Origin of the sequence: Lysinibacillus telephonicus (genome assembly GCF_003966145.1) — a bacterium.
GTDB classification, from domain to species: domain Bacteria; phylum Bacillota; class Bacilli; order Bacillales_A; family Planococcaceae; genus Ureibacillus; species Ureibacillus telephonicus.
In genome coordinates this window covers 1-55,147 of record NZ_RXNR01000026.1, presented here as the reverse complement: position 1 = coordinate 55,147, position 55,147 = coordinate 1, and the positions used below count along the sequence as shown (strand labels likewise).

General features: G+C 36.2%; 50 protein-coding genes and 1 pseudogene. 49 read left to right on the top strand and 2 right to left on the bottom strand.

The window, feature by feature from the left end:
• Window positions 1-147: 147 nt before the first annotated feature.
• Complete coding sequence (locus tag EKG35_RS10800) at window positions 148-1,032, bottom strand: DUF1385 domain-containing protein (protein WP_410798822.1); 885 nt, start codon at window positions 1,030-1,032, stop codon at window positions 148-150.
• 182 nt (window positions 1,033-1,214) lie between these two features.
• Between EKG35_RS10800 and EKG35_RS10795 the strand changes: the two genes are divergently transcribed.
• The 15 genes from EKG35_RS10795 (at window position 1,215) to EKG35_RS10725 (ending at window position 12,342) form a co-directional block, all read left to right on the top strand.
• Window positions 1,215-1,667: a hypothetical protein gene (locus EKG35_RS10795; protein WP_126294456.1), complete on the top strand. Its 453-nt coding sequence runs from the start codon at window positions 1,215-1,217 to the stop codon at window positions 1,665-1,667.
• A 35-nt stretch (window positions 1,668-1,702) separates the two neighbouring features.
• Window positions 1,703-2,134 carry a type II 3-dehydroquinate dehydratase gene (gene aroQ, locus EKG35_RS10790; protein WP_126294455.1) on the top strand — a complete coding sequence of 144 codons (432 nt, stop codon included), beginning with the start codon at window positions 1,703-1,705 and terminating at the stop codon, window positions 2,132-2,134.
• Window positions 2,135-2,147: 13 nt separating this feature from the next.
• Window positions 2,148-3,209, top strand: coding sequence for a M24 family metallopeptidase (locus EKG35_RS10785; protein WP_126294454.1), 1,062 nt, complete (start codon window positions 2,148-2,150; stop codon window positions 3,207-3,209).
• A 13-nt stretch (window positions 3,210-3,222) separates the two neighbouring features.
• Window positions 3,223-3,780 carry an elongation factor P gene (efp, locus tag EKG35_RS10780; RefSeq protein WP_126294453.1) on the top strand — a complete coding sequence of 186 codons (558 nt, stop codon included), beginning with the start codon at window positions 3,223-3,225 and terminating at the stop codon, window positions 3,778-3,780.
• Between the two features lie 246 nt (window positions 3,781-4,026).
• Window positions 4,027-4,233 (top strand): stage III sporulation protein AC, encoded by a 207-nt coding sequence (locus EKG35_RS10775; RefSeq protein WP_122971858.1) that lies wholly within the window; start codon window positions 4,027-4,029, stop codon window positions 4,231-4,233.
• Window positions 4,234-4,240: 7 nt separating this feature from the next.
• Window positions 4,241-4,618, top strand: a complete 378-nt coding sequence (locus tag EKG35_RS10770; protein ID WP_126294452.1) for a hypothetical protein — start codon at window positions 4,241-4,243, stop codon at window positions 4,616-4,618.
• A gap of 12 nt (window positions 4,619-4,630) precedes the next feature.
• Entirely contained in the window at window positions 4,631-5,542 is a 912-nt protein-coding gene (locus EKG35_RS10765) for a stage III sporulation protein AE (RefSeq protein WP_126294451.1), read from the top strand.
• A gap of 376 nt (window positions 5,543-5,918) precedes the next feature.
• Window positions 5,919-6,323 carry a hypothetical protein gene (locus tag EKG35_RS10760; protein WP_126294450.1) on the top strand — a complete coding sequence of 135 codons (405 nt, stop codon included), beginning with the start codon at window positions 5,919-5,921 and terminating at the stop codon, window positions 6,321-6,323.
• Window positions 6,320-6,859 (top strand): SpoIIIAH-like family protein, encoded by a 540-nt coding sequence (locus EKG35_RS10755; protein WP_126294449.1) that lies wholly within the window; start codon window positions 6,320-6,322, stop codon window positions 6,857-6,859. Before EKG35_RS10760 ends, EKG35_RS10755 begins: the two co-directional genes overlap by 4 nt.
• A gap of 188 nt (window positions 6,860-7,047) precedes the next feature.
• Window positions 7,048-7,557 (top strand): acetyl-CoA carboxylase biotin carboxyl carrier protein, encoded by a 510-nt coding sequence (accB, locus tag EKG35_RS10750; RefSeq protein WP_126294448.1) that lies wholly within the window; start codon window positions 7,048-7,050, stop codon window positions 7,555-7,557.
• Window positions 7,558-7,571: 14 nt separating this feature from the next.
• Complete coding sequence (gene accC, locus EKG35_RS10745) at window positions 7,572-8,945, top strand: acetyl-CoA carboxylase biotin carboxylase subunit (RefSeq protein WP_126294447.1); 1,374 nt, start codon at window positions 7,572-7,574, stop codon at window positions 8,943-8,945.
• A gap of 158 nt (window positions 8,946-9,103) precedes the next feature.
• Window positions 9,104-10,081 (top strand): LLM class flavin-dependent oxidoreductase, encoded by a 978-nt coding sequence (locus EKG35_RS10740; protein ID WP_126294446.1) that lies wholly within the window; start codon window positions 9,104-9,106, stop codon window positions 10,079-10,081.
• A 151-nt stretch (window positions 10,082-10,232) separates the two neighbouring features.
• On the top strand, window positions 10,233-10,637 hold the full coding sequence (locus EKG35_RS10735; RefSeq protein WP_126294445.1) for an Asp23/Gls24 family envelope stress response protein: 405 nt from the start codon (window positions 10,233-10,235) through the stop codon (window positions 10,635-10,637).
• A 221-nt stretch (window positions 10,638-10,858) separates the two neighbouring features.
• On the top strand, window positions 10,859-11,089 hold the full coding sequence (gene tlp, locus EKG35_RS10730; protein WP_126294444.1) for a small acid-soluble spore protein Tlp: 231 nt from the start codon (window positions 10,859-10,861) through the stop codon (window positions 11,087-11,089).
• 320 nt (window positions 11,090-11,409) lie between these two features.
• Window positions 11,410-12,342 (top strand): serine/threonine protein kinase, encoded by a 933-nt coding sequence (locus tag EKG35_RS10725; protein WP_185807720.1) that lies wholly within the window; start codon window positions 11,410-11,412, stop codon window positions 12,340-12,342.
• Between the two features lie 31 nt (window positions 12,343-12,373).
• On the opposite strand, the gene EKG35_RS10720 is transcribed toward EKG35_RS10725, so the two are convergent.
• Window positions 12,374-14,389: a vWA domain-containing protein gene (locus tag EKG35_RS10720; protein ID WP_126294442.1), complete on the bottom strand. Its 2,016-nt coding sequence runs from the start codon at window positions 14,387-14,389 to the stop codon at window positions 12,374-12,376.
• A 379-nt stretch (window positions 14,390-14,768) separates the two neighbouring features.
• Here EKG35_RS10720 and EKG35_RS10715 point away from each other — a divergent pair, with 379 nt between their 5' ends.
• From EKG35_RS10715 to EKG35_RS10550, 34 genes and pseudogenes are all read left to right on the top strand, one after another.
• Window positions 14,769-16,940 carry a transcriptional regulator gene (locus EKG35_RS10715; protein WP_126294461.1) on the top strand — a complete coding sequence of 724 codons (2,172 nt, stop codon included), beginning with the start codon at window positions 14,769-14,771 and terminating at the stop codon, window positions 16,938-16,940.
• 142 nt (window positions 16,941-17,082) lie between these two features.
• On the top strand, window positions 17,083-17,508 hold the full coding sequence (locus tag EKG35_RS10710; RefSeq protein WP_126294441.1) for a membrane-associated protease 1: 426 nt from the start codon (window positions 17,083-17,085) through the stop codon (window positions 17,506-17,508).
• An 86-nt stretch (window positions 17,509-17,594) separates the two neighbouring features.
• Complete coding sequence (locus EKG35_RS21435) at window positions 17,595-18,023, top strand: J domain-containing protein (protein WP_126294440.1); 429 nt, start codon at window positions 17,595-17,597, stop codon at window positions 18,021-18,023.
• 15 nt (window positions 18,024-18,038) lie between these two features.
• Window positions 18,039-18,602 carry an FHA domain-containing protein gene (locus EKG35_RS10700; protein ID WP_185807719.1) on the top strand — a complete coding sequence of 188 codons (564 nt, stop codon included), beginning with the start codon at window positions 18,039-18,041 and terminating at the stop codon, window positions 18,600-18,602.
• Between the two features lie 28 nt (window positions 18,603-18,630).
• Window positions 18,631-19,170 (top strand): FHA domain-containing protein, encoded by a 540-nt coding sequence (locus tag EKG35_RS10695; RefSeq protein WP_126294439.1) that lies wholly within the window; start codon window positions 18,631-18,633, stop codon window positions 19,168-19,170.
• A complete protein-coding gene (locus EKG35_RS10690) occupies window positions 19,137-20,015 on the top strand; it encodes a PP2C family protein-serine/threonine phosphatase (RefSeq protein ID WP_246020313.1) in 879 nt (292 codons plus the stop codon). Before EKG35_RS10695 ends, EKG35_RS10690 begins: the two co-directional genes overlap by 34 nt.
• 190 nt (window positions 20,016-20,205) lie before the next feature.
• The gene (locus EKG35_RS10685; protein ID WP_126294437.1) at window positions 20,206-21,972 is read left to right on the top strand and encodes a serine/threonine protein phosphatase; all 1,767 of its coding nucleotides are present in this window, start codon (window positions 20,206-20,208) and stop codon (window positions 21,970-21,972) included.
• 17 nt (window positions 21,973-21,989) lie between these two features.
• Window positions 21,990-23,273: a normocyte-binding protein gene (locus EKG35_RS10680; RefSeq protein WP_126294436.1), complete on the top strand. Its 1,284-nt coding sequence runs from the start codon at window positions 21,990-21,992 to the stop codon at window positions 23,271-23,273.
• Window positions 23,270-23,959, top strand: coding sequence for an iron-dependent peroxidase (locus tag EKG35_RS10675; protein WP_126294435.1), 690 nt, complete (start codon window positions 23,270-23,272; stop codon window positions 23,957-23,959). Before EKG35_RS10680 ends, EKG35_RS10675 begins: the two co-directional genes overlap by 4 nt.
• Before the next feature lie 14 nt (window positions 23,960-23,973).
• Window positions 23,974-26,619 carry an acetate and sugar kinases/Hsc70/actin family protein gene (locus EKG35_RS10670; protein WP_126294434.1) on the top strand — a complete coding sequence of 882 codons (2,646 nt, stop codon included), beginning with the start codon at window positions 23,974-23,976 and terminating at the stop codon, window positions 26,617-26,619.
• A gap of 20 nt (window positions 26,620-26,639) precedes the next feature.
• Window positions 26,640-27,416, top strand: a complete 777-nt coding sequence (locus tag EKG35_RS10665; RefSeq protein ID WP_126294433.1) for a DNA and RNA helicase — start codon at window positions 26,640-26,642, stop codon at window positions 27,414-27,416.
• 301 nt (window positions 27,417-27,717) lie between these two features.
• Window positions 27,718-28,359: a hypothetical protein gene (locus tag EKG35_RS10660; protein WP_126294432.1), complete on the top strand. Its 642-nt coding sequence runs from the start codon at window positions 27,718-27,720 to the stop codon at window positions 28,357-28,359.
• Window positions 28,359-29,990, top strand: coding sequence for a phage baseplate assembly protein V (locus EKG35_RS10655; protein ID WP_148103511.1), 1,632 nt, complete (start codon window positions 28,359-28,361; stop codon window positions 29,988-29,990). The genes EKG35_RS10660 and EKG35_RS10655 overlap by 1 nt, the downstream gene beginning before the upstream one ends.
• A gap of 14 nt (window positions 29,991-30,004) precedes the next feature.
• A complete protein-coding gene (locus EKG35_RS10650) occupies window positions 30,005-31,102 on the top strand; it encodes a pentapeptide repeat-containing protein (protein ID WP_126294430.1) in 1,098 nt (365 codons plus the stop codon).
• Between the two features lie 74 nt (window positions 31,103-31,176).
• Entirely contained in the window at window positions 31,177-31,680 is a 504-nt protein-coding gene (locus EKG35_RS10645) for a hypothetical protein (RefSeq protein WP_126294429.1), read from the top strand.
• 99 nt (window positions 31,681-31,779) lie between these two features.
• The gene (locus tag EKG35_RS10640) at window positions 31,780-32,178 is read left to right on the top strand and encodes a DUF4280 domain-containing protein (RefSeq protein ID WP_126294428.1); all 399 of its coding nucleotides are present in this window, start codon (window positions 31,780-31,782) and stop codon (window positions 32,176-32,178) included.
• Window positions 32,179-32,208: 30 nt separating this feature from the next.
• Window positions 32,209-37,689 carry an RHS repeat-associated core domain-containing protein gene (locus EKG35_RS10635; RefSeq protein WP_126294427.1) on the top strand — a complete coding sequence of 1,827 codons (5,481 nt, stop codon included), beginning with the start codon at window positions 32,209-32,211 and terminating at the stop codon, window positions 37,687-37,689.
• A gap of 20 nt (window positions 37,690-37,709) precedes the next feature.
• A complete protein-coding gene (locus EKG35_RS10630) occupies window positions 37,710-38,321 on the top strand; it encodes a hypothetical protein (RefSeq protein ID WP_126294426.1) in 612 nt (203 codons plus the stop codon).
• Between the two features lie 74 nt (window positions 38,322-38,395).
• The gene (locus EKG35_RS10625) at window positions 38,396-38,722 is read left to right on the top strand and encodes a DUF5713 family protein (protein ID WP_221766327.1); all 327 of its coding nucleotides are present in this window, start codon (window positions 38,396-38,398) and stop codon (window positions 38,720-38,722) included.
• Window positions 38,723-39,034: 312 nt separating this feature from the next.
• Window positions 39,035-40,981: an RHS repeat domain-containing protein gene (locus EKG35_RS21430; protein ID WP_126294425.1), complete on the top strand. Its 1,947-nt coding sequence runs from the start codon at window positions 39,035-39,037 to the stop codon at window positions 40,979-40,981.
• 16 nt (window positions 40,982-40,997) lie between these two features.
• A complete protein-coding gene (locus tag EKG35_RS10615; RefSeq protein ID WP_126294424.1) occupies window positions 40,998-41,807 on the top strand; it encodes a hypothetical protein in 810 nt (269 codons plus the stop codon).
• 172 nt (window positions 41,808-41,979) lie between these two features.
• Window positions 41,980-43,020: an RHS repeat domain-containing protein gene (locus EKG35_RS21425; protein ID WP_484177322.1), complete on the top strand. Its 1,041-nt coding sequence runs from the start codon at window positions 41,980-41,982 to the stop codon at window positions 43,018-43,020.
• A complete protein-coding gene (locus tag EKG35_RS10605; protein ID WP_126294422.1) occupies window positions 43,008-43,649 on the top strand; it encodes a hypothetical protein in 642 nt (213 codons plus the stop codon). The genes EKG35_RS21425 and EKG35_RS10605 overlap by 13 nt, the downstream gene beginning before the upstream one ends.
• Before the next feature lie 715 nt (window positions 43,650-44,364).
• Complete coding sequence (locus EKG35_RS20910; protein ID WP_185807718.1) at window positions 44,365-45,678, top strand: RHS repeat domain-containing protein; 1,314 nt, start codon at window positions 44,365-44,367, stop codon at window positions 45,676-45,678.
• Window positions 45,679-45,690: 12 nt separating this feature from the next.
• Window positions 45,691-45,834, top strand: a pseudogene (locus tag EKG35_RS20905) (RHS repeat-associated core domain-containing protein); the annotation flags it as partial.
• A gap of 87 nt (window positions 45,835-45,921) precedes the next feature.
• Entirely contained in the window at window positions 45,922-46,179 is a 258-nt protein-coding gene (locus EKG35_RS21270; RefSeq protein ID WP_126294458.1) for a GIY-YIG nuclease family protein, read from the top strand.
• 20 nt (window positions 46,180-46,199) lie between these two features.
• On the top strand, window positions 46,200-47,060 hold the full coding sequence (locus EKG35_RS10585) for a hypothetical protein (RefSeq protein ID WP_126294421.1): 861 nt from the start codon (window positions 46,200-46,202) through the stop codon (window positions 47,058-47,060).
• Between the two features lie 350 nt (window positions 47,061-47,410).
• A complete protein-coding gene (locus EKG35_RS21420) occupies window positions 47,411-48,931 on the top strand; it encodes an RHS repeat domain-containing protein (protein WP_126294420.1) in 1,521 nt (506 codons plus the stop codon).
• Window positions 48,932-48,959: 28 nt separating this feature from the next.
• Window positions 48,960-49,814 carry a hypothetical protein gene (locus EKG35_RS10575; RefSeq protein ID WP_126294419.1) on the top strand — a complete coding sequence of 285 codons (855 nt, stop codon included), beginning with the start codon at window positions 48,960-48,962 and terminating at the stop codon, window positions 49,812-49,814.
• 69 nt (window positions 49,815-49,883) lie between these two features.
• Window positions 49,884-50,387 (top strand): DUF6630 family protein, encoded by a 504-nt coding sequence (locus EKG35_RS10570; protein ID WP_126294418.1) that lies wholly within the window; start codon window positions 49,884-49,886, stop codon window positions 50,385-50,387.
• A 131-nt stretch (window positions 50,388-50,518) separates the two neighbouring features.
• Complete coding sequence (locus tag EKG35_RS21255) at window positions 50,519-52,429, top strand: DNA/RNA non-specific endonuclease (protein ID WP_126294417.1); 1,911 nt, start codon at window positions 50,519-50,521, stop codon at window positions 52,427-52,429.
• 47 nt (window positions 52,430-52,476) lie between these two features.
• Window positions 52,477-53,016 (top strand): SMI1/KNR4 family protein, encoded by a 540-nt coding sequence (locus EKG35_RS10560; RefSeq protein ID WP_185807717.1) that lies wholly within the window; start codon window positions 52,477-52,479, stop codon window positions 53,014-53,016.
• A 389-nt stretch (window positions 53,017-53,405) separates the two neighbouring features.
• Window positions 53,406-53,660 carry a DUF5713 family protein gene (locus tag EKG35_RS10555; RefSeq protein ID WP_410799844.1) on the top strand — a complete coding sequence of 85 codons (255 nt, stop codon included), beginning with the start codon at window positions 53,406-53,408 and terminating at the stop codon, window positions 53,658-53,660.
• A 161-nt stretch (window positions 53,661-53,821) separates the two neighbouring features.
• Window positions 53,822-54,382: an SMI1/KNR4 family protein gene (locus EKG35_RS10550; RefSeq protein ID WP_126294415.1), complete on the top strand. Its 561-nt coding sequence runs from the start codon at window positions 53,822-53,824 to the stop codon at window positions 54,380-54,382.
• Window positions 54,383-55,147 lie beyond the last annotated feature (765 nt).

Genomic DNA, 55,147 nt, shown 5'->3' with positions numbered 1-55,147 from the left:
AAAGTTGAATAATTTTTAACATAAATTCTTTTGGATACTTATAAAAGGTCATAAAAAAAGCCCCCTATTAGGTAGATGAATTTTTATTTTTTCATCTGTCTACCTAATAGGGAGCATATCATTTTACATTCTGAACAGCCCGTAAGTTTAGTCATGATGTAATTCCATGGCTACTTCTGGGTTTTTTTCTACCTCGTGAAGTTTGTTGAATGAAGCGATTGCCACTTCGACCATGTCATCTTTTGGTTCTTTCGTTGTTAGTAATTGCAGCCAAAGCCCAGGATAGCCAAGGTATCTTAATACAGGGATATTTCTTAGAGCGTTTGTTCCTTGTAGTACTTCAAAAGAAATTCCAAGAACTACTGGAATTAATAGAATACGAATAACAACACGCAGCCATAAAGGGTCAGTCGGGAAGAAGAAGTAAACAAACATCCCGATAATTACAGTAAATAAAATAAAGCTGGATCCACATCGGTAGTGTAGTCTTGATTGTTTTTGGACATTTTCTACAGTTAAATCCATGCCTGCTTCATAACAGTTAATCACTTTATGCTCTGCTCCGTGATATTGGAAAACACGTTTAATAAGCGGTGTCATCGATATGACATATAAATATCCAAGAAGTAATATTAGCTTAAATCCTGTTTCTAAGAAAATTTGAGGATATTTTCCTGAAATCCAAGGAGAAAAAAGATCTGCTAAAAATACCGGTACTAAGGTGAAAATAAATTTCCCGAATAAGAAGGAGAGCACCCCAACAACTGCAACACCTAGAATCATTTGCAGCTTGGATGTTTCTGCTTCATTTTCCTCTTCTTCACCAGGATTAACATCATAGCGCTCACTTGCAAATTGTAAATGTTTTGCGCCAAGTCCAGAAGACTCAATTAATGCAATTACTCCACGAACAAAAGGAATTTTCTTTAACTTTTGGAAAATTGGTTTTTTCTGTTTTTTAGCATAGTAATATTCTATTGAATTATCGTTTCGACGGATAGCTGTTACGGTATGATCTTTGCCGCCGAACATAACACCTTCTAATAGTGCTTGACCTCCGTATACAGGTGCTTCATTACTCAATTATGTACACCACTCTCTCAAAATATAAAACTAGTAACTAGTCCATTGTACTAAATTTTACTCAAAACCTCTACGTTTACGCATACGAAATGTAAAATTTGGCGAAAATTAAATAAAAAGAGGTGTTGGGTTTGATATATTTAGCTATCATTACAAGTTTATGTGCTTCTATTTTTTTAACATTTTCGTTAAAAGTATTATCTTATCTTCATTTTATTAAATGGAATCCAGTAGGCTACACTAAAAGATTAGATATTCTTGAATCAAGTCATCCACTTATTCAATGGCTATTTTTAGTTATTGTTATTTTTTTGATTACACTTATTCTTTATTTTATCATGCAGTTTGTTGAACTAGTCCCTGCATTCATAACGTCACTAGTAATAGGAGGCATATTAGCTTTAATTTGTGAATGGGTTATTTTCGACCTGCCAGCAGAACTGAAGTCATTTAAAAAATTATCTATTCCTTTTATCGTAACAGTAATTATTACAGCTAGGTTCGTTTTTGAAACAGCAACCTTCCATTACAGGGCACATAGCGAACGAAATAAGTTGCCGTATAAAGACTCTGTGATAAAATAAAAGTGGTAAATTTCGTAAAAAGGGGAGAATGACGAATGAAGCTGTTAGTGTTGAATGGACCAAATTTAAATCGTTTAGGGAAGCGCGAGCCTGAAGTATATGGAACTGAAACGTTGGACGATGTAAAAGAAAAATGTTTGTCGCTTGCATCCCAGTTTAATGCAACACTTGATTTTAAACAATCGAATCATGAAGGGGTATTAATTGATTGGATTCACGAGGCGGAAGACACAGGTGTTGATGGGATTGTAATTAATCCTGGTGCTTTTACACACACAAGCATTGCGCTTCGTGATGCCATTGCTGCTGTAAATGTCCCTGTTATTGAAGTCCATATTTCAAATATACATAAACGTGAACCGTTTCGTCACGAATCGAAACTTGCAGCAGAATGTGTTGGACAAATTTGTGGACTGGGAACTTTTGGATATGAACTGGCTTTAAGAAAGTTTTTACAACAATCATGAGAGGAGCTTTCACATGTTAAAATTGGAAAAGTTGCGCAAAGCTCTTGAAGAAAATAATCTTGATGGTTTATTGATTACTAATGAATATAATCGTCGTTATATAACTGGATTTACCGGGTCTGCAGGAGTCGCAATTGTTACAAAGGAAGATGCTGTTTTTATTACTGATTTCCGCTACACAGAGCAAGCGAAAAAACAGGTGCAAAACTTTCGTATTGTACAGCAGGAAGGAACGCTATATAACGAGGTTGCAAAGCAAGTCGAATTAATGGGTATTAAAAGCTTAGGCTTTGAGAAAGATACGGTAACTTACGGTATGTTTGAAACCTATAAATCGCTCATTAAAGCTGAATTAGTACCGCAATCTGGGTTAATTGAAAAAATTCGCTTGATAAAGACTGAACAAGAGATTAATATTATTAAGGTTGCATGTGAAATTGCAGATAATGCATTCACACATATTTTAAAATTCATTAAGCCAGGTGTAACTGAGCTTGAAGTATCGAATGAATTAGAGTTTTTCATGCGAAAACAGGGTGCAACAGCATCATCCTTTGACACAATTGTTGCAAGCGGAACTCGTAGTGCACTGCCACACGGTGTCGCAACTGACAAAGTGATTGAAAAAGGAGATTTCGTAACACTTGATTTCGGCGCAATTTATAATGGATACGTTTCAGATATTACTCGCACCATTGCGGTAGGGCAACCTTCAGAAAAATTAGTTGAAGTGTATAATACTGTTTTACAGTCGCAGCTTCTTGCTTTAGAAAAAGTTGGACCAGGTATGACTGGAATTCAAGCAGATGCTGTAGCACGAGATTATTTAGCATCAAAGGGTTATAAAGAGGAATTTGGTCATACTACAGGCCATGGCATAGGTCTAGAAGTGCATGAAGGACCAGCTCTTTCATTCCGTTCAGAGACAGTATTAGAACCAAATATGGTTGTTACAATCGAACCGGGTATTTATTTACCAGGCATTGGTGGAGTACGTATCGAAGACGATATTTTAATTACAGAAACAGGAAATGAAAAATTAACACATTCGAGCAAAGAATTAATTATTTTATGATGGAGGAATACTCATGATTTCAGTTAATGATTTCCGTACGGGTCTAACAATTATGATTGATGGCCAATTATACCGTGTAATGGACTTCCAACACGTTAAACCAGGGAAAGGCGCAGCGTTCGTACGTTCAAAATTGCGTAACCTTCGTAATGGTAACGTGACAGAAAAAACTTTCCGTGCGGGTGAAAAAGTAGAAAAAGCGCAAATCGACAACCGCAAAATGCAATACCTATATGCTCAAGGTGATTCACATGTATTCATGGATATGGAATCATATGAACAAACTGAGCTATCAAGTGTTCAAATTGAAGAAGAATTAAAATACCTTCTTGAAAATATGGAAGTATACATTCAATCATATCAAGGCGAAATGCTAGGTGTTGAATTACCAAATACAGTTGTTCTTGAAGTTAAAGAAACTGAACCAGGTATTAAAGGTGATACTGCTTCAGGCGGTTCAAAACCAGCTGTTCTTGAAACAGGTTTAGTTGTTCAAGTACCATTCTTCGTAAATGAAGGAGATAAACTAGTTATCAATACTTCTGACGGATCATACGTTTCTAGAGCATAATTTTCAAAGCCATTCATATAGATGGTCAGAGTGCAGTCAAAGTCAATTTTGATTTTGTCTGCACTCTTTTTTATTTTATAAACATTTATTAGCAACCAGCCAGGCTGTCCATTTTTGAGTGGTTTTTAATCGCCAATAATCTGTAATATAATTCATGCGAATTATAGATTCTAATATCTTTTTCTAGATTGTAGGTCTATTTTTTGGAACAAGCTCATATATTGCCTTACACAAGGAGGCGTCGTAATGGAGTTGCAGGACGTTTTACGAGTAGCAGGAGTCGGGCTCATCATAGCTTTGCTTCATGTTTTCTTCGAGCAAATCGGCAAAAAGGAATTTTCATTCTTTATATTTTTCATCGCATATTTATACATTACAGCAGAACTAATACGATTTTTACGGCTTTTCTTTGACGACATTCTTACATTTTTCCAATGGCTAAATTTAAACTAGGTAAACTATGACATTTTTAATTTATACCGTTATATTAATTCTACTTTTAATACTTATTAAAGAAACCATTCATAAACTACATGCACTAATAGTCATCATTTTCTTCTTCATACTACTTTATTTCCTACTGTCGATGCTTGCCATTCCTTTTGTAGAACAGCTCCTTTCATATGTACAAACAGTGCCCTATGTACCTCAACTTGTGTACTCCGCACTTTTTTATCAGATAGGATTGTTCTTCCAGTCATTGTTTGATGAAGAGGAATACGAAACATTTGGCGGACTCGTTATGTTTTCAATACGCATCGTTTTGTTGATTTATTGGAGCAGTGAATTTGCAAAAGTACTCTCGAATTTCTCGTCAATTTTAGAAAAGCTTCAATAAGGGGCTTTGACCATGGATAATCTACTAAATATTTTTTTGGATCCATTGAAAATAGCAGGGCAATCCATCATCTTAATTTTTACGTATACGATTATTTTTTTAATACTTGAGGCCTTTGTACCTCAATTTAAAAAATGGATTGATACTTTATTTGTGGTTGTCCTCGTTTTAACACTTGGACAGACAGTGATGGAAGCATTTTCAACAATGGGTCAACTCGTAAATATTGCATCTGATTTCTTTTTAGCCGTTACGCCAATTTTAACGTCAATTTTAGTTGTATTAAATTCTGTGTTTTCATTTATTGCTTGGAGTCCAATCATTCTCTTCATTTTTGAGATGCTCATGCTACTTTGCAAAAAAATCTTAATTCCAGCAGTAACAGTTGCGCTTATTCTTGATTTTTGTACAAGGTTTATTCAGGATATCTCTTTTTCTAAAGCATCTGATTTAATTCGTGGAACGGTAATGACATTAATTACTGCTTCACTTTTAGCGATGGTTACTGTGCTTTCTTTTACTGGCGTTGCATTCTTTACAATTGACCAAGCTATTGCAAGTCCTGTTAAGAAAGTAATTGAACAAACTATACCGATTGTCGGATCTCTTATTGTTGAGGGTTTTTCTATCTTTCATAAATATCAATCAACAGCGACAACGATTGCGGGATTTAGTGCAATGACAGCATTTTGGATTGCTGCATTTTATCCTGCAGGAAAATTACTTATTCAGGCACTGACATTTAAATTTCTAGCAGCAGTTGTTGAACCGTTTACGGGCGGTACTGTAAGCGGTCTATTAGATGATGTAGGAAAATCTTTGCTTCTACTATGTGCTGTCGCGATTTTATTAGGAATAGCCTTTGTGTTCATATGGTTAATCTTGATGGTCATTATGCAACTAGGGGTGGGGAAAAGTTTTTGATAAAATTAATCGCTATTATTTTAATAGGAAAATGTTTACTACTTTTAGCAGATGAAAAAGACGTTTTAGTTTATGTAAAACTAGCAACCTTACTTATTTTTTTAACAACTATGTTAGATTTTCTTAAACTCTAAAGCATAGACTTGGGACTAGCTTCATACAATGTGGTGATACGTTAAACTTTGTTCAATAAAGTCTGCTACATCAAGAAGTACATGGCAAAATTGTATCTAATTACTGTGCAAAAATGACTGAACAAAGTTAAAGAAATGTCACAGATTTTGTAGAGGAAGTTAATCGTACAAGTATGATTCAAAATCTGGACGCAAACACGCCAAGGCGTATTTGATAGAAAGGGGGCGCAAAAGAACGTGAGGTGGAAAAGAAATGGTCAAAACAAAAACTAATATTTATTCCGATTGCAATTCTAGCGTTCATTGCGTACATTTCTGCAACGTTTAATGATCCAAAAGATGAGCAATACGATACGACTTCTGAAGAAGGTAGACTTGAACGAACTCTTAGTGAAATTAAAGGTGTTGGACAAGTAAAGGTCTATTTTCATTATGAAACACCGGCCTCAAAGAGCTCAAACGCAGATAGTTTACTATTTAGTTCGAGTGACACTAAACCAACCGTATCAGGATTGCTTGTCGTATCGGAAGGGGCGTCTGACCCAGCAATTCAAAAGAAACTGTTAGAAACAATTAGTCGAGTAATGCAAATGCCTACTCACAGAATTATGATTGTACCGATGGAGAGTAAAGGAGATGAACAATGAAAGTAAAAAGAAGAACAGTATGGCTATTAACGCTATTAAGTTTAGCGGCTGTAATTTCAGTTTACTATGTATTTGAACCAGACCGTAATGTGGATCTGACAACGATTTTTACAGATGACACATTACAGGAAACAACATTAACGGGTGTAGATGACGAAGAAATAACAGCAACAACATCAGAAAGTTATTTATTTGATGAAATGAGAATGGAAATTAGCAACGAAAGAAGCCAACTAAGAGATCAACTAACTCAAAAAATTGCATCAGATCAATATACTGCAGAAGAAAAGAATGAAGCGTTCAATCAAATGAATGCACTAATTGAGCAAGAATCTTCTGAAGCAATGCTTGAAATGCTAATCGAATCGCTTGGCTATTCAGATGCGCTAGTTCGAGTAAATGATGAAAAAGCAACTGTAACTGTATTATCGGATGAAATTTCTAAACAACAAGCAAACGAAATTATCTATGTTGTAAGATCAGAGTTGGAAGAAATTAGTGATGTAACAGTGAATGTACAATCAAATTACTATTAAAATAATATATTAGAATAATAAATTGCTAAAATAATATAGCAACAGAAATTACGCAGTGCGTTCGTTTTTCACAACGAAAGCACTGTTTTTTATGATACTTAAATAAAATTTAAAATTATGTGTTTCAAAATGTGCGAAAAAAATATAAAATGGTAATTGTAGTTAATAAAACATGAGGGGTGTCAATAGTGTTTAAAGTACAAGAATTAAGAGAAATTATAAAATTAGTTGATAACTCATCAATCGATGAATTTGTCTATGAAAATGACGGCGCTAAAATTAAATTGAAAAAAAATAATGGAGTAATTACTGAAGTCGTTGCTCCTAAAAAAGAAGATGCAGTTGCAGCTCCGGTTGTTGAACAAGCTCCTGTACAAGAAACACAATCTGTACAAGTTCAAAAAGCTGCAGAACCTGTTGTTGAAGAAAAGGCTGCACCTGTTGTCGCAGATGCATCGCTTCATAAAGTTACATCTCCAATGGTGGGTACTTTCTATCAAGCTCCATCACCTGATGCACCTCCATACGTAAAAGTTGGAGATAAAGTTGGCGAAGAAACGATTGTATGTATCGTTGAAGCAATGAAACTGTTCAATGAAATTGAAGCTGAAATTAAAGGTGAAATTGTTGAAGTACTAGTGAAAGACGGTCAATTAGTAGAATACGGTCAACCACTATTCTTAGTGAAACCTGAGTAAGGGGTGCTTCTAAAATGAAAAAAGTATTAATTGCTAACCGTGGGGAAATTGCAGTACGTATTATACGTGCTTGTAAAGAACTCGGCATTGAAACTGTAGCTGTATTTTCTGAAGCAGACCGTGATGCGCTTCATGTCAAATTAGCAGATGAAGCCTACTGTATCGGACCAAAATTGTCAAAAGACTCATACTTAAGCTTTCCAGCAGTATTAAGTGTAGCTGAAAAAACTGGTGCAGATGGAATTCACCCAGGCTATGGATTTTTAGCTGAAAATGCTGATTTTGCTGAAGCTTGTGAAAATGCAGGCATAAAATTTATCGGTCCTTCATCAGATTCGATTAAAATAATGGGTATTAAGGATGTTGCACGCAGTACGATGGAGGAAGCGGGTGTTCCACTTGTACCTGGTACAGGCATCGTTCCAGATATTGAAACAGGGAAAAAGTGGGCGAGCGAGATTGGTTATCCAGTTATCATCAAGGCTACAGCTGGTGGCGGAGGTAAAGGAATCCGTGTTGCTCGTACCGAAGAAGATTTAGTAAAAGGGATTGAAATTACACAAAAAGAGGCTGCTGCAGCATTTGGCAACCCTGGCGTGTACTTAGAAAAGTTCATTGAATATTTCCGCCACTGTGAAATTCAAGTATTGGCTGATTCATATGGCAATGTAGTTCATTTAGGTGAGCGTGATTGTACAGTTCAACGACGTATGCAAAAATTAGTTGAAGAAGCACCGTCACCTGCATTATCAAGTGAGCGACGTGCTGAAATGGGAGCGGCTGCTGTAAAAGCTGCTCAAGCTTGTAATTATGAGGGCGCTGGTACAATCGAATTTATCTATGATTACCAAGCTGATAAATTCTACTTTATGGAAATGAATACTCGCATCCAAGTAGAACATCCTGTTACTGAATTAATTACAGGTGTTGATTTAGTTCAACAACAACTAAAAATAGCGGCCGGTGAAAAGCTTCCATTTAAACAAGAAGATATTAAAATGAATGGTTGGGCTATTGAATGCCGTATTAATGCTGAAAACGCATATAAGAATTTCATGCCGTCAGCTGGTACTGTAGAAACTTATGTAACACCTGGTGGAAACGGTGTACGAATTGATTCAGCTGTTTATGCCGGCTATACAATTCCGCCGTATTACGATTCGATGGTGGCAAAACTGATTGTTCATGCAGATACACGTGAAGAAGCAATTGCCAGAATGAACCGCGCTTTAAGTGAATTCGAAGTAGCTGGACCTGGAATCCATACAACAATTCCATTCCATCAAGCTTTAATGAACAATGAAGTGTTCCAATCAGGCAAATTCAACACAAAATTCTTGGAAGAAAACGATATTTTAAATACGAATAAAGAAAAAGTTGGAAAATAACTTTTTAAATCCTAATAGGGGCTGTTCAGAATTAAATTTCTGAGCAGTCCCTACTTTAATTAGGTAATTAACAGAACGTACTTTTTTATTTCGAGCTAAATAAATGAATCCTTCTTCTAATAGTTCTATACTAAAACTATGGAAAGGAGAGAAACAATTTGTTACCAAAGTTATCAGTACTGGATTTAGCACCTGTGTTAGAAGGTCAAACACCTGCCGAATCCTTTCAAAATAGTCGTGAATTAATTCAGCATGTAGAAAAATACGGGTATTATCGATATTGGGTTGCAGAACATCACAATATGCAAGGCATTGCCAGTTCAGCAACTCCAATTTTAATTTCATACCTATTAGGAGCGACGAATACTATTCGAGTTGGGGCAGGTGGCATTATGCTGCCAAACCACTCACCATTAATTGTTGCAGAGCAATTTGGAACATTAGAATCAATGTATCCAGGTCGGGTAGATTTAGGATTAGGAAGAGCACCTGGATCAGATATGTTAACAGCCCGAGCTTTAAGACGAGATGATCGTGGAGCCTATGAATTTGACCGATTAGTTGATGAATTAATGGGGTATTTTGAAGATGTAGAGCGCCCTGTTATTGCTGTTCCTGGAAAAGGGATGAATATACCAATTTGGCTTTTAGGCTCAAGTCTTTATAGTGCTCAATTAGCTGGTAGATTAGGATTGCCTTATTCATTTGCAAGTCACTTTGCACCTGATTTATTGGATGATGCATTAAATACTTACAGACGAAACTTCAAACCTTCAGATGTACTTGAAAAACCTTATGCCATGATCGCGGTTAATGCGATGGTCGGTGAAACGGATGAAGAGGGAGAATTTTTAGCAAGTACAATTTTCCAACAGTTTTTAGGAATGATTCAAGGTAAGAGGGGAAAAACACAACCGCCAAGAGATATGTCCACTTTATGGTCGGAACAAGAAAAGCAGGTTGTGCTGCAACAATTAAAATATACATTTTACGGTTCACCTCAGACTGTTTATAACAAGCTGACTGAATTAATCAGCACTCGAGAAGTAGATGAAATTATGATTAATAGTGCAATTTTTGACCAAGAAAAACGAAAAAAATCATACGAGCTGCTTGCACAAGTATGGAAAGATTAATCTAAGACTCTTAATGACTAAATAAATATTGTTTAGAACCCTGTTTTATGTAAAAAATGGTGTATAATAAAATCAAATATTAAATATAGTTGTCTTTGTGAAATCTGTAAATTCTGTCAACAGCTTCACAAAGTAAGAGAGGATGAAGAAGATGGCTGAGAAAGTAACAAAAGCTTTCATACAACCAACTCCTTCTGGCAAAGAAGAACTTGGTCAAATAGAAGTGGCTTCTGAAGTAATTGAAGTAATTGCTGGTATTGCAACAACTGAAGTTGAAGGAGTAGCTGCAACACGCGGTAATTTTGCATCCGGTGTCGCAGAACGATTTGGAAAGAAAGTACACTCTAAAGGTGTAAAGGCAACAATTGATGATGAAGGGCAAATTGCGATTGACGTATACTGTTCAGTAAAATATGGGTATTCAATCCCTAAAGTAGCAAAAGAAATTCAAAGCGTCATTCGTCAAGCTATTTTTAATATGACATCAATTGATACGAATGAAGTAAACGTCCATATTACAGCAATTCAATTCGAAACTTTAAAAGATGAAGAATAATTACAATTAAAAAACTTTGTTTAGGGACTGCCCAGAAAGTAAAGATTTCTGGATAGTCCCTTTACTGCTTCTATCCCTCCTTTAAATGGTTGGTTCAAGGATTATTTCGGACCGCTCTTTTAAATTCTCTAAATAAAACTGTAAATGAAAATATGCATAAACATAGTAAATAGAACCAAACTAAAGCCGTAATGTCAAAAATATTATAGGAGGAAAATAAAATGAATCGCCAAAAGCCAAATCCAGATGATCGATCAGATAACGTAGAAAAGCTACAAAGTATGGTACAAAACACGATTGAAAATATTGAAGCTGCCGAGGAAACGATGGCTTTTTCAAGTCCAGAAGAAAAAGCAAAAATACAGGCGAAAAATGAAAAACGCAAACACGCAGTTGAAGGTTTTAGAGAAGAGATTAAAGATGAGGCAGCTGCTAGAGAAAGAGAGCAATAATAATTAAGAAATGGACTCGTTAAGAAGTCCATTTTTTACTTCTAATAGAAAAAGAGGGGAACCTCGTTAAAGTAAAAGAATGTTGAAAATATTGGACCAAAGATTTCTTCCTGGAAGATGCATATTTTGTTGTGCCTTTTAAATCTAGTTGGAACTGCATAGCAACCTTCTGCTATGCAGCTAGTAAAACATCCTCTAGGTTGTGATATATAAACAATTTTTGCTAAATAAAAAATAAGCGATGCATATTTTTTTATTTCCATTTAATTAATTCACTTGATAAGATATAATTATTAATTCTGAAAATGAGGGGTATGGTTTTGGAAGAGATAATATATGAGGCTAATCTTAATGAGAATGTACAATTAAATGAAACATATAAAATTCTATCGACAATATCTTCTAGTGATTTATCAATTGTCTATTTAGCACAAGTAATCGAAAGTGGAGAACGTGTGGTCATTAAAGAGTTTTATCCAAAAGCACTTGTCATTCGAGATTTAGACGGAAAAACTCTTGTTTGTGGGTATTCAACAAATAAAAAAAAGCTCAATACATTAAAGCAATCCTTCTTGGAAGAGGTTCATTTTTTAAAAATCCTTATACATCCAAACATTATAAAATACATTGACCATTTTGAAGAAAATGAAACGATCTATCTAGTGATGGAGTACTGCGAAGGTTATACTTTAGAGAATTATAGACAGCAAGATTCATTCCAAATATCGGCGTTTTTAAAAGAAGTATATTTGCCCTTAATAAATACACTTGATTATGTACATAATCAGGGAATTATTCATCGTGATTTAAAGCCAAAAAACATAATAATTGATAAAAACGGCACTCTGAAAATGATCGACTTTGGTTCAGCTGCATATATTGAAACAAATTCTGATCGTAAAATATTCACAACAAAAGGCTATTCCCCTATAGAGTTTTATTCGAATCAATCAAAGCAGGGTACTTATTCAGATATATATAGTATGGCTGCAATTTTTTATTATATTTTAAAGGGCAAACCACCAGCAGATGCCCCTTCAAGAGTAATAGAAGATAGCCTAGAACCGCTAGGCAGTAAAGATTACTCCATCTCTCCTTGGTTATTGAAGAAAATAATGAAGAGTTTGTCATTACAAGCTGCTGAAAGACCGAATTCCATCGCTTCATTTACTCCGTTAATTAAGCTGGAATATATTCTAATAAAGTTAAAAAATAAAATTCAAAAAGTAGAAAAAAAGCCCGATTACCAGTAGTACACTGAATCGGGCTTTTTCCCTTAATTTATCAGCCTGAGTAAGAATATTGTTTGAGTATTTCGTGTTTTTCCGCTGCTTTATATAACAATTCGACTTCCATTTTTCCATCTTCAAATGTGATAAAGAGTTTTTCATTGTTTCTTAAACTTATTTTTTGATTTCTAGGTACTATAGTTCCACCTTTAAGGATGATACATTTGGAGTCATGTTTAATCGTTAGAACCCCGTTACTACCTGCTTGCAAAATAATTCTTTCTGCTCCTGGTATTAATGTTTCCTCGATATCTAAGCGGGAAAATAACTCTAACAATGTTAATTGGCTCTTAGTGTTAAAAGAAGCAAGGGACCAATATTTTTTTGAAAGAAAAGTTTTCCCTTCTGTTTGATAAAAAACTCCCTCAATTCGTCCAACAAATGAGTAATTTTTACGAACCAACCATAAAGTAATTAGTCCAATACATATAAAACCAGCGGCGACTCCTGCCATGATGTAGGTTGGATTCCATCCGCTTTCAATCGAAATATGCAATGTGGAGAGTATACTTTTGCCAGACTGATCCACCGCACGAATATCAATGGATGTTTTACCTTTTTCAATAGGTGTTATAGTTAAAAGATTTTCCTTTATTGTTGCAGTTATCTTTTTGTCATCACCTATCGCTTTAATTTCATAAGTGAGCTTGTCCTGGTTAGGACCGGAGAAATACCCACTTAAGTTAATGGATGTATCTTCCTTCCATTTATTAATTGTGATAGGTTCGGATTTCACTATCAATGGCTGTGAATCAATTAATTCAAAAGATTTAGGTTGTGTTTCGATTTGGAAGTTTTCCCCTTTTATTAATGCTTTTGCCTCATAGATCCCTGGCAATGAGAAAGATTGTTCAAGTTCAAAAGAGGTTCCTGTATTTTTCATAGGAAGCCGTAATTCTGTCCCTGTTTTTAAATGCTTTACAATCAATTCACCACTAAGATCAGCTGCAAGTTTAGAAGGAGCGCTATTGCCATTTTTTATAAGCGTTGTGCGAATTAATAGCGGCTCATCCTTCACTAATTCTCCTTCAGGTAATTCAAGGGATGGCAAAAAATCATAATTGCCAAGAAAGCTCACCTGCACCATGTCCCCTATGACGCCTTTAAAGTTCAATGATAAAGATTTTCCAGTAATTTGTTTCATCTTTAGTATTGTGTAATGGTTTGATCGATGCTGTTCACTTAGAGTAGCTTGTCCATATAAAATCGTTTCATCAATTGGGTATTGTGAAAGTAGGGTGATGGTTCCTTCAGACATTCCGTATGGGATATCAATATTCACTACTTGGACCTTTCCATTCGTAGTTACCGTTGCGATTGGAAAGTGAGTCGTCGATGGACTTAGTTTGACAAAAATGCTTTGAAATATTTCTGGAAGTTCCACTGCATTTTTTGCTTCAAAATGAGATCCTCCAGTCTCTACAGCTATTTGCTCTAGCTCCTTTTTACCTATATTTCCTGCACCAGCTAAACTTACAGAATAGATAGGATACTTATCTTGTTTAGCCTTTTTTATTACTTTAGTAATATCATTTTGTGATTCTTCCTTTGTTCGTTTCGAACCTTGTGGTAAATCAATTTCACCATCAGTTAAGAAAATCATTGCTTTTTTAGTTTGTTCATCATTATTTTCAAATAACTCCTGTCCTTTTTTTAGTCCAAGTCCAGGGTCTGTATAACCTGTTCGAGAAATTGAATTGAATAGATCCTTCAGAATAGATTTGGCGTTTCCTTCTTCTAGAGATGTTAGCGGCTGTGAAGCTACAATCTTATCATTATAGAAGACAAACCCTACTTTTGTTTTTGTGTTTTCATTTAAATCCATAAACATATTCAATACTTCTGTCGAAATTCTCTCTTTATCGGTAGTCCGCATTGAGTAACTAGTATCAATAACGAATACAACCTCAACCTCACTTGGCTCACTTGCATAAATAGTTGCATCACTATTAGGACTGATAAAGAAACTCAGTATAAAAAACAACAATACAATCCACTGTACTTTTCTCACTTTTCCACACCCTTTTATTTTATTGAGATAACAATAAATACATAGCTTGATTCATTCGGCTCCTTTTTTTGTAAGTAACATTTTGTGAAGCAATAGAATACATCTTTAGAAATAGGAAAAATTAGTAAATTAGTATCAAAATTTGAAAAAAATGGTTCTTATTATTCAATTTTTACCAATTTATAGTTTCGATTGGAAAAATTATGTATAATTCAATTGCGATATTTTACTGAACTTACAATTTATAACTTTAATGGCAAATAATTATATGTCAATACTCAAACTTTTTAAAGGTTATTAATAGAGAGGAGGAGCCATTTTAAATTTGCAAAAAACTTCATAGAATGACTAGAATGCAAATTATGTGGCGAGTAAAATTATGGAAATTATTTATCAAACAAACAGAACCATGCTTTTTGAGGAAATAAATCCAGAAAAGTTAGATTTACTTACACTTGTAGGAGATGTAAAAGGAATTGATAGTTTAAGTGATGACAAGGTAAAGGAAATTAATGAAAGTTTACTTGTTAAGAGCTTTGATGACTTTTTAATTAAATTTTCACCTACTGTTTATTCCTTCTACAACGCAGCTAACCAAAAGGTTGTTTATACATTAAGAAAACCAGAAGGGATATCTGAGGAATTAATATCAGAAATAAAAATCGATCAAAATAATGATTTTCTAAAAATGTTATTTACACTGATTGATACGAAACGAAGTCAAGGAATCGCAAACGTAGATTTTAAATTTGAAAACTTACTTGATATGATTTCGCCAAAAAAGGTAATGGAGGATATTCGCCAAGTTCGAAAAGAGATTCACTATTTGCATGATGAGTATGAAAAACTAGACGAAGGCGATCCGAAACGACTTGATATTGGTGATAAATTGAATATGAAATTTGAAGAGGCAAGTCAAAATTACAATAATGTGATGGCAATGCTGCCTCTTGCAATCGAAGACATAAAAACGAGACTGTTGCTTGGTGCTTCTCAAAATAATGATGAATCAGAGGCTTTACAGATTGGAGTTTTATCCATCGGTGATGATGGTGAGCTAAAAATCATTGAAGCTCCAAAGGAAGAAAGTAAAGAATTACTTGTGTTGGATGAAAATAGCCAAATGAGATTAGAAGCAGTATTTGAAGAAGACTATGAGGCAATTACAGAGACACCTTCTGCATATGTAAAGGATTTAGTTGTACGAACATTTTCTCCGCTTCCAGCTGTAAGAAATGAAGTTGATGTTGAGTTAGAAGTACAAAATTACAATACGTATTTGGAATTTTATAAGAATGCGAAAGATGATTTTGTAAAAACCGTGAAGCCTCTTGTGGAGAAAATTCTTGGGGTAAAGCTTTTCTTCGATCAGTACGAAACGAAAAATCGAGGGATGCAGCCTAGCTTATTAGTATTAAATACTCGATTAGACATGTTAATTAAAAATAGCAATAGACTAGAGGCGTATTTAAATACTGTCAATACAAAGAACGACTTTACAGACACAGTTTGGTTCGGCATTGTTCCAATGATCGAATGGGAGACGAATGGCAAGGCGCCGATTAGAAGACTTCGTTTCCAAGGGAATGAAGCAGCCGTTAAAAAAGATAGCAATCGGATGGAGTCTTTATCGACACTGCTTGAGATTGCGAAAAATTATCGAGTACAGCTGTTCTTTAGCTTTGAATCTGGAGAGGAAACAACATTTAACAGTGTTGCAACGACAGGCATCGATCGATTTATTGAAAAATGTGCTGTCCTTCAGAGAAAGGAATATAGTGAATTTGCCATTCCTTGTTTACCGAATTTTACAATTATTCCGAAAGATAAGTCTGGAGTTATTATTGATAGTCGAATGCAGCAAACGGAAAATGGTGTTCAACTATCAAAGGATAAAGAAGATATCCTAAAATTGTGGATTGAAGGTGTATATGTGGAAGCTGCTTACATTGCGGCGGGTATTGTTGCAGCTTATCAATGTCCTCAGTATCTGAAGGACAAGTTCCGCAATGTAACAAGGGAATATCCAGGTGTACGTTTTGACATAGAAGCAGAAGATCATAATTTACACGCAACAACAACAATGGCTAAGGAAATTTCTGGATTTACGAACTCTATAAAGGATGCAATTAACCAAAAAAGCTTTGGCTTTATTTTCTCGTCAGATAATGCACAAGTGGATAAAAAAGATGTTACGAGAATTACAGTTTATAAGGCTAGAAGTTTAGCTGCATCCATTGATGACGGGGTTGGCTTTGATTCGATTTATAAGACACTAGTGAGTACATATATCGAACGTGTCCTTAGATTCCAAACAAGCGATTTCAAATATGATAATATCGTGAAATTCTTTAGCAATAACCCAAGCAGTCAAAAGAGCAAATGGCTAAAATCCAAAGAATATGTTAACTCCATTCTTCAAGACGGAGATGACATAAGCTATACAATTGATGAACGCAATAATCTATGTCAAATCGATATTGCCTTCAATGGAAATGTGAAAAACCTTGAAGTTACTATTACAAAAGCGACATCTGCGGTCAAGTCGTAGATTACTAGAGTCAGATGACAGAGCAATAAAACATTATTTACAGATGTTAAAAGGCGTGGTTACTAAACCAGTCCTTTCAACATAAATATCACAAGCAAAATAAGCTTGTAAAAAGATTAATATCACTAAGGAGGAACTTTGTATGGGATTTAGATTAAGAGTAGAAGGAGCAGGAGAAACAATTGAGCTAGGCATTCGCAATATTGAGGAGGCAGTGTTTGGCACTGATACTCCAGATGATACGAATGCACGTTCAACAGATGTTGGTGCAACGCTAAAAATTAAAGGAAAAATCCTTACTGCAACAACAGAAGACGGAGCTGACGACACAATTAAACTAGCAGAATGGTCTACAGTTCCAGCAGAGAAACTTGAGGCTTATCGTGAAGTTACTCTAGAAGTAGAAGCAGCAGGACAAACTGTACGTAAAATCACTTTACCACACGCATTTGTTGTAGATTATCGTGAGATTTTTGGAGATTCCCAAGGTATTGGGCGCTTTGAGTTATTAATTAAACAGAAAAAAGACAAAACAGACGAAGTGGCAATCGACGGAAACTTCCAATAATAGCTTGAAGAATGACAATAAGAGGCGTATAGCCTCTTATTGTTCCATAAAAGTGGTTTGACTAAAAACTATAAGGATTTGAACTAATGAACAATTATTATGATCGACTAGGTATTAGACATAATGCAACAAGGGATGAAGTAAAAAATGCCTACAGAAGGCTAGCCAAAAAATACCATCCTGATGTCAATCATGGAAATCCAGATGCAGCTGAACGTTTTAAAGAGATAAAAGAAGCCTATGAAACATTGTATTCACCCGAGCTAAGGGAAAAATACGATGCAAAACTTGGAGTAAAAAACAGCAACGAACAGAGGGAAAGTGGTCAGTCAACAAAAGTGCATGGTGAAACTTATCACCAAGGATTTGACCCATCTGCAGTACATCAAACCTTTGAACAGTTTTTTGGTTTTAACCCAAAAACGAAACAACCAACTCGAAATAAAAATGAGCAACAAAAGAAAAATCCATTGGATACATCGGATATTTTTAACCAGTATTTTGGCAGAAGATAAATGGAGGGTTGAGTAATGAATTTAGATGGTTCTTCCCATGAAAAAAAGAATAAACCTGGGGTAGTCATTGTTATTGATTGCCTCATCATAATGACAATCATCTTTGCTCTTATTTATACATATATCATAAATTCTCAATTGCCATTTAAAATTCTTGTTTCCATTTTGCTAGTCATCTCACTTGCTTGGTTAATCATGAAGAATACCAAGAAAAGTCCAAATGATGAGTTCAATGACACAAAGATCAATAAGCTCGTGTTGTTAGATTATGACGGCGAAAGTTTAAAGGAATGGTATATCCAAGGTATTCCATCGATGTTAATTGGGAAAAGTTCCCCTGGCCACGAGGTAGATATTGACTTGTCAGATGTCGAGTATGCCTCACTGATAAGTAAAGAACATGCGGTCTTAAACTACTCATCAGGAAGCTGGTTTATCGAAGATTTAGAGTCTGAGAATGGGGTTGGTATAAAAAGGCTTAATGAAAGTACACCACAGAAAATACAGAGTGATAAGCCAAGTGAAGTTCATTTTGGTGACATGATCTACCTAGCAAATACACGAATTTTAGTGAAATGAATGATACTTCGGAAAAGGGTGATAAAAGATGAGTTTAACACGTTGTAAAAATGGTCATATGTTTAGTTCTAGAAGACATGGAAGTTTGTGTCCTTACTGCAATGTAGCAGTTGAAACAAATTTGAATCCAAGTAAAGTTGCAGCAATGAATTCAAGTGCAAGTGAAGATGAAAAAACTATGCCTTATTTGGGTGAAACAGAGGGTGTTGAGCCAGTAACTGGATGGTTAGTTTGTATTGAAGGCCCACCACTCGGCCAAGATTTTAAAATTTATGCGGAGAAGAACTTCATTGGCCGTTCTGATGAAATGCATATTCGGATTTTAGGTGATAATACCATTTCTAGACGCAATCATGCTGTGATTGTATATGATCCGAAACAGCGAAATTTTTACCTTTTACCTGGTGATGCATCAGGACTTGCCTATCACAATAATCAGGCCGTCTATTCTCCAGTAGAACTTCAAGGCTATGATGTGATTCAGCTTGGGCGCAGCAAGTTTATTTTCTTGCCCCTTTGCGGTGTACATTTTGAATGGGAACATCACCATCAGCACCAGGAGGCTTAAGACAAATGTTTGCTGAACAAACTTTCACTCCGTATATCGTATTACTAAGTCTAATTTGTATTATTTTTGTATTATTTTACGTCAGACGACTAGTTCTAAAGCCAGATTTACAGGAAGAACTATTAATTGGCAATGGTCAAACAATCGGAAAAAGAGAAGAGCAAGATGATTATTTTTCAACTGTTATCTCAGAAGGGCATACACTGGCCGTTGTAGCGGATGGAATTAGTGGATTAGCAAATGGAAGAATGGCTAGCACACTGGCTGTAACAACCTTTGTGAGGGAATTCATGAAACTGGAGCGTTATATAAAGCTTCAGGACTTTTTTTCTCGGGCAGCAAAACAAAGTAATGAAGCAATACTAAAAAATCTTAGTGGGGCAAGCGGTGGAACAACATTAGCCTGTGCCATTATTTCATATAATCAGTTGCATTGGGGAGCGGTTGGCGACAGTATCATTGCTTTATACCGAAATGGACATTTAGTCAATGTCAATGAGAAGCATACATTAAGTTCGCTATTAGAAGAACAATACTTAGCAGGGCAAATTACGAAACAACAAGCAATGGAAAACCCAATGCGTAAAAGACTCATCAACTATTTAGGGTTCGAGGGATTCAAAAGCATGGAAATTGGAGAACCCATTTCTTTGAAGAAAGGCGATAAAATCATTCTTTGCACTGACGGTGTTTATAACAGTTTAACAGAACTTGAGCTGTGCGAAATCCTTGAAAAACCATTGTCGCCAAATGATGCAGCAGAAGAAATTATTAATAGAATTGATGCTAAAAGGCTTAAGCATCAGGATAATGCAACAATCATTATTTTGGAAAAGTTATGGTAAGCCCTGCTGTGTATTAACTTCATTCAGTTGGAGTTTAATCTCCTCCCACTGAATGAAGTTAATGCCTCCGGCGGACGCCACAGATTTTTAAATGTAATTTATCGAGCATGCTCGATAAAATCTGGGCACAATTACGCCAAGGCACATTTGATAAACAGGGAGTCTGGAACGAAAGGAGCTGGAGGTAACATTGAGAAAGGAAAACAGCAAGTTTGAAACAGCGTTCCTGTCCGAAGCAGGGAGTTCCATTCAGAATAAGGATTATTTTGCCTTTGTTGAGCTTGATGACTTTGCCTGCTGGGTGATGGCAGATGGACTTGATACAGATCAAGAAATTGAAAGCGCAGAGCTTGTCGTGAAAAGCATTATTGGTCAATTTCTTGAAAAGCCAACGATGTCGAGACGTAAACTTAAAAATTATATGCGGAAAGCACATAAACAACTTCAAATCGAAAGTAAACGTTTCCGACTAAAAGCTAGTGTCACTGTTGTTGTTTCAAATTACTCAAAAATAGTTTGGGCAGTTGCAGGTCATACCCGTTTATATGTTTACCGTAATGACGTTCTTCATTTAAGAAGTGATGATTTAAGTCTTGCACAAACATTTGCCAATGAAGAGAAAATTTCTTTGGATCGTATCGACACGCATGACGAAAGATACAATTTGCTTACCTATATGGGGATGCCGAACAAATTCAACCCTTTTGTATCAAAGAAAATGCGGTTAAATGATGGGGACATCCTTTTATTATGTACCGCAGGACTTTGGGAAAATGTCGAAAGTACTGAAATGTTGGATGCAGTAACTGAGGAAAAAGATGGGCAAAAGCTTGTTGATACACTTGAGGAGATTGTCCTAAGCAAGCAAAAACAAAGGATCCCAAACTACACAGCTGCTGCCATTATGGTCAATAAAGTATTTCAGGAGGACCCAAAGAAACGGACAAAGATTTTCAAAAGGATTGCGCTTGCCCTTATTCCAATCCTTTTATTGGGAGGAATCGGGACATTTTTTATCGTGAAAGATATAAAGCAAAAAGCTGAATGGGCTGCTGATATGGTCGAATATAGCAACAATGGTGATACATATGTAGAAGATGGAGACTATGCAGCTGCATCGAAGGAATATAGCGAAGCAAAAAATGCAGCGAAAAGGATAAAAGACATTGTACATCGCGAATTATATGCGAAAAAACAGCGCATCACCCACTTAATTGCACAAGGGGATACGATGCTCGGTGAGGGCGATTATGTAAAGGCAATCGAATTTTATGAAAAAGCAAAAAAGGAATCGAAGGCTTTAGAGCAATTTAGCAAGGAAGATTTGGATAAAAAAATCGAACAGGCTTCCGCTGTGCAGGGGGTACTCGATGCGATGAAAGATGCAGAGCTAAAGCTTGCAGCAAAGGATTATGTTGCAGCACTTGCTATTTTTGAAGAAGCAAAGAAAGAGGCAATTGAAGTGTCCTATACGAGTGGTCAGGAACTCATTCAAGAGAAAATGACAGAAGCTGAAACAAAAATAGCAGAAATAGAACGTGAACTAAGAATTCTTGATGCCGAAAAGCTTGAAAAAAGCGGAGATCAAAATGAGAAAATGAATAATCTTGCAGAAGCAATGACTGATTTCGCAGGTGCGCAGGAAATTTATCAGGAAATCGATATGCTAGAAAAAGTGTTAGCGATGGAACGTAAAATAACAAAAATTCAGGAATTAATGCAATCAGAATTGTCAGAGCAGCAGCAAGAAACGAAGGTATCAGATGCAGATCGCCTAGAGCAAAAAGGGGATAAATTTTTAGCCTCTCAAAATTATGGGCAGGCAATCGCTTCATTTTCTATGGCACAACAGCTTTACCAAGATGCCAACCAAATTGATAAGGCGATGGCTGTTAGTGAAAAGAAGGCTTTAGCTGAACAGGAGCAGACTCTTCAACAAGCTAGCAAGGAAGGTTAAGGAAAGGGGGCTTTGAAATGTCATTAAAGGATATTGTACAAGATCGACTAAATCGTATGGAAGACTTAGAACAGAGAAGAGAATTAAAGAATATTGTGTCAGGATTGTTTACGAATCTCGCTAACTATCAAGAAGAAATGAAAGTGAAATTAGAAGAGCGAATATTCAGTGAAATTGATACTTCTGAAGAAATGTTAAATATTTATGTAACAATTTGTCCTCGGGAAGATATTGATCCGATTCATGATTATCTTTTTCCAATGGTTGAAGAGGATTTAGTTGCACCGGTCTTTGACACAAAAAGTGCCATTACGGCATTGAGTGGAAAACGGGACGTGTTTTTATATACTCTTTTCCTTGCCTGTGATTTTCCTATGCTTCAGAAGTTGATTTCAAGAAAGCCCTCATTCCACGGGAAAATGATGACAAATAAAGGTGTATATAACATTGAGGTTGAACTGCAACAAAATCGTAAATATGTTGATGAAATCGAAAAATTATATGTTTCTTTTATAAAAAATGATCTTTCCTGGAGAACAGTTCATCATCCATATGCCAATAAGTTTTTTGACGTTTATTTGACAAGTATCGATGGAGAACTACAAGAGGATGAAGTTGTCCTAGAGATTTCAGCTCATTTTCAAGAATGGGAGCCATATAAGCGAACAAATGTTATACCAATTTGGAATATTCAGCGTTTGGACGTTCCAACTACTGGGTTTCCATATCCTGCACTCGACCGAATCAATTATGAGCATACTTTATCACTTCATAAATACGGGATAGAAAACGGCTTCTTAATTGATGGTACTGAAACAAACATAATGTATACGAAACGGCTGCAAGATTCTTTAGTAGTTGTCTCTCCGGAAGAGGAATCAAAAAAGTGGAAAGTACTTAAAATTGCCCAACCAAAAGAAACAAGTGAGGGGAACTATCCTTATAAGCTTGTTTCAAACAAGAGGAAGGAAACTTTTATTAACCGTTACGCAAGTCTACAGTCACGTACCATTAGAACAAAAGGTGAACTGTTCAGATTGGTCGATTCTTTCGAGGCAGCAACACGGATTGAACTAGTTGATATGAAAATTTTGGATAGAGGGGAAAAGGAATCTTTTACATATGATATGAATCCCTTTGTGATTGAAAACATTCGAGTCAATCAGCATAAAAAAGTGCTCCAGATGGCATTTAAAACGGACGAAGAGGGCGATTATCTTATTTATGATTTGATTAGTTTCCTTGTTTCAGAGGTTCAAAGAGTTTTCCCGGAGTATCGTTGTGAGGGTGTCTTCATATGAATTACATTTGGGATCTAGTCATTAGGGCAGAGAATGCTGGATTTAAAAAGAAAGACCTCCGCTTCTCGCCCGCTGCAGTCTATTCACCATATATGGAACTTAGCTATGAAGATTTAAATACAAAATTAATTGAATTACACATAGAAATCAATCCATATTATCGTTTTCATTCCATATTCCATGGATTACTGGATATTAATGCTAGTGGGTACGAGGAGCTTAAAAGAACACTATTTGATATAGTCAGTCATTTGCTTGCAGAAATTGATGTGATGCAAGGGATGAATAAAAGAGAATTCTATATCCACTTTTTAATAAAAGATATTGAATCAGGAGCTTATGGAGAAGAAGTAAAGAAGAGCTTTATTTATTTCCAGAGGCCTGAGAAAGAGATCATTGCGATTAATATTCTTCGTCTTCATGAAACAGGCGAGACAGTTTATTTATTAAAAGATACGATCAATAAAATCTTCCCGAAATCAACTGTATATGCCAATTGCACTAAAAAAGATGAATTGCTTATTTATATTGGTCAAAAAGAAACAGAAGAGGCATGGGCAAAAATTAATTTAATTCTGGATTTGTTTTTACCGGTGTTTTTTCATATCGAAATTTATTGGCAATATCATTTTGGAATCATTGATGTTGAGGAAACGATGCGAATAGATCGAATTGCGCTTTATTAGGGGAGGATTTAAAGATGGGTAGCTATTCATACAAACTGTATCAGGGAGCAGAAAAAAGAACAAGTAATCTAACGTATACACGTGAAGAACTAGAGGAAATGACGACCTTTCATCTTCGGAATATTTGTCATAAAGAAAAACTTGTCGTTGGGATGATCTACAACTTAGATCGTAATGCATTAATCGAGACGATTTTGAAATATTTAGGGGCGAAGGATAATCTCCTAATTAAAGACTTTAAAGAAGACGGCTTTCAAAACCTTGAACAGGCGTTAAAAAATTATTTGCGAACTCCAATGTCAGATAATCCGAACATTCAAGTACCTGCCAAGCTAATTTTATATAAGGGATTAAAAGTGGATAGAAGAGATCAATATTGTGTTGAGGCAGGCAGTGGAATTGGCGAGTCAAATGTATTAATCATCAACGAAAAAATGGAGTTATGTGGGATATTAAATCTTCTAAAAGATGGGGAGAAGCCGGGTCGCTTTGTACTAGTTACTTCTGGGCAATTAGAAATGAAAGAAACGAATAATCACCAGTATCGTTTACTTTTCTTTCGGAAAGAGGATTCCGATTACTTATACAAAGCCTATTATCAAGAACGTGTATTGCCGCCTACAAATCTACGGTATTATCAAATTCCTGTCGAAGAACTCGAAATTCGCCAGCTAGAGCCGACAAAAGCTGTTCTTGCGATTGACTTTGGCACTTCAAATACGACAGCAGGTGCATACATTGATGATGATTATGTAAACGCTCCAAGTGAACATGATCTCATAATGGGAAGAATACGACTAAATGCAATTAATTACATTTCCTTCCCACAAACAACTGAGAAAGAAACTGAATGGATTGAGTTATTGCCAACAGTAATTGCAGTGACGAATTGCGAGGACCCCAACAATATTCAATATAGTTATGGGTTCGAGGCATTAAAAGCAATGAAGAAAAATGGCTTCAGTAGTCATGCTACCGTATTCCATGGAATAAAGCGTTGGGTAAATGATTACATGAGGGAAGAAGAAATTATGGACAGCCAAGGCAATACAGCAAAGGTAACCCGTAAGGAACTACTTCGCTGCTATCTGAAGTACATTATTGAAACGGCCGAACATCAATTAAAATGCCGTTTTAGTCATTTGCATATATCAAGCCCAGTAAAACTGAAATCACAATTTCTAGATATGTTTCAACAATTATTGCCTGAGTATACGATTGAAACTGACCATGCTTTAGATGAAGGAATGGCTGTTCTCTACAATACGATTGCCAATCAAATAGAGAAGAATCAATTTTTAGATAACGAGGAATATCACGCCCTCGTAATAGATTGTGGTGGCGGAACAACAGATTTATCCTCATGCAGATTCCAAATTCGTGACAATCGCATTTCATATAAACTTGATATTCAAACAACATATGAGAACGGAGAAACGAATTTTGGGGGCAATAATATTACCTACCGTATTTTTCAATATTTAAAAATTACTTTTGCCCATTATTACACTGCAAACCGAAATGTATTGGACATCGATCAATTAATCGAAATTCCAGGTGCAGATATATTCCGACATGTGGATGAATTCGGTGTAAGTTCAGTATACGAAAAACTTGAGCAGCAGTATCAGCTAGTGGATGAAATTTTACCTACAAAATTTAAGCTTTATGAAAATCGAAGCCGTGAAGAATATCAGCGTGTTCGCCATAATTTTTATTTTTTATGGGAGCTGGCTGAGTCTATGAAGAAGGAATTCTTTAGAAAAACGGGCGTTGTTCGAAACCGCTTCTATTCGGAACAAGTCGATTCGCAGGAAAATGATCTGCGAGTGACTGCCGTTGATCGATGGTTCCTATCAATTTATGATAATGGTCAATTTAAAGATGTCTATGACTACCCAAATCTTGTCTTTAATATACAGGAAATGAATCACTTAATTAAAGCAGATATATATGAAATCGTCCGAATGTTCTTAGATGATTTCTTCCAAGAAGGCCGACTACAGCACTACTCCATCATTAAATTGACTGGACAATCATGCAGAATCGATGTATTTCGTGAAGCACTGAAAGAATTCGTTCCTGGGAAAATCATCGAGTTTCGACAAAAATCTGAGGAGCCAGGACAGGTTCCAGAATTGAAATTAGCCTGCCTTCGTGGTGCAATTCGGTATATTAGCGATCGCAAATTAGGAAAAATTGAAGCAAATATTACAAACGAAGCTCCTATCACTCCTTATTCGGTCTATGCTTACACTCATACACAAATAGAAAAGGTATTAATCAGCTCACTAAAACGAATGAACCTTGTGAGAGGGTCAATATCAAGACCGATGACTGTGAAAGAAGTGGAGTTTTTCCTTCGCGGCAATGAAGGGGATATCAGACGGAAATTTATTTACTGGAATGATACGAAAAGCTATACACATGTTCTTTATGAAGAAATCGAAAAAATTTACGGCGAAAAAGTCCCTCAGGAAGAAACAGACACGATTGGAAACGGCGAGGTAAAGTTCTTTGTCTTTGCAGATGAAAATAATTGGGGCTTCCATGTCCTCCCTATCGCTAGGAAAGACGAACAGCTCTATTGGGCAAAGAAACATTATTTTGCTTTTGAAAATGAATTATCTGAGCTTGATTTCTTTAATGGGATGAAGTAAGTGCAGGAAGGGGGAAAAGCGTGCCAATCAATTGTTATCCTACCTTTCAAAAAGGACGGATTTTGAAACTAGAAATGCTTGAAAACTTACGAGACTATCCACGACATATAATGGATATTTATGTCCAGGACTACTCCGATGGAATACTTACAGGAGCCAATGTCATTGTCAATGATGGAAGTCTTACAGTTACAAGGGGAATCGTCAAGTTACATGGTCATCTCTATTATATAGAGCAAGATTGTAATATTGCCTATGAAGAGTCAGGGAATGAAACGATTGTAAAATTACGCTGTTACCCTGAAAAACAGGAGCAGGATTTTCTGCGATTTGATACCGAACTGCTGTTGGATGACAACACAGAGATTCTACCAAATGAACTTGAGCTTGCCCGTTTTAAATTAAAAAAAGGTTCTCGCCTACGTTCGGACTATCAAAATTTTGAGGACTTTGCTACTGAATTTAATACCCTTAATGTGATTCATACTCATTATGCTGGCATCGGTCAAAGCACTATTCATCCATCGATTTTGCGCTACTTTGCAAAAGAAGTGCTAACAATCGGAAGTAAAGGGATGGAGGATACGATGTTTGCCATGCTTTGCTTAAATAATGCAACCGTTGAAAGAGAGCTTTTACTTCATTATATAGCAAATCGCTTTGAGATGGACTACAAGGACTACCCAAATTGGCAGCTCCACCGTTACTTAGTAAGTATTTTACAGGAGTTAATGGGGGGAAGCTCTACAAGATCCGATAGGCGTGGAATGGGAAGAAAAACAATTCTAGTTGATTGAGGGTCAATTCTACTAAAATGCACCTGCGACAAGATGGATGGCATGATGAACATTAATGGCCATCCCATCTTCTACTGTCACGTAACACCAGCATTAGATTTATACCTCTATCAAGATTTCACCTTATGAGAAGGCTCATTTACTGGTAAATTTCCCATGATAAAAAACAATTACAATTGCCAATTTGGAGGGATTGTGATGAGTGAGAGCTAACAAAGGTGTCTAGCTAGTAAGGAAGCAAATACTAGGTTTTGAGAAAACACGATTAATAGATATTAATCGGAACAAAGGAGTGTCAAAAATGGATTTTATGGATGAACAAGTTGCCGAGATGACGAAACATGCAAGGCAGAAGAAACGAATGGAGAACATCGAAAACCAATTGTTACATACTGACATTGTCAAAGCGATCAAAGATGGTCAGCTAACGATCGAGGATGAAACGATGGAGTTTGTAAAAATTGGTTTTTATGACGATCAAATCCTGATGTACATCCCCACAGCATTTGAAATGATGACACCTGAATTGATGGATATTAAATACCCATCAAGCCGTAGACCCGAGTATATCTATACAAGTGAAAGTACATCAATCAATGTCACGATGAAAATGATGGAACAAGAAATTAAACCGGAGGAATTAGAAGATTTCACTCACAACATGATGAATATGCTTCGGAAATTACAGCCAAACGCAGAAATGTTAGATATCGGCATGAAAGAAGTAAATGGCGTACAAATTGGCTATTTTGATTTCATCACGCCAGCACTAGATAGCAAGATTTATAACTTAATGTTTTTGTTTATGGTAGGCGAGAATGTAACGATGGGCTCGGTAAATTGTTTGAAAAAAGAGATGAATATTTGGAAGCCACTTGCTTACGGCATGATGGAATCTATCTCGATTGAAAACAAAATATTAGATGGAGAAGGTGTTGTCTGATGGACCGGATGGATACGAAAAAACTTGCTAATCATTCGTTGGATGGAAACAGTGCAAAAATAACTGCTGGGGCAAATCAGAAAGAATCAGTAGATAAGGTATACAAAACAAGCGAAAATGGCAATCAATCTGGGAAAGAAACAGCCTTAACTTATAAGGATATTATTGTGATGCCCTATAATATTCGCGTCCATCAAATTGAAATAACACAACAAATGAATGAGCATGCTACGTTGCATTTAACGGGTCTGATTCCAAGTGAACTCGAAGATAGTTATGTATATACAACAGATGTAGAAACAGCTATTGAAGTATTGCAAATTGTCGGTGATGGAAAAGCGGTTCCCATTTTTAATGGGCTGGCGTTAGATGTACAAGTGAAATCGATAATGAATAACTATTATTTAGAGGTAAAAGCAGTTTCCCATACGTATGTGTTAGATGTGAAAAAGAAGAACCAAACCTACCAAAATGCAAGTATGACCTACAATGAATTAATAGATGCATGTATTGCCGATCAAAAAGGTGCAGATTTCATAGATTGTGTAACCGAAGGGGCTAAACTTGGCAATTTTACGATGCAATATTTAGAGACAGATTGGGAGTTTCTTAAACGAATGGCATCGCGATTCAATACAGGATTAGTGCCAGAAACGGTTTATCCAGCACCGAAGTTTTATTTTGGTGTACCTTATCAAGCTGAGGGTGCAAAGGAAATCGATGCAATCAATTATCGAGTCAAAAAGTCAATCGGCAACTACCTTATCTCCAGTGAAAATTATCTTCAAGGGATTAGCGATAGTGACTACATGTACTATGAGGTTGAATCGACTCAACCATTCAAAATAGGCAATGAAGTGACTTTCCAATCAAGAAAACTGTATGTATATAAAATCTTCTCGACGATCAAAGACGGTTTATTCAAACATATTTATACGTTAACTCCTGAGAACGGCTTTAGTGTCCGCACTACCTATAATCAAGCGATTATTGGTGCTTCTATTCAAGGAAAAGTAATTGATATTTCAGGCGATAAAATTCGTATTCACGTCGATTTCGATGCGAATCAAGATAAAAATACTGCCTACTGGTTCCCGTATTCAACGATTTATGCTTCAGAGGACAATACAGGTTGGTATGTGATGCCAGAGTTATCTGATAATGTAAGAATCTACTTCCCAAGCAATCGTGAGGATGAAGGGATTGCGATTAGTTCAGTAGCTAAGGCGCCGCCACAATCTGGTGCGATGTTAGCAGAAAGCAATCAAGCAAGCCTTGGTGGCGGTGGCCAATCAAGTGCTGCACCAGCAATGGATAGTCGCCAAGACCCAGGGCGAATGGTTGATCCAGATGTCAAAACACTCCGAACAAAGCATGGAAAACAAATTCTACTTGCACCAGATCGGATTGTCATATCTGGTGGAGGATTAATGATAACACTTATGGATGACAATGGCATATCAATTATAAGTGATAAAAATATTAACTTAAAAGCAACAGAGAAGGTCGTCATTAATGCTAAACAAATTATGATTAATGCGAATGAGAAAATTGAGATGACTTGTAAAGAAAATTCCATCAAGATGGAAGACAAAATGGAGATTAAAGGAACAGAAGTACGAGCAAATTAGTGAGGGCATGAATCATGAAACGAGAAGAAGCGTTACAGCATTTTATGGATGAATGCGTGTCAGTTCATGTTGGCAAGGTGCTAGAGAAGGTAGATCAGCAGTTCCGCCAAGAGAAGAAAACGTTGCTGCAGCCAATCATTGATTCACTTGCACAGCTGTTTGCGAAAATTAAAGACCAGCAACAACAGGAAGTGTTAGCGCCAGTTGCCTTTATTCATCTATCCTGCCTGAGAACATCATTACTAGAAAACAAGTGTACTTATTTGTTAGAAGCATATGGCGAAACATGGTATTACGATTTGGTAGAATGCACGGCACAGTTTGAAGCGGAATGGCTTAGTGAGGCGATTATAGAGTTACAAAAAACGCTTGAAAACGAAAGAAAACCGTATCTTACCATCCAAACTGCTGACATTCGTTGCATCATTCAACAAACAGTGATCCTGTTTCATCAATATATTATTCAATTGGTACGCTATCTCTTTCGCTATAAAAAAGAATGCGTACCTGAAATGAATTTCAAACGAGCGGCGTGCTTGAGATTCCGTGTCGGTGAATATAAAGGGTTTAGTGAAGATGTTGCGATCTTTGACGAACGGGAACGGGTGGAAAAAAATCTTGTTTCATGGTTGGAGCAAAGGGAGCCTAATAAAGCATATACGTTTGAAAACTTCTCAAATCTACAATTACAGCATAAACATTTCAACCAACTGGACTTTTCCTATGCGAATTTTAACGGCAGTGACTTAGAAGGTGCTTTATTGAAACAAAGTGTTTGCGTTGGTACTAGTTTTGTAGATTGTCAGTTATCGAATGTTGACTTTTCTTATGCAGTCATTCAAGATGCTGATTTTCGAAATGCCAATTTAGTAGGCGCTAATTTTACTCACGCACAGGGGAAAACGATGAGGCTTTCGGGTGGTGAAGTTGCGTGCTACCTTGGTACTGATTTTCGAAATGCCAATTTGGAAAATGCTAGGTTTGAGTTTGCGCAGATTACAGGTGCCGATTTTACAGGCGCGAATTTAAAAGGGGCTACCTTCTTTAAACGAGATCAACATAAGGTTCAATTTAGCCCAGAACAAATAAAAGACATTCATTGGATTAGTTAACTTTGATCGCATATGTGATTTGGGGCAAAAAAATATTAGATACGCAAAAGTGATGGTGGTAAAAGGAGGAAAAGATGGAGTATTTTATTCTTCGGCAAGATCAAAGTATACAAAATCCAATTATTCCTTTAAAGACAAGTGAAGCATTCGATGATGATTTTGTCTATTCGTCTGTATTCGCGGAAGTAGTAGAGAAAGAGAATGCACTATATTTGGATTATTTAGATAAGCCCCAAAGAATTGTGTCGGATGATTTGAAAAAGCTGTTAGTGAAATACGAGGATAACATCGATTTTACAGCCATTGTGTTTACGGATGTAAAGAAAGGAACACAGCGTTTGTATTGGCTTATAGATATTGTGAAGAAGAACTGTATTTCCCATGAGACGACTTATACTCCGGACGGATTAATTAAAGAACTGGTGATTAGTCCAAAGAAAGTGGAACTTGATTGTATTTTTCAAGTCGACACCGATAAGGAATCTTTCACAATTGTCAATTTAGATGTGGCAGAAAGTATGTTACGACGACCATTTCTAGGATTCCAGCTGCAAAGAGTAAGGCTAGAAAAACAATAGTTCATGTTTGCTAAATAATGATAAATTACTGCCTGCTAGTTTTTAGGACAGTGTCAATATGTAGTTATTCACAGTTCGATACGAAAGGGAGGATATCTAATGGCTAAAGTTGTGGAAAATTTGGAGACTGAGAGTTCGGATCAGGAGCAATTTAGTTATGTAGTACATGGAGCAATCATTTCCTGTGAGCATGGAAGCCATCTGAATTATTTAAATTTGCCTCAAGATCATGGCGTTTATATTAAAGGGAAAGCCATGATGAATGTAGGAGATCGAAATCCTGAAAACATCCCGACATTCGGTGTGTGCCTGAAATTGAAAAAACCGTGTACACCAGTATGTTCCATTGATTGGATCGATGGGATGGAAAATGTTCATATAGAAGGGAAGCAAGCGTTATTAAACCGCTGTCATACTCAATGCTCCTCAGGTGGAGGGAAAATCGAAATTGTCCATGACGGGCAAGAGGATTTGGACATACCGAAACAAGGTTTTTAAATAATCAAATTGATTGAAAGGAGGTAAGTTATGAAGTCACCAGGAGAACAAGAAGTACACATGGTCAGTACTTATGCGGATATTGATCTCGTATGGCCTTATCCACTTGTTCGTTTAGATAAGTTAACAATTAAACATAGAGGCAATGACCATGCGAGATTGTATTTTACTGGAATAATTGAACAAGAGCAAGCTCAAAACTACATTCAACGGGTTAGTAATACAGATGAAGTCGTTGTGAAATTTGGACGGGATCGAGACATATTATTCTCAGGAAGAATTGAAAATGCGGAGTTACAGGCATCACAAGGGGTGCATTATGTCACAGTTGAGGCTGTATCGTTTACAGCAAATATGGATATTGTGAAGCGCTCACGTTCTTTTCAAGATGCGAGTATGACGTATGAGCAGTTAATGGATACCATTGTGGAAGCCTATCCTCATGGGGATTACATCGATAATGCTTCTGATGATCAAGCGATTGGTCATATTTCGATTCAATATATGGAAACAGATTGGGCATTTATTAAAAGAATGGCATCTTATTTGCATGCGGTTGTTTTTCCTGATCTACAAGGTAAGGGTCCTCGTTTTTGGCTTGGTCCACCTCAAAGTAAGAAAAGTGTAACCATCGACCATTTGCCTTATCAATTACGTAAGGATATGGATGCGTATTGGTTGATTACTGAAAATGATGGCACAGATGTGAGCGAAGCAGATTATATCTTTTGTGAGTTTGAAAGCACGGAAGCCTATGAGTTAGGCACGCTGGTACAATTAAAAGGAAGAACCTATATCATAACGGTTCGAGAAATCAACCTTGACGTTGGTGTGCTGAAGTTTCAATATACTGCTCAACCAGAGAGAAGTATTCGTCAGCGATTGGTACGCAATTTAGATTTTATTGGTGCAGCATTTACAGGTAAGATTATTGATGTAACACAAAATACTGTCAAAATCCATTTAGATATTGATGAAAAACAAGATAAAGAAAAAGCACATTGGTTTGCTTATTCAGCAGATGCCAATAGCGTCATGTATTTAATGCCTCAATTAGGTGCACGTGTCCAATTGCATTTTCCAAGTGCCGTTGAAGAAGAAGCAATTGTCATCAACTCAGTACGTGTGGATCCAGTCACACCTGAGGGGAAGCAAAAAGCATCGAAAAAAATGGCGGATTCTACCGTTAAGTCGTTAGCAACCAATTTCGGGAAAGACATGACATTAGGTGTGGGAGATATTACTTTCAGTGCGGTAGATGGGGTATTGGAATTAAAAATGGATGATGGCGAAGGAGTTACATTTCTAAGCAACAGTACAATTATGCTAGCAGCGGATGAAACTCTCGAAATGAGTGGAATGAAAGAGCTATCTATAGAAGCGGAAGAATGGATAGCCGTGTCAGCGCAAGAAAATAGTCATGTAATCCTTGCGGCTGATACCCAATTAATGAGTACGCTCATACATCAAGAAGGGACCGAGAAGCAAAGTCAACCTCCAAAATTAAATCAAGAAGCGATTGAAGCGACGCAAAAAGTTGACGTCATCATCCCACAAAAGAAAGAGAAGAAGAAAGAAAAGAAAGGCTTGTTTAGCAGTATTTTAGATGGCGTTAGTTTAGCGCTCGATGTCGCTGGGCTTATTCCTGGTATAGGTGCGATTGCGGATGTTGCAAATGCAGGACTTAGCTTGGCACGAGGAGATTATGCAGGTGCAGCCATGAACTTAGTGGGTGCTATCCCAGTTGTTGGTGATGCGGCCAAAACAGCCTATAAGGTCAACAAAGCGGCAAAAGCAGCAGAGAAAGCAAGTCAAGCTGCAAAAGCTGTGGATAAGGCAGCAAGTGCATCAAAAGCAGCAGTTAAAGGCATGAAAGCTGCTTATGAAAAAGTATCTAAAACGCTAGATAAAGTCACGGAACTAGCCAATAAAGCATCGAATCCCGTGAAAACGGCTGCAGATAAAGTCGCTAAAATGATGGATGAAGTACAAGCCGTTTCGAAGGCGCTTGATGGTATGAAAAATATTAAAATAGCTAATGCCGCTTTAACGACTTTTAACCACAAAGTATTAAAGAAGTTTAAGAGTACAGAAGGATTAAGTGAGAAATTCTGTAAATATGGTTTTGAACCCGTTGATTTAATCACAGGGCGTATGGTTTATGAGGGCGTCGATTTTGAACTGCCTGGTCCCATCCCACTTTCATGGGAACGTGTTTGGTACAGCGATAGTGGTCGGATTGGCTTGTCAGGTCATGGGATGCATTTTAAATATGATTTAGCTTTAGAATTGTTTGAAGAAGAAGACTTAATTGGGATTGTTGTACCAGATGGTCGTGCAGTAGGCTTCCCGATGTTGCCTATAAACTTGCCGTATTTTAATAAACGAGAAAGAATGACGCTAACAAATACAGGTGAGGAGTACCATTTGTTTGAGCATGATACTCGATTGATTTATGTATTTGAACAAACAACCGAGACAACCTACCGATTAAAAGCGGTAAGAAACGAACAAGATCATCAAATTCACTTTGCATACAATGATCAAGGCAACTTGTCTCAAGTAACCGACAGTGTAGGTAGAATACTTGAGGTGACGACGAATGAGGCAGGCCGAATGACTGAAGTCGCCCTGTGTAAGCAGATGGAGCGAAAAATATTAGTTCGTTATGGTTACAATAATGAACAAGATTTAGTCGAAATCCAAGATGCGTTAGGGCAAAGCACGACTATCAAATATAACAACCACTTAATGACGCAAAAAATAGATCGCAATAACAACTCCTTTTTCTGGCAATATGATGGCCCGACAACAGGGGCACGCGTGATCAAAACTTGGGGCGATGGCAATGTACTAGCGGGGGAGCTTTCTTATCACGAGGGCTATAACGAAATTACGAATAGTTTGGGCCATAAGAGTTTTTATTATTTTAATGAAGATAATCTCTGTACGAAAATAGTGCATCCAGATGGCAGTGAAGTCAGCTATGAATATAATAAAGACTTTGAATTACTGCAAGAAGTAGATGAGGATGGTCGTGTAACAACATACAGCTATGATGAATGGGCCAATCCAGTGACGATTACACTAGCAGACAGTACCCTTTCCTATCAATACGATGAGAAGGATAGACTGATTCAAGCGGTGAATGCTGAGGGCGGATGTCGTCAATGGTTGTATAATGACAATGGGACATTACAAGCAACGATTTTAGAAGATGGCACGAAAACGGAATACTCCTATAATGAGGATCATTTAATTGACACAGTAACGAATGCGCAAGGTCATATGGTAAGCTTAACTTATGATAAGCATCTAAACTTAAGTAAAGTGACATTGCCAGATGGAACAAGTTCCACATGGGAGTATGACGATCGTGGGAATTGTATTGCGACGACCAATCCGTTAGGAGCCACTGAGAAGTACCGTTATGATTACCTAAATAGGCTTGTCCAAGCAACTCTTTCAGATGGGAACAACGTTCAGTTGCAGTATGATGGCTATGACGATGTGGTTTTTGCGAAAGACAATCATACGCAAGTTTCCTTTGATTACACCATTCTTGGCAGCTTGAAGTCCCGAGAACAAGGCGGGAAGAAAGTTCGATTTGCCTATGATACAGAAGAGCAGTTAATTGCTGTGTTCAACGAAAAAGGCGAAGCGTATCAGTTTGAACGGGATGCGAAAGGGAATATCATCAAGGAAATTGGCTTTGATGATATGACAAAAACGTATGAACGAAGTCTAGCAGGATTGGTTCAGAGAATTAATCGACCTGGTAATCGCTGGACAGCATATCAACATGACAATCTAGGAAATGTCATTCGAGCGGATTATTATGACGATACTTGGGAAACATTTAGCTATGACAAAAATGGTTTGTTGCTAGAGACGGCAAACGACCATGTGACGGTCAAGCTCGAGCGCGACGCATCCGGCCAAGTCATCAAGGAGTGGCAAAACGACCATTGGATTGCGAGTAGCTATGATGAACTTGGCAACCGTTCTCAAATTACGAGTAGCTTAGGCGCAAACATTACAGTCGCTCGTAATGAAATGGGCAATGTCATGCAAATGACCGCTTCTCACTCCGACCAAAGCCAGTGGACGGCTTCCATGCAGTACAATGAACTAGGTCAAGAGATTGAGAGAATCCTACCTGGAGATGTTATCAGTAAATGGCAATATGATATTTCAGGTAGACCAACACACCATCGGGTAAGGAGTCAAAACCGCGATACTCGAAGACGTGTTTATCATTGGGATGTCAATCACCGATTACGCAGTATGGTTAACGAATTAACGGGTGTAAAAGTGACTTATGGTTACGATGAATTTAGTAACCTCGTATGGTCTAATCAGGGTGGTCAATTTGATTTCCTATACCGCAGTGTCGACGATGTCGGCAATCTATATGAAACAAAAGACAAGTCAGATCGTGTCTATGGTGCTGGCAGTAGATTACTTGAAACAAAAGATTCCAAATTCTCTTATGATGAAGAAGGAAATCTCATCGAGAAAGTCGAAAACAATGGTGATACGTGGAAGTACGAGTATTATGGGAATGGGATGTTGTCAAAAGTCATCCGACCAGACAAGACACAAGTTTCTTTCAAGTATGATTCACTAGGCAGGCGGATAGAGAAGTGTTCTGATGAGAAGACAATGAGATTCGTGTGGGATGGGGATACGATTCTCCATGAGTATGACTCGCAGAATGATGCAACAGAACTAGAGAGTGATAATCTAGTCACATGGGTATTTAATGATGGCTTCGTCCCTTCAGCTAAAATCACGAGTGAAGGTCATTATAGTATTATTAGTGATTATCTTGGTACCCCCGTAGAAGCTTATGATGATGAGGGTAATAGAATTTGGTCGGCTAAGCTTGATATTTATGGACGAGTGAAAGAATTTACAGGTGAGAAAGACTTTATTCCATTCCGTTATCAAGGGCAGTATGAAGATGTGGAAATAGGATTGTATTATAATAGATTCCGATATTACTCACCAGCTGAGGGTATATATACTCAGATAGATCCGATTGGATTGGCTGGTGGAAATCCAACATTATATGCTTACGTTATTGATCCTAATATTTGGATAGATCCATTTGGATTAAATGTAAGTACAGGAGCTGGGAGAACACATATTACTTATGAGGGTATAAGAAATGGTAAGCGGTATACAGGTTACGCGAGTATGCCGGGAACTGGACGAACTGCTCTAGAAGTACTTAATTATCGTTATTCTGAAGGATTTAATCCCTCAAATCCTAAAGTTCCAGATGTTCGTCCTGAAATTGTATATCACGGTGAAGGTGTAGAAGGTAAGAATACAGCACGTGGCCTTGAACAATATGGATTCGAGGAAAATGTTAAAAAATATGGTAGAGATCAAGTTGATAACAAGCAAAGTCCCGTAGGAAAAAATAATCTCAAAAGAGACAAGTATAAAAAAGCCGCAGAAGCAGAATTGAAAAAACGAGCGAATATTCAAACCTGCAAATAAAGATAAGAAAGGATGTTAGTATGTTAAAAAGGTTTAGTTGGAAGAAAAATGATGTTCATTCAATACAATTAAAAGAAAATTTGTATACCATTGCTCAATTATTAGATATTCCGTACGTTGCATTTTTTAATATCTCGAGTGAAAATAATAATTTTAACGAGAAGTCACTCGATTTAAATAATTTGAAACCTTTTGGGGTATGTATGGTTCTAAACGATTTTTTTAAAAAGTGTTCTGAGGGGAAAGTAAAAAATGTACAACCTAACTTGAATATTCCTATACCGGAGATTTTTATTAGTAGTGACAGGGGACAGTGGGGGAGTCGGTCAGAAATCAGTGATGATAAACTAATATATAATTTGGTGAAAATTGATCCTATAGTCGGTGATAAGGGTATTATGGGTAATGAAATTATTCAATATAATATTGATAGAAATGACTCAAATATCATAAATAACTATGAAATTATTGGATACAATACTGGTTATGAATTGGTGCGTCGCTTAATTTTATCGATTGAGAATAGCCGTTGGATTGATCCATTAAAAGAACTACGATTGCTTGGTGTAGATAATTATCCGTTAAAAACAGTAGAAGAAATGTGGCACTATGGGGTTCCGAAATATGAGTAGGTAATAGAATAGATAAAAATTTTTCTAATAAACATTAGCTTAGACTCTATTGATTACATCGAGGAGGAACCATTGTGAAGAAACTTGATTCTGAATTTAAATATCTAGTGGATATGTACAAAGATCCTTTTTTTCCAACGTTTTTAGTAGATAAACTTAAATTGCATATTGTTAAAGTAGTTCATTTTATTGAGGAAAGCACTCATACAATAGAAGAGATTCAGGAAAAGTTAGATGAAATGACTATAGCTATTAATGAGCTACAGAATGAGTTTTATCAAAATAATAGTGAAATTGAAACGGTTGCACGGGATTCAATTGGAGAAACAGTAGAAGAAATTTTACAATATTTTGAGCTTGATATCGATACTGAAGAAGCTATTAGAGAAAGAGAATGGTAAAAAATTAAATAGACAATGTATCTTTATACGTTACAAACTGCCTCGATATAACCATTCTGTTTATGCCAGGACTTGTATTACAACCGATTCTTTATTATACACTTGATAAAAAAGCTGATTATTCTAAAACATATGTAAAGAAGACATCATAAGTTCTTTCTTTACATATGTTTTTTTGTTAGAAATAGAATTGTTTTTTCGTGTTTTTATTTTCTATATAGATGGTAATGATGACCAATTGCAGTATGAAAGCTATGACGATGTGATTTTAATCATACGCAAGTTTCCTTTGATTACACCATTCTTGGCAGCTTGAAGTCCCGAGAACAAGGCGGGAAGAAAGTTCGATTTGCCTATGATACAGAAGAGCAGTTAATTGCTGTGTTCAACGAAAAAGGCGAAGCGTACCAGTTTGAACGGGATGCGAAAGGGAATATCATCAAGGAAATTGGCTTTGATGACATGACAAGAACGTATGAACGAAGTCTAGCGGGATTGGTTCAGAGGGTAAATCGCCCTGGTAATCGCTGGACAGCGTATCAACATGACCATCTAGGAAATGTTATTCGTGCGGATTATTATGATGATACTTGGGAAACATTTAGCTATGACAAAAATGGTTTGTTGCTAGAGACGGCAAACGATCATGTGACGGTCAAGCTCGAGCGAGACGTATTTGGCCAAGTCGTTAAAGAGTGGCAAAATGACCATTGGATTGCGAGTAGTTATGATGAATTGGGCAACCGTTCACAGATTACGAGCAGCCTCGGCGCAAACATTACTGTCGCTCGTAATGAAATGGGCAATATCATGCAAATGACCGCTTCCCATTCCGACCAAAGCCAGTGGACGGCTTCCATGCAGTACAATGAACTCGGTCAGGAGATTGAAAGAATCTTACCCGGCGATGTCATTAGTAAATGGCAATATGATATCACAGGTAGACCAACACATCATCGAGTACGCAGTCAAAACCGCGATACTCGAAGACGCGTTTATCATTGGGATGTTAATCACCGATTACACAGTATGGTTAACGAGCTAACAGGTGTCAAAGTGACTTATGGTTACGACGAATTTAGTAACCTCGTATGGTCTAATCAGGGTGGTCAATTCGATTTCCTATACCGCAGCGTCGATGATGTCGGGAATCTATATGAAACACGTGAAAAATCAGATCGTGTTTACGGCCCTGGCAGTAGACTTCTAGAAACAAAAGATGCCAAATTCTCCTATGACGAAGAAGGAAATCTCATCGAGAAAGTCGAAAACAATGGTGATACGTGGAAATATGAGTATTATGGCAATGGGATGATGTCAAAAGTCATTAAGCCAGACAAGACGGAAGTAACTTTCAAATATGACACGTTAGGTAGACGGATAGAGAAAAGTTCAGTTGAAAAAACGATGAGATTCGTGTGGGATGGGAATACGATTCTACATGAGTATGATTCGCAGAAAGAATCGGCTGAACCTGATCTAGTCACATGGGTATTTAATGATGGCTTCGTCCCTTCTGCAAAAATCACGAGTGAAGGTCATTATAGTATTATTAGTGATTATCTTGGAACACCTGTTGAAGCCTATGATGAGCAAGGTAATAAAGTTTGGTCTGCAGAGCTTGATATTTATGGCCGAGTAAAGGGGTATGAAGGAGAGAAAGACTTTGTTCCATTTAGGTATCAAGGGCAGTATTCAGACGAAGAAACAGGATTATACTATAATAGATTCCGTTACTATTCACCTGAAGAGGGTATGTATACACAGCAAGATCCAATTCGCTTAAACAGTAGAGTCTATAATTTTTATCAGTATGTTTCAAATTCTAATAACACTGTTGACCCATTTGGTCTCGATTGGAATTATCGTTTGATTGATAGTTCTGGAAATGCATATTACCATGGTCGTGCATCAGATAATGCTTCAATGTTTGATGTAGGAAGACGTCATGCAGCTACAAAGGGGGCAGATGGCTATAGATTTGGAGCAGGAGATAAACTTGAAGTAGTTACTCCAAAAGGGACAGACTATGATACGGTAAGAGGTATTGAAGAACGAGGCATTCAACAAAAGAATGTATTAGGAAGGCAAAGCCCAAATGTTCGTGGAAACAAAATTCATGGTATATCAGAAGCGAAGCAATCAACAATTATAGGAGAACGTAGATTAAATGCAGCTGATAAGTTACTGAATGGTCGAAGTGTAAATAAGCTACCGACTTTAGATGAATTAGAATTTGAAAAAATAAAATGTACCTAAAGGGGTATTCTGAAGAATGAATTATAATAATAAAGCTTTAAAAATTTTATTAAATTATAGCTTGTTGAATCCAGAGAAAACATTAGAGGAAGATTTTCAGTATGCTAAAACTGCAGGTTATATGTTTGACAAAATTGAACAGACGCATAATGAAGCTATTGAGAATGCAATTACTGAATTGAAACAATGTTCTAAACGTTTCACAGTGGATTTGTTTCTAGCAAGTTTAAGTAACCAACATTTAGATTGGAGATCGGGATTACCAGTATATGTGATTATGAAACAATTTCCTATCCATGATTTTAAAAGTGATTTTATATCTTGTGAAATATGTGGAAATAATCCCGATTCTTTGGTGGACCTTACATTTGTTAACAAAATTCGTTTCGGTATTGGTGGAATTATTTCAGGTAACATATATGATTTTTCATTTATACTTCAACAGCATAATAAGCTTCCCCATGTAAAGCCGACAAAGAAAGATTTTGATATTTTTAAGTTTATTATTGAGATTATTAGAAATGCAGAAACTAATGATACACCATCTAAAGTTCAAAAAAAGATTGGAAAAATTAAAGGTTTTAAATCAAATGAAGAACAAAGAAAAGCATTGCTTGAGACGCTTGGTTTCTGTAGTATTTTAGAAACAGAAGAGCATAAAGGTTTTTTACATCAATTCATAAATCTTGGTTTAGCCCCAAGATCTAGACATAGCTCAGATTGGTTATATCCCGTCGATTGGTGGAAAGGGAAAGATGGGATAAATGAAGACGCACTAAAATATTGGTTTGGAGAATATGAGGAATTACAAGATTTGTTTATGTAAAGAATATAAGTATTTGGCTTATATTAAGTGTTTTTCAGATTACTAAAAAAAGTCTTGAATCGAAAGTAGTGAATAATTGTTCAAAAGCGGCCTGAGCCTTGAATTCTAAAGGGCTCAGGCCGTTTAAACTTTTATAGTATTGATAGTGATTAAAAAATGGATATAGTATCTCATAGAGAAAGTCGAAAAGAATAGTGATACGTGGAAATACGAGTATTATGGCAATGGCATGATGTCAAAAATCATTAAGCCAGATAAGTCGGAAGTTACTTTCAAGTATGACTCACTAGGTAGACGAATAGAGAAGAGTTCAGACGAAAAATCGATGAGATTTGTGTGGGATGGGAATACGATACTTCATGAGTATGTTTCGCAGAATGATTCAGATAAAATTGAAAATCTAGTGGAGAATTCTAACCAAACAGATGCTGATATGGCAGACAATCTAGTCACATGGGTATTTAATGACGGCTTCGTCCCATCTGCAAAAATCACAAGTGAGGGCCATTACAGTATAATTAGTGATTATCTTGGTGCACCTGTCGAAGCTTATGATGATCAAGGTGATAGAGTTTGGTCGGCTGAGCTTGATGTCTACGGTAGAGTGAAAGATTATACAGGCGAGAAAGGCTTCATTCCATTCCGTTATCAAGGGCAGTACGATGATGTCGAAATCGGACTGTATTATAACCGATTCCGATACTACGACCCAGAGCAAGGGAATTATACTCAGATTGATCCAATTGGACTTGCGGGTGGGAATCCAACACTATATGGATTTGTAAGAAATACAAATAATTCATTTGATCCATTTGGTTTGTGGTCATATTACCAGTTAAAAGATGATCTTGGTAATATAGTTTATCATGGTATAACCGATAGACCAATACAAGTGAGGCTTATAGAACATGCTAATGGTAATGGGAATACTTCAAAAAAATTATTTAGTCAAGTAAGTTATTTAGATGCCCTTCCAGACAGAATTGCAGCAAGAAATCTTGAGGGGTCAGCATTGTATCATGCATTCAAAGCGGATGCTAATTTATATAATGCTACAAGACCTGTTTCAGAAGGGTTTTATCATCAATATAATGGTCCTGACAAAATTGCTAAAGGTAGGACTTTCTTAACACAGGCAGAAATAGAAAGTCAAATGAAGAAAGCAAAAACAGTAAATGTTGATAGAGGAGGTAAAATAAAATGTCCAACATAAAGAAATTAGAAGCAGTAACAAAAGCACTTGAAGATTTGTGTGATTCTACTCCAGAAAATCCACTATCATTGATTAAAACTATTGAAAAAGCAACTAGATTAGAGACTGGATCACCAATTTCAGAATTTTTATCTAATCCAGATTTCATACGAAAATTAATTAATGTTGGGTATCGGTATGAGTCAGATGAAAAGGTTTTAGAACAAGTACTATGGTCATTAGGTCAAATTTCTGGTAGAGTTTTTTGGTCTATGCGACAGCTTTATAATGAATTTGAAGCGAATACCCAAGATATTTATAATTTTTTTCTACAATTTATAAATCATGATAATAATAAAATTAGACTTGCAGTAGCGACAGGATTTATTAAATTACCCCAATTTGACGAGTATCCAAATAAATGGAACTATATTATTTCAATGGCGAGCATACCTCCTAAAATAAAGTCTATGAGATTATTTAGATGGGTTGTAAACGCTAATATAAAAAATATACCGAGTGAATTTAAATATCCTATTTGCAAAATATTAAATGAGTATCTTCATGAATCAAATCTAGATATTGATACTCAAAAACTCTATAAAGAAATAATTGTTCAGTTAGATGATAACTTTTTAGAGGGTGTCTAACTTGCAAAAAGCTTTTACCTTTTTCAAATATATTATTAAAATGCAATAAATTCTTAATTTTATGGGTTGTTGCCCTTCTTAATACTATATTTCTGAACTTTAATCTAAAAACGTTTATACAATTTACAACAAGAACCAGGAATCAAACCAAAAAACAGTACTAGTTAGGATTGATATAAACCAAAGTAGGAATAACGTTCACCTACCAACAGGTTACCTCCTGCTATTAAGGTGAAGGATTTCATGTGGCTTAATTAAAAAATCAGCTACAGTAAAAAGCATTGAATCCGTTGCAATATAAAAGCAAGAGGGATTGCTTAAAACTATTTCTGTAATTTTTGTTCAGCACATCAAATTATTAAAATATGTAAAATATCTATCTTTAAATAATTTGAATCTTATTGTTAATTACACAAAGTAAAAAATATAAATTGGCTTGAGCATAGAATTCTAAAGGGCTCAAGCCATTTACTTTTTTCAGGTTTTGTATAAAAATGGATACACTTGCAATTTTTAGAATTTAATTTTCAATATAAATAGTTCAGATGGCAACGACGTTCAATTACAGTATGATTGCTACGACGATGTTATTTTTGCGAAAGACAATCATACGCAAGTTTCCTTTGACTACACCATCCTTGGTAGCTTAACATCTCGAGAACAAGGTGGGAAGAAAGTCCGTTTCGCCTATGATACAGAAGAACAGTTAACCGCTGTGTTCAACGAAAAGGGCGAAGCGTATCAGTTTGAACGGGATGCGAAAGGGAATATCATCAAGGAAATCGGCTTTGATGACATGACAAGAACGTATGAACGAAGTCTAGCGGGATTGGTTCAGAGAATTAATCGACCTGGTAATCGCTGGACAGCATATCAACATGACAATCTAGGAAATGTTATTCGTGCGGATTATTATGATGATACTTGGGAAACATTTAGCTATGACAAAAATGGTTTGTTGCTAGAGACGGCAAACGACCATGTGACCGTCAAGCTCGAGCGTGACGTATCCGGTCAAGTGATCAAAGAGTGGCAAAATGACCATTGGCTTGAAAGTAGCTACGATGAACTAGGCAACCGTTCCCAAATTACAAGTAGCCTTGGCGCAAACATTACAGTCGCTCGGAATGAAATGGGCAATGTCATGCAAATGACCGCTTCCCATTCCGACCAAAACCAGTGGACAGCTTCCATGCAGTACAATGAACTCGGTCAAGAGATTGAGAGAATCCTACCTGGCGATGTCATTAGCAAATGGCAATATGATATTTCAGGCAGACCAACACACCATCGAGTAAGGAGTCAAAACCGCGATAGTCGAAGACGCGTTTATCATTGGGATGTTAATCACCGATTACGCAGTATGGTTAACGAGCTAACAGGTGTAAAAGTGACTTATGGTTACGATGAATTTAGTAACCTCGTATGGTCTAATCAGGGTGGTCAATTTGATTTCCTATACCGCAGTGTTGACGAAGTTGGCAATCTATATGAAACACGTGAAAAATCAGATCGCGTATACGGCCCTGGCAGTAGACTACTAGAAACAAAAGACGCCAAATTCACCTATGACGAAGAAGGAAATCTCATCAAGAAAGTCGAAAATAATGGTGATACGTGGAAGTACGAATATTATGGCAATGGGATGATGTCAAAGGTCATCAAGTCAGACAAAATAGAAGTTACTTTCAAATATGATTCTTTAGGTAGACGGATAGAGAAAAGTTCTGACGAAAAAACGATGAGATTCGTGTGGGATGGCAATACGATTCTACATGAGTATGATTTGCAGAATGGTTTGGCTGAACTAGAAAGTGAAAATTTAGTCACATGGGTATTTAATGATGGCTTCGTCCCTTCAGCTAAAATTACAAGTGAAGGTCATTACAGTATTATTAGTGACTATCTAGGAACGCCAGTGGAAGCCTATGATGACGAGGGTAATAGGATTTGGTCAGCTGAGCTTGATGTTTATGGACGAGTGAAAGAGTTCTTTGGTGAGAAGGATTTCATTCCGTTTAGGTATTAGGGGCAGTATGATGATTTAGAAATTGGATTGTATTATAACCGATTCCGATACTACGACCCAGAACAGGGGAATTATACTCAAATTGACCCGATTGGACTTGCGGGTGGGAATCCTACGCTTTATGGGTATGTAAAGGACCCAAATATTTTATATGATGCTTTTGGATTAGCCCCTACAAATCCGGTTGATAGAGCGTATTTAAAAGAAATATTGGGAGAAAGTAAAAAATCCGGTGGAGCATATATGTTTAGGACAATTGATGTAAGAGATGGTATTACTAAATGGTATGTTGGTAAGGCTAATAATTTATATACAAGATTAAGACAACATTTAGGTTCAGGAAAATTATCATCTTATCAATTGGAGTCCTTACAGGTACTGGTAGTTCCACATGGTAAAGAATTAGATTTTTTCAAAACAGAAGCTGATATAATAAAAGCTTTTGAAGATGCAGGAGAAGATCTTGCAAATAAAATAAAAAGTCCTGGTTGTAAAAAATAAGGAGATCGAGGAGAAATTTTATGGTTTTTGACAAAGTTTATTTCGATAGAAGTTTTAGATTTATTAACATAAATCCAGATATAGAGGTAATTGATGTTGAGGATATAAAAATGCAAGAAATAGACAGTGTGTCAGTTTCACATGATAGTATTAATCATAAGTTTGAGAGTATAAAAAATCTTAATGGGATTTCAGATATTAGAGGTCTTAGGTTAAACTCTTATAACTATAACTCCTTAAAGGACTTGAAAAATTATAGTTCACTAGAATATTTTAATTTTTTGGGGAAAACTGATGAAGTAATTCCTTTTGAGGAGTTAGTTTCATTGTGGTGTGTTTACTTAAATTACGATAAAAAAACTTGCAGCTCAATTTTCCAAAACAAGAATATAGAGTATTTATTTATTGATAATTATAGTGATGATTCATCTGAAAAGTTCAATATATTTACTAATGCTAAAAGAATTGGCCTTGTAAAAACTAAAATAATTGAATTCGAAGCTCTTAGGTACATGCCTTTTTTAGAGCACATAGGAATAGGTTATAATTCAAAAATGACTTCTTTGAAGTGGATTGAGGAAGGAAAATCATTAAATTCAATAGGTTTTCAAAATTGTAAGAATATTAAAGATTGGAGTTCGATTGGAACTGTCTCTACCATAGAAAAAGTAATAATAGAAAACTGCGGTGAAATACCCTCATTAGATTTTCTACATCAACTACCTAATTTACAAGAAGTTCGTATAATTGGAACAACAAGTATTAAAGATGGTAAAATAAAACATCTTTTGAACCATAAAACTTTAAAATATTTATTTCTACCTATTAAGAAAGATTATGATATCAAACTAGCCGATTTAGAGAACTTTAACAATAGGTAGAGAAATTGTTATTATGCTACAAGTATTTAAAAGTTTCAATGAAATTTATTGTAATATTTTTGAAATTCCCTAACCTCAAATACTAGAAGATAGGGAATAATGTAACGTATCTTATAAAGTGTATAGTACTGAGTAAGCGGTTTGAGCCTTGAATTCTAAAGAGCTCAAGCCGCTTTTTAATTTTTACATATTGTTAGGGATTGAAAAATTGATGCTTGTTTACCCTTCATAATAAATCGTTGAAATCTAACAACCTTCAATTACAGTACAATGCGGTTATTATGATGTTCTAGGCAATCACTCCCAAGTCCGAGCAACCTAGGAGTAATATCCATGTCGCACGTAATGAAATGGGCAATGTCATGCAAATGACGGCTTCCCACTCCGACCAAAACCAGTGGACAGCCTCCAAGCAGTACAATGAACTAGGTCAAGAGATTGAAAGAATCCTACCTGGAGATGTTATTAGTAAATGGCAATATGATATCACAGGCAGACCAACACATCATCGAGTGCGCAGTCAAAACCGCGATACAAGAAGACGCGTATATAACTGGGATGTCAATCACCGCCTCCGCAGCATGGGCAACGAACTAACCGGTGTCAAAGTCACTTACGGTTACGACGAATTCAGTAACCTCGTATGGGCAAACCAAGACAGTCAATTCGATTTCCTATACCGCAGCGTAGACGATGTCGGCAATCTATATGAAACACGTGAAAAATCAGATCGCGTATACGGCCCAGGCAGTAGATTACTAGAAACGAAAGATGCTAAATTCTCTTATGATGAAGAAGGAAATCTCATAGAAAAAGTCGAAAACAATGGTGATACGTGGAAGTATGAGTACTACGGCAATGGGATGATGGCGAAGGTCATCAAGCCAGACAATTCGGAAGTAACTTTCAAGTATGACACGTTAGGTAGACGAATAGAGAAGAGTACTGAAGAGAAGATGATGAGATTCGTGTGGGATGGGAATACGATTCTACATGAGTATGATTCGGCTAAACTAGAAAATCAAGTTGAATCAGAGAACAAGTCTGACACAACGGATAACCTAGTCACATGGGTATTTAATGACGGCTTTGTCCCTTCGGCTAAAATCACGAGTGAAGGTCATTACAGTATTATTAGTGACTATCTGGGAACACCTGTCGAAGCTTATGATGATGAGGGAAATAAGGTTTGGTCAGCTGAGCTTGATGTTTATGGTAGAGTGAAAGAATTTACAGGTGAGAAAGACTTTATTCCATTCCGTTATCAGGGTCAATACGAAGACACTGATACAGGGCTTTACTACAATCGTTTCCGATATTACTCACCAAGTGAGGGAATGTACACGCAGGTTGATCCTATTGGACTTGCAGGTGAAAATCCGACTTTGTATGGGTATGTGCAGGATACAAATGTTTGGCTTGATGTGTTCGGATTGAATACGGCAAAAGGTGATGCTGCTGAGAATGCGTTTGAAGCACTTCTGAAAAAACGAGGTTACAATATTTACATGACCATAAAAAATAATTCAAATCATGGAACAGATATTATAGCTCAGAATCCATTTACGAAAAAAGTATTTGTGTTTGAAGTAAAAGCCAATACTGCAAGATTATCGAAAAAGCAAAAAGGTAATAATTATATCAAAGATATCTTTGATGAAGTTTATAATAGACGTACTTTAAGAGGGCAAAAAATTGATCCGAAAATTGTATCAACTGTAAAAACTATTAGAGATGATATAAACAAATATGGTATGTCAAGTTTTGAAGTTAAATATAGTGTTACTCATGGTAGTAACGGCTATACAGCTAAACTAAAAAAATTAAGACATGGTGCCAAAATAGACCCTAAAAAGGAATTTCTCTATTGAGAAATGACATCAAAAAAGGAGTGAAAGAATGTATACAAACAAATACTGGAAGTATTTTAATCGATCTATAAAAGAGTACAAAAAAAACGTGATTTCAGATGAAGAAGTAAAAGAAATACTAGATGAACGACTAAATGAAATGAAAGACTTAATGCAAAAAAATGAAGCAAATCATTTAGCTGACAGCTTAGGTTTTTTAGTAGGAGTTCACCTAGAAATGAATGCGAAAAATAGAATACTAAATGGAGAATCATCAGCATGGATATTATTAGAGCAGCAACTTTTTTGGTTAGTTCAAATGATCAAAAGTAATCCAAGTAGAGGAGATGTATCAGACAGGCAAATAGGGGGACTTATCGGGCTTTCTTTATTGTGGGGTTATGAGGATATTGCAGAGATAACATACAAGTATGCAACTAATATGTTCATGAAAGATCCAGGTTTTTATTCTGAGAATAAAACTCATCATGTTTTCATGACATGTCTATATCATAAATGGAAAACTGGAGAAATGCCCGAATTATTTAATATTTTACCAGAAGATCATGTCTACCAAAAATTAATGAGCAGTTGGAACGATACAAACGATTTTGGAGAGCATCTTTATGAACTTTGTGATTTTCACATTTATAGTCTAAGCGACACGCCACATAAATCAAGTGAAATATTATCATTTGATTGTATACCTTACGATTATTATTGTATTCAGTTAATAAGAGAAAAAGAGGGATTAACCACACCTAAAATAGAGCATCCGTTGCTACAAACACTCTTAGCTGATATTCCAAAGGATAAGCCAGGATATAAACTCGAAGAGGATGAGGTATTGCAATTCGTAATTCAAAATGAAAAGGTACCTGATTCACAACGAATTATAAGTTAAAGTATTCTATTTCGAATCGCACAAAATAAAGTATCAGCTACTTCAAAAGTTAGGAAAAGGAATGAGTGTATGAATGCATTATTGTTACTTGTGCAAAAGCTTTCCTGTGATATGGAGGAACAAATTTTTTCAGAGGTTTCATTAGCTAAAGAAAAGCCAGAAGCATATTTCGAGAAGTTCAAAGACCGACTGGATGAAAGAGGAATAGACAGACCGATTGATCAATTGGCGTGGATTTCTTTGGTTGATGCACTTCTTGAGCATGATTTAGCATTTGAACTCGATTGGAAAGAATCTGGGTTATATATTTGTGATGTTGTTGATGAATTGCTAGATAGAAAAAAAATGGCGTGCATGAATTGGGAGGAATTTGAAGATGGAGAGTTGGATAATCTGACAACGACCCAATGTTTAAATGCCATTTCAGAAAAATTAAAGGAACAGGCAATTTCATTGGCAAGTTTAGATATTGATAGTGATTGTTACGTTTTGATCACCGTTCCATCATCTGACATTGGTGACATTAAGAAGTTGGCACAAGAAGCGGGTTATAGAATTCAAGATTCTTTCTAAATTTATGAGCCCTACTACAATTGAACGAGTAGAGAATATTTACGAAATAACTTTTCCAAACATAGGTAAGAAGAAGCTATTGGCACTTCTTTACCTATGTTTTTGTGTATTAGAGAAAAAATTAACCGTTTATGTTCAATGAAAAAGGTAAAGCGTATCAGTTAGAACGTGATGAGAAAGGCAATATCATCAAGGAAATCGGCTTTGATGACATGACAAGAACGTATGAACGAAGTCTAGCGGGATTGGTTCAGAGAATTAATCGACCTGGTAATCGCTGGACAGCGTATCAACATGACAACCTAGGAAATGTTATTCGTGCGGATTATTATGACGATACATGGGAAACATTTAGCTATGACAAAAATGGTTTGTTGCTAGAGACGGCAAACGATCATGTGACGGTCAAGCTCGAGCGAGACGCATCCGGCCAAGTAATCAAAGAGTGGCAAAACGACCATTGGATTGAAAGTAGCTACGATGAACTAGGCAACCGTTTCCAAATTACGAGTAGCCTCGGCGCAAACATTACTGTCGCTCGTAATGAAATGGGCAATGTCACGCAAATGACCGCTTCTCACTCCGACCAAGCCCAGTGGACTGCTTCCATGCAGTACAATGAGCTAGGTCAAGAGATTGAGAGAATCCTACCTGGAGATGTTATCAGTAAATGGCAATATGATATTTCAGGTAGACCAACACACCATCGGGTAAGGAGTCAAAACCGCGATACTCGAAGACGTGTTTATAATTGGGATGTCAATCACCGATTACGCAGTATGGTTAACGAATTAACGGGTGTAAAAGTGACTTATGGTTACGATGAATTTAGTAACCTCGTATGGTCTAATCAGGGTGGTCAATTTGATTTCCTATACCGCAGTGTCGACGATGTCGGCAATCTATATGAAACACGTGAAAAATCTGATCGTGTTTACGGCCCTGGCAGTAGACTACTAGAAACAAAAGATGCCAATTTCTCCTATGACGAAGAAGGAAATCTCATAGAGAAAGTCGAAAACAATGGTGATACGTGGAAATACGAGTACTATGGCAATGGGATGTTGTCTAAGGTCATCAAGCCAGACAAGACTGAAGTTACTTTCAAATATGACACGTTAGGTAGACGGGTAGAGAAGAGTTCCAATGAAAAGTCGATGAGATTCGTGTGGGATGGCAATACAATTCTACATGAATTTGATTCGCAAAAAGATTCGGCTGAACCTGATCTAGTCACATGGGTATTTAATGACGGCTTCGTCCCTTCAGCTAAAATCACAAGTGAAGGTCACTACAGTATTATTAGTGACTATCTTGGAACACCTGTCGAAGCTTATGATGATGAGGGGAATAAGGTTTGGTCCGCTGATCTTGATGTTTATGGCAGAGTGAAAGAATTTACAGGTGAGAAAGACTTTATTCCATTCCGTTATCAAGGACAGTACGAGGATCAAGAGACAGGTCTTTATTATAATCGATTCCGATACTACGACCCAGAACAAGGGAATTATACTCAGATAGATCCGATTGGACTTGCGGGGAATAATCCAACGTTGTATGGATATGTTAGTGATCCGAATATATGGCTCGATTTGTTTGGGTTAAATAGTACAGGTGGTCACATAATATATGGTGAATTAGATCACTTAGGCCGCCCAACCGGTGTATCAGCGACGATTACTTCAGATATGATTGGGACAGGTTCTCCTGCAAGTTTTCATATTAGACCCCCTGGATTCGGAGGGCAAAAATCTGGACATGCACGTGGACATTTATTGGCAAAAATACTAGGTGGTTCAGGGAAAGATTCTAGAAATCTAGTGACGTTAATTCATAATCCAGTTAACTCGCCAGTTATGAGGGACTTTGAGTTAGCGGTAAGAGATATAGTAAAAAATGGTCAAACAGTTTCTTATAGAGCAGTACCTATTTATGATGGTTCTGATTTAATGCCTAGGGGAGTAACACTGTCAGCAAAAGGAACAGGTGGATTTTCATTAGATGTTACTATTGTGAATAGAAAATATAGTTGTAAAAAATAGTCTGATGTTATGTAAAGAATATTACAAAGTGATTGGAGAGATTAAATGTGTCTTTAGAAAGACTAAAAACTATTTTACCTGTACCTGAAAAAATTTATGGTTCAGGAGATATATCTCAATGGAAAGAAGCCGAGAAGGAGTTAGGTTCAAAATTCCCAGCAGATTATAAAGAATTTATTTCTACCTATGGAACAGGTGGAGTTTGTGGCTTTTTGTGGATTTATTCACCTTTTTCTGATAATGAAAACCTTAATTTTTTTATAAGGTCAAAAGAAGAAAATGATGCATATATTATATCAAAGCAAAAATTTCCTGATGATTTCCCACATAGTTTATTTCCTGTAGAAGGCGGTTTGTTACCTTGGGGAGTAACAGATAATGGAGATGTATTAAATTGGATTACTTCTAATAACCCAGAAGAATGGTCTGTATTGGTGTATGATGGTGGAACTGGAGAATCCTATGAATATAAAAATTCATTCTCTGAATTTATTTTTGATATCTTGAACGGAAATATAAATTGTAATTTATTCCCCGATGATCTATTAGATATTGAAATTGAATATGTAGTAGGAGATGCAGATTAAAACTTGATATAAATTTTTGATTAAAATTAGATTGCTTTTCCAAAATGAGAAGATTTCATATGGTAGTCATACATGTAAATTAATATTTCATTTAGAGTAGCGTGAATTCTGGACTTTGGAGTTTATTGCTACTCTTTTTGTTACCGATCAAAACCAAAGAATAGCCACGATACACAACGAACTAGGTCAAGAGATTGAGAGAATCCCACCCGGCGATGTTATTAGTAAATGGCAATATGATATATCACGGGCAGTTCAACACACCATCGAGTAAAAAGTCAAAACCGAGATACAAAATTAGGGGGAAATCAAAGCATAGTGAAGAAACTAGATTCTGAATTCAAATACCTATTGGATATGTACGAAGATGCCTTTTATCCAACGTTTTAGTGGATAAAATCAAATTGATAATTACTCAGGTAGTTCATTTTCTTGAAGAAGGTAAGCATTCAATTGAAGAAGTTCAACAAAAGCTAGATGAAATGACGATAGCAATTAATGAATTACAGAATGAGTTTTATCAAAATGATAGTGAAATTGAAACTGTCGCGCGGGATTCTATCGGAATAACAGTAGAAGAGATTCTACAATATTTTGAGCTTGATATTGATATCGAAGATGCTTTGAGGAAACGGGAATGGTAAAGCTGTAATAGTCTGAAAATACAGAGTTTAATACGTGGGCTAATAAATACATAATTCGTCCTTAAAGCAAAAAATACGAATTAACTAAGGATTTGTACAACCAGTACGAAAGAATCCTATACGAACAATGAAGTTGATTTGTAAATAAAGGATGTGATGTTATGAATAATGTTTTATTAAGTATTGAGGAAATAACCACAATTTTAGATACAGATTTTATTCCTTTAGAACCAATTGTTACGGGTTTAAGATTAAAGAAACAAGTTGGGACGAAAGATAACATTGAAGATGTAGAGAGAAGGATTGGGGTGAAATTCCCTGCAGATTTTGTAGATTTAATTTTAAACTATGATTTTGGTGATTTTAGTATTTTAGGAGTACATTTTGGTAGTAATACAGATTATCTAGAAAAATTAATAAGTTACCAAGAAGATTTGTCAAATGAAGATGTAAATAGTCTTTCAAATCAATTTTTATGTATTGCAATGGGGGATTATTTTACATTCATTATGGATGTCAATTGTGGAAATATTTACGTTTATGGCTCAGAGACGCCATTTAATAAAAAAATTAAAGTAGCAGAATCTTTTACTAACCTTATTCAAGCGTTAGGAACAGCATATTTTCACAGATCTCAAAACACCCAATCAGAGTTTTTAGATATAGTAATTAATTCATTTGACTCCGATAGTATAGAAGTTTGGAAAGAAATTGTGAAATAGGAAATTACATACCGTACTGTTAGTGATGAACATCAAACGATGTGGAAGCGTTGGGTTTAAATTTAGGATATGACTAGTTCTCTACTAAGCTAGGGGTAGTCCAATGACTTTGGCGAGGATCATTGATTTTTCAAAGGATAGGGTGCCTAGGGTGGAAACTAATGAAAAATACAGCTCTTTGGATTGAACAAGGTTATTGTTCCAACCAATTAAAAAATGCACATTTGCAATCTAAAAGCTTTAAATTAGAAATTCCTTTTATATGAGTATGGAAGTGAGTCGGATATTTGTAGGTTTAAATTGATTGTTGAAGAAGTGAAAAATGAAAAACAATTATTGTTTTCATGGGTATAACAAACAGAGTCTTGTTCCAAAAACGATACATTTTTATACATTACTTGTGCTACTTTTTCACCTAATATACTCTTTCATTTTTGGGATTCCGCTGTAAAATGTCGAAAAACACTTTTAATATTTGGGGATGGGATAAAAAAAAAAGAACTATGATCCGTTTTATTAAGACTGGAGATATATTTTGTTTTTTGAATGAAAAAAATACTTACTGTTTCGGTAGGATTCTGTCTAAAGTTTCAATAGGGAATGTTGCAGAAATTTTAGATTTTGTTTCACCTACACCTGAAATATATAAATGCTATTTTAAATATGTACATTATCGCTTGAATAACTATGTACAAAAATGCTCGGGGTATTCATACTAATCTAGAGGTGATTAGTAGTGTATATCCAACTAAACGTAGAAACAAA

What these genes read in the sequence shown, in the direction of transcription:
- EKG35_RS10800 (WP_410798822.1), bottom strand. Translation starts at nt 1,032, where the DNA reads ATGTTCGGCGGCAAAGATCATACCGTAACAGCTATCCGTCGAAACGAT.
- aroQ (WP_126294455.1), top strand. Translation starts at nt 1,703, where the DNA reads ATGAAGCTGTTAGTGTTGAATGGACCAAATTTAAATCGTTTAGGGAAG.
- EKG35_RS10785 (WP_126294454.1), top strand. Translation starts at nt 2,148, where the DNA reads ATGTTAAAATTGGAAAAGTTGCGCAAAGCTCTTGAAGAAAATAATCTT.
- efp (WP_126294453.1), top strand. Translation starts at nt 3,223, where the DNA reads ATGATTTCAGTTAATGATTTCCGTACGGGTCTAACAATTATGATTGAT.
- EKG35_RS10775 (WP_122971858.1), top strand. Translation starts at nt 4,027, where the DNA reads ATGGAGTTGCAGGACGTTTTACGAGTAGCAGGAGTCGGGCTCATCATA.
- EKG35_RS10770 (WP_126294452.1), top strand. Translation starts at nt 4,241, where the DNA reads ATGACATTTTTAATTTATACCGTTATATTAATTCTACTTTTAATACTT.
- EKG35_RS10765 (WP_126294451.1), top strand. Translation starts at nt 4,631, where the DNA reads ATGGATAATCTACTAAATATTTTTTTGGATCCATTGAAAATAGCAGGG.
- EKG35_RS10755 (WP_126294449.1), top strand. Translation starts at nt 6,320, where the DNA reads ATGAAAGTAAAAAGAAGAACAGTATGGCTATTAACGCTATTAAGTTTA.
- accC (WP_126294447.1), top strand. Translation starts at nt 7,572, where the DNA reads ATGAAAAAAGTATTAATTGCTAACCGTGGGGAAATTGCAGTACGTATT.
- EKG35_RS10735 (WP_126294445.1), top strand. Translation starts at nt 10,233, where the DNA reads ATGGCTGAGAAAGTAACAAAAGCTTTCATACAACCAACTCCTTCTGGC.
- tlp (WP_126294444.1), top strand. Translation starts at nt 10,859, where the DNA reads ATGAATCGCCAAAAGCCAAATCCAGATGATCGATCAGATAACGTAGAA.
- EKG35_RS10715 (WP_126294461.1), top strand. Translation starts at nt 14,769, where the DNA reads ATGGAAATTATTTATCAAACAAACAGAACCATGCTTTTTGAGGAAATA.
- EKG35_RS10710 (WP_126294441.1), top strand. Translation starts at nt 17,083, where the DNA reads ATGGGATTTAGATTAAGAGTAGAAGGAGCAGGAGAAACAATTGAGCTA.
- EKG35_RS21435 (WP_126294440.1), top strand. Translation starts at nt 17,595, where the DNA reads ATGAACAATTATTATGATCGACTAGGTATTAGACATAATGCAACAAGG.
- EKG35_RS10700 (WP_185807719.1), top strand. Translation starts at nt 18,039, where the DNA reads ATGAATTTAGATGGTTCTTCCCATGAAAAAAAGAATAAACCTGGGGTA.
- EKG35_RS10695 (WP_126294439.1), top strand. Translation starts at nt 18,631, where the DNA reads ATGAGTTTAACACGTTGTAAAAATGGTCATATGTTTAGTTCTAGAAGA.
- EKG35_RS10690 (WP_246020313.1), top strand. Translation starts at nt 19,137, where the DNA reads ATGGGAACATCACCATCAGCACCAGGAGGCTTAAGACAAATGTTTGCT.
- EKG35_RS10680 (WP_126294436.1), top strand. Translation starts at nt 21,990, where the DNA reads ATGTCATTAAAGGATATTGTACAAGATCGACTAAATCGTATGGAAGAC.
- EKG35_RS10675 (WP_126294435.1), top strand. Translation starts at nt 23,270, where the DNA reads ATGAATTACATTTGGGATCTAGTCATTAGGGCAGAGAATGCTGGATTT.
- EKG35_RS10670 (WP_126294434.1), top strand. Translation starts at nt 23,974, where the DNA reads ATGGGTAGCTATTCATACAAACTGTATCAGGGAGCAGAAAAAAGAACA.
- EKG35_RS10660 (WP_126294432.1), top strand. Translation starts at nt 27,718, where the DNA reads ATGGATTTTATGGATGAACAAGTTGCCGAGATGACGAAACATGCAAGG.
- EKG35_RS10655 (WP_148103511.1), top strand. Translation starts at nt 28,359, where the DNA reads ATGGACCGGATGGATACGAAAAAACTTGCTAATCATTCGTTGGATGGA.
- EKG35_RS10650 (WP_126294430.1), top strand. Translation starts at nt 30,005, where the DNA reads ATGAAACGAGAAGAAGCGTTACAGCATTTTATGGATGAATGCGTGTCA.
- EKG35_RS10645 (WP_126294429.1), top strand. Translation starts at nt 31,177, where the DNA reads ATGGAGTATTTTATTCTTCGGCAAGATCAAAGTATACAAAATCCAATT.
- EKG35_RS10640 (WP_126294428.1), top strand. Translation starts at nt 31,780, where the DNA reads ATGGCTAAAGTTGTGGAAAATTTGGAGACTGAGAGTTCGGATCAGGAG.
- EKG35_RS10635 (WP_126294427.1), top strand. Translation starts at nt 32,209, where the DNA reads ATGAAGTCACCAGGAGAACAAGAAGTACACATGGTCAGTACTTATGCG.
- EKG35_RS10630 (WP_126294426.1), top strand. Translation starts at nt 37,710, where the DNA reads ATGTTAAAAAGGTTTAGTTGGAAGAAAAATGATGTTCATTCAATACAA.
- EKG35_RS10615 (WP_126294424.1), top strand. Translation starts at nt 40,998, where the DNA reads ATGAATTATAATAATAAAGCTTTAAAAATTTTATTAAATTATAGCTTG.
- EKG35_RS10605 (WP_126294422.1), top strand. Translation starts at nt 43,008, where the DNA reads ATGTCCAACATAAAGAAATTAGAAGCAGTAACAAAAGCACTTGAAGAT.
- EKG35_RS21270 (WP_126294458.1), top strand. Translation starts at nt 45,922, where the DNA reads ATGTTTAGGACAATTGATGTAAGAGATGGTATTACTAAATGGTATGTT.
- EKG35_RS10585 (WP_126294421.1), top strand. Translation starts at nt 46,200, where the DNA reads ATGGTTTTTGACAAAGTTTATTTCGATAGAAGTTTTAGATTTATTAAC.
- EKG35_RS21420 (WP_126294420.1), top strand. Translation starts at nt 47,411, where the DNA reads ATGGGCAATGTCATGCAAATGACGGCTTCCCACTCCGACCAAAACCAG.
- EKG35_RS10575 (WP_126294419.1), top strand. Translation starts at nt 48,960, where the DNA reads ATGTATACAAACAAATACTGGAAGTATTTTAATCGATCTATAAAAGAG.
- EKG35_RS10570 (WP_126294418.1), top strand. Translation starts at nt 49,884, where the DNA reads ATGAATGCATTATTGTTACTTGTGCAAAAGCTTTCCTGTGATATGGAG.
- EKG35_RS21255 (WP_126294417.1), top strand. Translation starts at nt 50,519, where the DNA reads ATGTTCAATGAAAAAGGTAAAGCGTATCAGTTAGAACGTGATGAGAAA.
- EKG35_RS10550 (WP_126294415.1), top strand. Translation starts at nt 53,822, where the DNA reads ATGAATAATGTTTTATTAAGTATTGAGGAAATAACCACAATTTTAGAT.